The organism is Blastococcus saxobsidens (assembly GCF_010682065.1).
In the GTDB taxonomy this organism is placed as follows: domain Bacteria; phylum Actinomycetota; class Actinomycetes; order Mycobacteriales; family Geodermatophilaceae; genus Blastococcus; species Blastococcus saxobsidens_B.
The window spans coordinates 1-55,844 of the sequence record NZ_JAAGWG010000011.1 but is presented as its reverse complement, the minus strand read 5'-3'; the positions used below and the strand labels follow the sequence as shown (position 1 = coordinate 55,844).

The following is a 55,844-nucleotide window of genomic DNA, read 5'->3' as shown; positions in this document are numbered from 1 at the left end:
ACGCCGAGACGATCGGCAACCCCAAGGGCGACATCCTCGACATCGAGTCCGTCTCGGCGGTCGCGCACCGCAACGGCGTCCCGCTGATCGTGGACAACACCATCGCGACGCCGTTCCTCATCCGGCCCTTCGAGTTCGGTGCCGACGTCGTCGTCCACTCCGCCACCAAGTACCTGGGCGGCCACGGCACGGCCATCGCCGGGATCATCGTCGACGGCGGGCGGTTCGACTGGACCGGCGGCCGGCACCCGATGTTCACCACCCCGGACCCGACGTACCACGGGGTGGTCTACGCCGACCTCGGTGCGCCGGCCTTCGCGCTCAAGGCCCGGGTGCAGCTGCTCCGCGACCTCGGCCCGGCCATCAGCCCGTTCAACGCCTTCCTCGTCGTCCAGGGCATCGAGACCCTGTCGCTGCGCATGGAGCGGCACGTCCAGAACGCCACCCGCGTGGCCGAGTTCCTCCAGGCGCACGACGAGGTCGACCGGGTCAACTACCCGGCGCTGGAGTCCTCCCCGTGGCACGCCGCCCAGCAGAAGTACGCCCCCAAGGGCGCCGGCGCGGTGCTGACCTTCGAGCTGCACGGCGGGCGCGAGGCCGGCCAGAAGTTCGTCGAGGCGCTCGAGCTGCACAGCCACGTCGCCAACATCGGAGACGTGCGCAGCCTGGTGATCCACCCGGCCTCGACGACGCACTCGCAGCTGACCCCCGAGGAGCAGCTCACCACCGGCGTCACCCCGGGCCTGGTGCGGCTGGCCGTCGGCCTGGAGGGCATCGAGGACATCATCGCCGACCTCGAGGCCGGTTTCCGCGCGGCGAAGACCGCCTGACGTGGCCGGGTGGGCCGAGGGGGATCCGGTCGGCGACCGGCTCTTCCTCGACCTGCCCGGCACCTTCCCGCTGGAGCGCGGCGGCAGCCTGCCCGGCATCCGCGTCGCCTACGAGACGTGGGGGACGCTCGCCCCGGACGCCTCGAACGCCGTCCTCGTCGAGCACGCGCTCACCGGGGACAGCCACGTCGTCGGCGACGCCGGACCCGGTCATGCGACCGCGGGCTGGTGGAGCGGCCTGGTCGGCCCAGGGGAGGCGCTGGACACCGACCGGTGGTTCGTCGTCTGCGCCAACGTGCTCGGCGGCTGCCAGGGGACGACCGGCCCGTCGTCGCGCGCCCCGGACGGCGGGCACTGGGGCGCCCGCTTCCCCGAGGTGACGGTCGGCGACCAGGTGCGTGTCGAGGTCGCGCTGGCCGACGCGCTCGGCATCGACCGCTGGGCCGCGGTCGTGGGCGGCTCGATGGGCGGCATGCGGGCGCTGGAGTGGGCGGTCGCCGAGCCCGAGCGGGTCGACGCGCTGTTCTTCCTCGCCTCGGCCGCCGTCGCCTCCGCCGACCAGATCGGCACCCAGACCACCCAGCAGGCCGCCGTCCGGGCCGATCCGCGCTGGCGGGGCGGGGACTACCCGCTCGACGACCCGCCGGTCGACGGCCTGGGCGTGGCCCGGCGCATCGCGCACCTGACCTACCGCAGCGGGCTGGAGCTGGAGGCCCGCTTCGGCAGCACGGTGCAGGCCGACGGCCGGTACGCCGTGGCCTCCTACCTCGACCACCACGCCGACAAGCTGTCCGGCCGGTTCGACGCCGGCAGCTACGTGGTGCTGACCGAGGCGATGAACAGCTGGGACGTCGGCCGCGGCCGGGGCGGTGTCGAGGCGGCCCTGGCCGGGGTCACGACCCGCGCGCTGGTGGCCGGGGTGGACACCGACCGGCTGTACCCGCCGGAGCAGCAGCAGCGGGTGGCCGACGCACTCGGCGTCCCGCTGCGGCTCATCTCCTCCCCCTACGGCCACGACGGCTTCCTCCTGGAGGCCGACGCCGTCGGGGCCCTGCTGCGCGAACTGCTCGACGGGGCAGGCTGACCGGCGTGGACGACGACCTCACCGCCCTGCGCGCCGGCTGCGACCGCTCGCTGACCGGGCACGGTGAGTGGCGGGCCGACCAGCTGCTGGCCACGATCCCGCCCGGCTCCGCCCCCGACCGGTACGGCGACGGCGGTGTCGTCGCAGAGCTGGAGGCCGAGGTCGCCGAGCTGCTCGGCATGCCCGCGGCGGTGTACCTGCCCAGCGGCGTGATGGCCCAGCAGGCGGCGCTGCGGGTGCACGCCGACGCCCGCGGCCGGCGCACCGTGGTCTGCCACCCGGAGAGCCACCTGATCCGGCACGAGGAGCAGGCGTTCGAGCGGCTGCACGGCATGGTCCTGCGCCCGGTGGGCAACCGGTACCGGCCGCTGCTGCGGGCCGACCTCGACGCCGTCGCCGAGCAGCCGGCCGCGCTGCTGGTGGAGCTGCCGCAGCGCGACCTGGGCGGCCGGCTCCCGCCCTGGGACGACCTGGTGGAGCAGGTCGCCTGGGCCCGGCAGCGGGGCGCGGCCGCGCACCTGGACGGCGCCCGGCTGTGGGAGGCCTCCGCCGGCTACGACCGCACCCCCGCCGAGATCGCCGGGCTGTTCGACACCGCCTACGTGAGCTTCTACAAGGGCATCGGCGCCCTGGCCGGGTGCTGCCTGGCCGGGCCGGACGACGTCGTCGCGCAGGTCCGGGAGTGGCGGCGCCGGCTGGGCGGCACGCTGTTCGGGATGTGGCCCGGTGCGGCGTCGGCGCTGACCTCGCTGCGCCGCCGGCTGCCGCTGATGCCGGCCTACCTGGCGCGTGCCCGCGAGGTGGCCGACGCCGTCCGCGACCTGCCGGGCGTCACCGTCGTCCCCGACCCGCCGCAGACGCCGATGCTGCACCTGCTGCTGCGCACGACCCCGGAGGCCTTCACCGCCGCGGCCCGCACCCTCGCCGAGGACGGGCTGTGGACCTGGCCGCAGGCGATGCCCACCGGCGACCCCGCCGTCGTGCGGGTGGAGCTGCCGGTGGGCGACGCGACGCTGGCCCTCGGCGTCGCCGACATCCGGGCCGCGATCGCCGCGCTGGCAGGCCGCGGCTAGCGTCGGCGGCCGTGAGCCTCGACGTCGCCGCCCTCCGCGCCTGCTTCCCCTCCCTGAGCAGCGGCACCGCGCACTTCGACGGTCCCGGCGGCACGCAGGTGCCCACCGCCGTCGCCCAGGCGGTCGCCGCGACCCTGACCGCACCGATCAGCAACCGCGGCTCGGTCACCGAGGCCGAGCGGACGGCCGACGCCACGGTGCTCGCGGCGCGGGCGGCGATGGCCGACCTGCTGGGCGTCGACGCCGGCGGCGTCGTGTTCGGGCGCAGCGCCACCGCGCTCACCTTCGACCTGGCCCGCACGATGGCGGCGGGCTGGGGGCCCGGGGACGAGGTGGTCGTCACCCGGCTCGACCACGACGCGAACATCCGCCCGTGGGTGCTGGCCGCGGAGGCGGCCGGGGCGACGGTGCGGTGGGCGGCCTTCGACCCGGCCACCGGCGAGCTGACCGCCGACGACGTCGCCGCGGTGCTCAGCGACCGCACCCGGGTGGTCGCGGTGACCGGGGCGTCCAACCTGATCGGCACCCGCCCGCCGCTCCCGGCGATCGCCGAGCGGGTGCACGCGGTCGGGGCGCTGCTCGTCGTCGACGGCGTGCACCTGACCGCGCACGCGCCGGTCGACGTCCCGGCCCTGGGCGCCGACGTGTACCTGTGCTCGCCGTACAAGTTCCTCGGCCCGCACTGCGGCGTCCTGGCCGCCGATCCCGCGCTGCTGGCCGGCCTGCGGCCGGGCAAGCTGCTGCCGTCGTCGGAAGCCGTGCCCGAGCGCTTCGAGCTGGGCACGCTGCCCTACGAGCTGCTGGCCGGGACGACGGCGGCCGTCGGCTTCCTCGCCGACCTGGGGGGCGCCGGGTCCCGCCGGGAGCGGCTGGTCGCGGCGATGACCGCGATCGAGGAGCACGAGGACCGGCTCCGCGAGCGCCTGGAGGCCGGGCTCGCGCAGCTGCCCGGCGTCCGGCTGTGGTCGCGGGCCGCCGAGCGCACCCCGACGCTGCTGCTCACGTTCGAGGGTCGCGATGCCGCGGAGGCCTACCGGTTCCTCGCCGGCCGGGGCGTCAACGCACCGGCCGGCTCCTTCTACGCGATCGAGGCGAGCCGGTGGCTCGGGCTCGGCGATCCCGGCGGGCTGCGGGTCGGCCTGGCCCCCTACAGCGACGACGACGACGTCGACCGGCTGCTCACCGGCCTGCGCGAGTGGCTCGCCGGCTGAGCGACGTCAGCCCTCCAGCCGGCGCACCTGCCGGGCTGCGTCCAGCCGGTCGGTGTAGCTGATCGCGTTGCCCTGGATGTGCAGCTGGTCGTCGTCGGTGGCCTCGCGCAGCACCTTCGCCGGGACCCCGGCGATGAGCGAGCGGGGCGGGAAGACCTTGCCCTGGGTGACGACGGCGCCGGCGGCCACGATCGAGCCCGAGCCGATGTGCGCGCCGTTCATGACGATGCTGCCCATGCCGACCAGCACGTCGTCGTCGATGCGGGCGCCGTGCAGCACCACCCGGTGGCCGACGGACACCCGCTCGCCGACGACCAGCGGGAAGCCGGGGTCGGAGTGCAGCGTGCAGCCGTCCTGGATGTTGGAGTCCGCACCGATCTCGATCACCTCGGCGTCGGCCCGGGCCACCGCGCCGTACCAGATGCTCGAGCGCGGCCCCATCGTCACCGCCCCGACCACGACCGCCGTGGGCGCCACGAAGGCCTCGTCGTCGATCTGCGGGGAGCCGAACTCCAGGGCACCGAGAAATGCGTCGCTCACCCACCCACCACAGCACAGCCGGCGGGGTTCCGGCCACCCTCCCCGCGCGGGAGGCCGGACCGGCCGGAGCCGCGGCATAGCATCCGCTGACCTGCACGAGAACGGTGGACCTTCGCGATGACCAGCCTGGCCGGCGACCTGCTGGAGCCGCTCGACGACGGGGACACCGCCCCCGCGCGGGCCTGGCTCGGCGAGGTCGTCACCTCGGCCGGCATGCCCCGCGACCAGCTGGCCGCACTCGGCGGCCTCGGCCGGTGGAACGCCGACCGCGCCGACGGCGGCCTCTCCGCCGCCGCGGCCGACGCGCTCCGGACCGCGGTGCGCCTGACGGCCGGCGAGCGGACCGCCGGCGGGCTGCTCGCGCTCTGCCTGCGGGCGGACTGCGAGGCCGCCTGGGAGGTCTCCTGGGAGCACGGCCCGGTCCAGGCGGTCATCGACACCGCGCTGGCCGCCCGCCCGGCCGACGGCGGCGCAGCCGAGGGCGAGTGGGCGCTGCTCGCGCTGGTCGGCCGGGAGATGCTCGTCGAGGCCGCGGCGGCCTCGGGCAGCCTGGTCGTGCTGGCCGAGCACGCCGCCGCGACGGCCACCGTGGCTGCCGAGGTCGCCGCCCTGTGCTCCGACCGGGCCGGCGACCCGCTGAGCGAGCACACCGCCGAGGTCGCCGACGCCGAGGCGGACTACTACCGGGCCGTCGCCATCGCGGCCCGGGCGGTCAGCGGGTACCCGGCGGCGGGGGACGACGTCCTGGCCGACGCCGTCGCCGTCCTGGCCCGCGCCGAGGCCCGGTTCGCCGCGGACGACGTCGCCCGGGGGGAGCTCCGCGCGCACCGGGCGTCGCTGGAGGCGCTGCGCGACGCGCAGGCCCCGGCGCTGCGGGTGGCCGCCGGCAGCGTCGTCCACCTCTACCCCTTCGGCCTGCGCGGGGTGACGCCCGGGGCCGCCGTGCGCGCCGTGCGCGGCACGGGCGCCCGCTGGACCCTGGCCGGGATGCCGGTGACCGGGGTCGAGCGGGAGCTGCCGCTCAACGACGTCTGGAAGGGCAACGACCCGCTGGGCCGGCAGTACGCCGGCGCCGCGCTGGTCCTGCCCGACGTGCTCCTGCCCGACGCCGACCTCGGGGAGCCGCACCGGTTGCGGGTGGAGGTGCGCCTGACCGAGCTGGGCAACCATTGCGTCCGCATCGTCGCCCCGCTGAGCGAGGCGGGCCCGCAGGCGCTGTACGCGGCCCAGGTCCGAGCCGCGCCCGAGGCGGCGGACCTGCGCGAGCTCGGGACGCCGCTGGTGCCCGCCGACGGCCTCCCGGGGCTGGAATGGGGCCGGCTCAGCGATCTGGCGGCGGCGATCTGCGCGGACCTCTGCGGCCAGTTCGCCGAGCACACGCGGGAGGACTCGGTGGCGGTGAGCACCCGCGCCGGCGCCTACCACGTGCTCACCCGCGTCGAGCGGGCCGAAGCACTCGTACCGGGCCGGCCCCCGGTGCCCGTGGAGGACCCGGAGCGGCTGCGGGCGCTGGTGGGCGGCGCCCTGCTCGGCCACCCGGTGCGGCACGGCGTCAGCGCGATCGCCGAGTGGGCCGGCTACCGGCCCGACGCCGCCACCGCCATCGACGCCCCGGGGATGGTCGAAGGGCTGGTGCTGCGCACCGCCAACACCACTGCGCTGGCCTGCCCGAGGGCGCCGAGCTACATGGTGGACGCGGTGCAGGAGGCAGCCGAGTTCGTGGCCACGCTGGACGGCCTGTTCGCCGGCTGGCAGGTGGAGCTCGCCGACCACTACTACCGGATCAACCGGGAGATGGAACGACTGCAGGAGGAGATCGCGCGACGGCCGGCCGAGGGGGCCTGGGACCTGCCGTTCCTCGACGGCACCCAGCGGGACCTCGAGGCCGCCCAGCACGCCATGCAGCTGTTCGTGATGGCCGCCCGGCTGCGCCTGATGTTCATCACCGCCCCGTCGCTGGTGACCTCCCCGGTGATGCGGACGACGCTGGACCACCTGCTGGCCGCCGCCGGCTTCGACCGGGCGCGGGCGGACTTCGTGGGCACGGTCGAGGACGTCGTGGGCGACCGCGCCTGGGCGCTCATCGACAGCTCGGTGCGGCGGCGCCAGGAGCTGGCCGAGGACCGGCGGCGCGAGCAGGAGGCGACCGCCCGGGCCCGGCAGGCGGACGACGAGGCACGGGGCCGGCGGCGGATGGACATCCTGCTCGCCGCGGTCGCCGCGGTCGGCATCTCGGGCATCTTCTCCCTGCTGCAGGCGGGGTACGCCCTCACCGGCTGGCGGTCGGCCCTGCTGGCCGGCTTCGCGCTGCTCACCGCGGCCGCCACCGGCGCGATCACCCACCGGCTGACCGCAACCGACCGATGCGCAGGAGGTGCCCGGTGCGACCCGCCGTGCTGACCGATCCGGCTGAGCTGCGGGCCGTGCACGCCGGCCTGCTGGTTCCCGCGTTCCCGCCCGAGGAGCTGGTGGACGCCGACGAGCTGGTCCGGTCGGTGGCCGCGGGGACGGCCGAGGTGCTCGCGCTCCGCGACCGGGGTGGGCACCTCGCGGTCGCCGTGGCGGAGTTCTTCCCGGACGCGGGCGTCGTGCTGCTGTCCTACCTGGCCGCCCGGGCCGACGCCCGGTCCGCCGGGCACGGCGGCCGACTGCTGGACGCCGCGATCGCCCGGTGGACCGCTCGCCACGACCCCTGCCTGGTGCTCGCCGAGGTCGAGGAGCCCGGGCACCACGCCGCGTCCCCCGGCCGGGGGGACCCGCTCGCGCGGCTGCGGTTCTACGCCCGCCGCGGTGCGCGGCGGCTCGACCTGCCCTACGTCCAGCCGGCGCTGCGCCCTGGCGCCCCCCGGGTGCCGCACCTGCTGCTGCTCGCCCTGCACGCCGCCCCGGAGCTGCTGCGCGGCGCCGACGCGGTCGACGGGCCCGCCGTCCGCACCTTCCTCGAGCGGCTCTTCGCGGCCGGCGGGGAGGAGCTCCCCGCCGACCCCGAGGCGGCGGCGCTGTTCACCGCGGCGGCCGGGGAGTCGGTCGCCGCCCCGCCGCTGACCGCCTGACCGGCTCAGATCAGGCCGTGGGCGTGCACCGCCTCGGCCACCTGCAGGAAACCCGCCACGTTCGCGCCGAGCACGAGGTCGCCCGGTGAGCCGTACTCCTCGGCCGTCTCGTGGCACCGGGCGTGGATGTCGCGCATGATCTCGGCCAGCCGCGCCTCGCTGTGCTCGAAGGTCCAGCGGTCCCGCGAGGCGTTCTGCTGCATCTCCAGGGCCGAGGTCGCCACGCCCCCGGCGTTGGCCGCCTTGCCGGGCGCGAACCCGACCCCGGCCTCGCGGAACACGTCCACGGCTTCCGGCGTGGCCGGCATGTTGGCGCCCTCCACCACGTACCGGCACCCGTTGCCGGCCAGCACGGCGGCGGCGTCGCCGTCGAGCTCGTTCTGCGTGGCGCTGGGCATCGCGACGTCGCAGGGCACGTCCCAGATGCTGCCGCCGGCGACGAAGTCGGCGGACTCCCGGCGCTGCGCGTAGTCGGCGATCCGGCCCCGCTCGACCTCCTTGATCTGCTTGAGCAGCTCGAGGTCGATGCCCTTGTCGTCCACGACGTAGCCACTGGAGTCCGAGCAGGCCACGGCCGTACCGCCGAGCTGGTGGACCTTCTCGATCCCGTAGACGGCGACGTTGCCCGAGCCGCTCACCACGACCCGCTTGCCGTCGAACGACTCGCCCCGCACCTTCATCATCGCCTCGGCGAAGAAGGCCGCGCCGTACCCGGTGGCCTCGGTGCGGACCAGCGCCCCGCCCCAGCCCAGGCCCTTCCCGGTGAGGACGCCGGACTCGTAGCGGTTGGTGATCCGCTTGTACTGGCCGAACAGGTAGCCGATCTCGCGCGCGCCGACGCCGATGTCCCCGGCCGGGACGTCGGTGTACTCGCCCAGGTGCCGGTAGAGCTCGGTCATGAACGACTGGCAGAACCGCATGATCTCCGCGTCCGACCGGCCCTTGGGGTCGAAGTCGGAGCCGCCCTTGCCACCACCGATGGGCATCCCGGTCAGCGCGTTCTTGAAGATCTGCTCGAAGCCGAGGAACTTGACGATGCCCAGGTTCACCGACGGGTGGAACCGCAGGCCGCCCTTGTACGGGCCGAGTGCGGAGTTGAACTCCACCCGGAAGCCGCGGTTGATCTGCACCTCGCCGCGGTCGTCCTGCCACGGCACGCGGAAGATGATCTGCCGTTCCGGCTCGCAGATCCGCTGGACGGTCTTCATCTCGGTGTACTCGCTGTGCCGGTCCAGCACGACGGCCAGCGACTCCAGCACCTCGCGGACGGCCTGGTGGAACTCCGTCTCCCCGGCGTTGCGGTGCAGCACCTCGTCGTAGATGGCCTGGACGCTCGCCGGTACCTCGCCGTTCACGCCGGTCTCCTCCTGCTGTGGTCGGTCAACTGAACGTACGCGGGGGCCCGCGGCCCGCTGCCGGCCCTCAGCCGATGATCTCGGCCAGCGCCCGCGGGATCTCCGCCGGCAGCTCGCGGGCCAGGAAGCCCAGCGGGCCCACCGACGAGGAGAGCCGCTCCCCGGTCCGGCCGTGCAGGTAGGCGGCCCAGACGGCGGCCTGCGCCGGGTCGGCACCGCGGGCCAGCAGGCCGCCGGTGATCCCGGCGCGGACGTCGCCGGACCCGGAGACGCCGAGGCCCTCCTCCCCGCTCTCGTCCCGCCACAGCGCACCGTCCGGGGCGCCGATCCAGGAGACCGCGCCCCCGAGCCCCACGACGGCCCGGGCGCGGTCGGCGAGTTCCAGCGCGGAGCCCGCCGGGTCGTCCTCGATCTCGTCCTCCTCCACGTGCAGGGCGAACGCGATCTCCGTCGGGTTCGGCGTGAGCACGACCCGGCCGGCGAGGTGGTGCAGGCAGGCGGGGGCGGCGGTCACGCAGGCGAGTCCCAGCGCATCCAGGGCGAGGGGCCCCTCCAGGTGCGGCAGCAGTCGCTCGCCGAAGGCCTGCGTCTCCTCGGTGTCGGCCATGCCCGGCCCGATGAGGACGGCGTCGGCGGCCTCGGCGAGGTCGCGCACGATGTCGGCGGCCTTCGCGCTGATCGCTCCGTCCGGCGTCTCGGGCAGCGCGCGGACGAGGGCCTCGGGCAGCGCGGCCGCGGCGAACGGCGCCAGGGACTCCACCGTGGCGACCTGCAGCTTGCCCGCGCCCACCCGCATGGCGGCCTCGGCGGCCAGCAGGACCGCACCGAGGGTTTCGGTGCTGCCACCGATCACCAGGATGGAGCCGCGCGCGTTCTTGCCGCCCGAGGGCTTCGGCAACGGCCAGCCCCGCAGCATCTCGCGCGTGACGGGTGTCGGCTCAGGCAGTGGGCGCGGCATCGGGCTCCTCGGTGACGTCCTGGGACCGGGCGACCAGGTGGTCCACGGCGTTGTACGAGTGCAGGTGCAGCGTGCCGTCGTCGTCGGCCTCGTACCGGGTGAGGGAGGCGTTGGCGACCTGCTCGCGCGCATCGACGTCGAGCAGTTCCTGCTCGGTGAGCCCCTCCAGGACGTAGCGGAACACCATCACGACCGCCTGGTGGGCGACGACGAGCAGCCGGTCGCCGTCGTGCCGGAGCGCCTCGGTGGCCAGCAGGCTGCGGATGCGCTGGGCCACGTCGGCCCAGCTCTCGCCGCCCGGCGGGCGGTAGTAGAACTTGCCCAGCAGGTCCCGCCGGCGCGCCTCGTCGGGGAACTGCTCCCGGATCCCGGCCCCGGTCATGCCGTCGAAGGCCCCGAAGTCGCGCTCGCGCAGCCGCTCGTCGGCGCGCAGGGGTAGGTCCAGCCCCGCGACGGCCAGCTGCGCGGTGCTCAGGGCGCGGGCGAACGGCGAGGTGAGGACGGCCGTGGGTCGCTGGTCCGCGGGCAGGGAGGCGAGATGGCGGCCCAGCGCCTCGGCCTGCGACCGGCCGGTGTCCGAGAGCGGGACGTCGGGATCGCGGACGTCGAGTTCCAGGCGCCCGGCGCCGTCGGCATGGGCCCGGGCATCGGCGAGGTTCCCGACGCTCTCCCCGTGCCGGACCAGCCACACCACCGCCGGTCCCGGTCCCCGGTCGCCCACGCTGTCCCCTCTCCTCGGCCGCACCTCTGGACGGGCGGCCACCCCGACGCCCGGTAGCCGCGACGTCGACCGTCGAAACCGTCACCCCCCTCGCGCAGGATGGCGGCGTGACGGAACCCACGGACCTGCCGGTGCTGGCGTTCGCCGACCAGGCCGCTCTCGAGGCATGGCTCGAGGAGCACCACGACAGCGCCGCCGGGTTGTACGTGCGGATCGCCAAGAAGAGTTCGGGGATCCCCTCGGTCGACTGGGCCGGGATGGTGGAGGTCCTGCTGTGCTTCGGCTGGATCGACGGCCGGGCCAACCGGCTGGACGATTCCTGGTACCTGCAGCGGATCACCCCGCGGCGGCCGCGCAGCGTGTGGTCGCTGAAGAACGTCGAGACGGTGGCACGGCTGACCGCGCACGGCAGGATGCGGCCGGCGGGCCTGGCGGCGGTGGAGGCGGCGAAGGCCGACGGCCGGTGGGAGCGCGCCTACGCCGGTCCGGCGACCATCACGGTGCCCGACGACCTGGCGGCGGCCCTGGACGCCGCACCCGGTGCCCGGGCGGTGTTCGACGGGCTGACCAGCGGCGACCGGTACTCGGTGCTGTGGCGGGTGCAGACCGCGGCGACCCCGGGCACCCGCGCGAAGCGGATCGCCGCGGCCGTGCAGTCGCTGGCGGGTGGCCCGGCCGGCTCAGCCGGTGGGCCGGACGCCGAACCGGAAGCCGCCCTGGTCGACGGTGGTGACCGACAGCGGGGTCCCGTAGGTGCGGGCGTGGACGATCATCCCGTCACCGATGTAGAGGGCGACGTGGCTGATCGGTGAGTAGTAGAAGACCAGGTCGCCGGGCTGCAGCTCGCCGCGGGAGAGCGGCGGGCCCATCTTGGACAGGCCGGCGCTGGTGCGGGACGGCAGGGTGACGCCCGCGGCGGCGTAGGCGTAGGCCATGAGCCCGGAGCAGTCGAAGGCATCGGGACCGGTGGCCCCCCGACGGTAGGGCGAGCCGACCTTGGACAGCGCGACCTGGATGGCGGTCGCCGCGGCGCTGCCCGGCGCGACGGGCAGTTCGTCCACCGACGGCGCCCGCAGCTTCGGGCCGGAGACGAGGTTGGAGACGCGGTCCTGTTCCGCCGCGGACAGCCGGGCGTAGTCCGACTGGTACTGGGCTGCCCGGCGCTCCACCTCGGCCTCCTGGGCCTTGAGCTGGTCGAGCCCGGCCCGTGCGGTGGCGGCGGCCTGGTCAGCCACCAGCTGCGCCTCCTCGGCTGCGGCTCGCGCGGCCGCGGCGGCGGAGATGACCGTGTTGGTGTGGGTGGCGATCATGTCCAGCGTCGTCATCTGCTGGACGAGGTCGTCCGCGGAGTCGCTGGTGAGGAACGCCGCCACGCGGGACTGGGTCTTCTCGGTGAAGCTGCTCTGCACGATCGCGCGGATCTGCGGCTCGTGCACCGCGAGTGCGTCGCGGGCGGCCTGGGCCTGGGCCTGGGCGGTCGCGGCGGCCTCCTGCTGAGCGGCGACGATCTCCTCGGCCTCGTGGACCTGCGCCTCGACCTGGGTCAGCTGCTGGGCGGCCTCGGCCATCAGCGTCGCGGCCTCCGCGGCGGAGCCGGGGGCCGCGGTCGCGGACATGGGGCTGAGCACGGCCGTCGCGGCGGTCACGACGGCGGCGGCCGCCAGGACGGCGCGCGAACGGCGACGGGTGGTCCTGAGCTGCGACTGCACCATGGCCTCCGATCACCCGCGCCGAGCCCGGGGAAGGGGGCTTCAACCATGCGCGTCAGCACGGACGGTAGGGAGCCGGTATCGACAAGTAGTGGGCGGCGCGCGGGCCGGGGGCCGGGAGCGCACCCCGCCCGTCACATCCGCCCCACGGTGCACCACCCGTCACGCGGGGGCGGTGCCTGCGGCGTCCCGGTCGGGGGCGAGCGGTACCAGCCGGTCGGCGACGGCGCCGGTGACCAGGGAGTAGACGACCTTGTGGCCGACGTCGACGACCAGGTCGCGCCGGGACCAGGTCCAGGGGGGCGCGCCGACGCCGGTGGCGTTCTCCAGGGTCTGGTCGGTGGCGAGCCGGACGGAGGCGTGCCACAGCGACGCCCGCCAGCCGCGCAGGCCGGTCGCGGCCCAGATGCCACGGAGGGCACCGACGGCGGCGCCGGTGCCCCAGTGCATGAGGTGGTTGCGGACCGGCGGCCGCGACGTTTCCGGCAGCCGCCGTCCGGTGGTGAGGGCGGTGAGCGTGCGCGCGGGGACATAGCTGTCCGGGCGGCCGGTCACCGCCTGCTCGACCTTCTCGCCGAGCGTCATCACCGCGACGCCGGCCAGGCCGGCCAGAGCGCCCCGCAGGGCAGCGCGTCCCACCATGGGGACGTCCTTACCCGGCGGCTCCGCCCCCGCACACGCGGGGACGGAGCCGGGGTCGTTCTCAGCCGGCGAGGGGCTCCTGGACCTCCAGGCCGGACACGGCCTGGAAGTCGCGCAGGATCGCCGAGAGTTCCTCGGAGGTCCACGGCTCGCAGCAGTCGCAGCCGTCCTCGCGGAAGCTGACCAGACCGATGGAGCCGCCGGCCTGGTCCTCGGCGATGGCCAGGTGACCGGCGGACGGGTGGCGGTGGCAGGCGCAGGCCGCGGCACAGAGTCCGAGACCCCAGCCGGAGATGACGACGGTGTGCCCGTCGTCGCGGACCTTGCCCACCTGGAAGACGGACGGCTTGCGACTCCTGCTCACGGAGTCCTCCCCTCGACGGCCCCGGGAAGGGGACCTGCGTGCGGTCTGCGGAACTTTCCGAGCTACAGGAGGTTTCGGCAGGACCGGGCCTCGGGTAAAGCGAACTCTTGCTCGTGTTCCACCACCGAGCGTAATGCGGTGACCACGAGTCGTCGCCGTCACTTTCCGCCAGGGTGCAGTGATCCACTTGGCGCAATTGTTATCGAACTGGCGGCGCGCCGACCCTCAGCTGGCGGGGCTGACGCTGCTCATGTTGAAGTCCGGCACCCGCAGGGTCGGCATCGCCGTCCGCGTGAACCAGTCGTTCCACTCCCGAGGCAACGTCCGCTCGGTGCGCCCGGCCTGCACGGCGCGGCCGAGGAGGTCGACCGGCGACTCGTTGAACCGGAAGTTGTTCACCGCCCCGGTCACCTCGCCGTTCTCCACCAGGAAGACGCCGTCACGGGTCAGCCCGGTGAGCAGCAGGGTCTGCGGGTCGACCTCGCGGATGTACCAGAGCGTCGTCAGCAGCAGGCCGCGCTCGGTGGCGGCCAGCATCTCCTCCTGGGTGGCGGTCGCCGCCGGGTCCTCGAGGACCAGGTTGTCGACGGCGGCCGTGGCCGGCGCGGTCGTCTTCAGGGCCCAGGCGCGCGGCCGCACCAGGTTGGCGAGGACGCCGTTCTCGATCCAGTTCACCGCGGGGGTGGCCATGCCGTTGTCGAACACCGAGGCCGCGCCCGAGGAGGCGCCGACCACCTGGAACGGCGCGGCCTCCAGCCCCGGGTACCGCGGGTCGCTGCGCAGCGTCAGCGGCAGGGCGGCGAGCCGGTCACCGATGCGGTTGCCGCCGCCGGGCCGGGCGAAGACGTTGCGGCCCTCGTCGGCGTCCCGGGCCTCCATCGTCCAGTAGAGGTAGATCATCAGGTCGCTGACCGCCGAGGGCGGCAGCAGCGTCTCGTAGCGCCCCGCCGGCAGGTCGATCCGCCGCTTCGACCAGCCCATCTTGCGCTCCACCTCGGCGGCGAGGCCGGCCACCGAGACGTCACCGAAGTCCCGCGTGCTGGTGCCGGCCCACACGGAGCGCCCGAAGTCCGGGGTCTTGCCGTTGAGCTCCACCCGGCCGGTGGGCTGGTCGTGGCGCAGCCGCAGACCGGTGGAGCTGCCCAGGTAGGTGGTGGCCATCTGGTGCTCGGCGAAGCCGAAGAGCAGCTCGCCCCGGTCGGCCGCCTCGCCGAAGGCCTGCCCCAGCGCCGGCGCGAAGTCGGCGAAGACGCCGATGGAGGTCTCCGCGGGGTCGGCGTCCCAGTCGCCCGGATCCGCTGGGGTCTCCCCCACCAGCGGCATCGCGTCCTCGGCCGGGCCGGCGTCGCGGGCGGCCTGCTCGCTGGCCGCGACGAGGTCGGCGATCTCCGGCGTGCCCGAGCGGGTCACCGTGCCCGCGGCCATGCCGGCACCGCCGTCGACGAACGAGACGACGACGACCTGCCGGGAGCGCATGGCGCCGTTGGTGGTCAGGCTGTTGGCCGCCCACCGCAGGTTCGCCTCGGAGCCCTCGACGACGAAGGTGACCTGCCCGTCGGCCGTGGAGGCGGCCAGCGCCTGCTCCACCAGGTCCTGGGCGCGCTGAGCGCTCATCGCCCGGCCTCCTCGACGGTGTTCAGGATGTTGACGCCCTCGAACAGGGCGGTCGGGCAGCCGTGGCTGACCGCCGCGGTCTGCCCCGGCTGGGCCTTGCCGCAGTTGAAGGCGCCGCCCAGGACGTAGGTCTCCGGGCCGCCGACGACGCGCATCGAGCCCCAGAAGTCCGTCGTCGTGGCCTGGTAGGCGACGTCGCGCAGCTGCCCGGCCAGCCGGCCGTTCTCGATCCGGTAGAAGCGCTGCCCGGTGAACTGGAAGTTGTAACGCTGCATGTCGATCGACCAGCTCTTGTCGCCGACGACGTAGATGCCGCGTTCGACCCCGCCGATGATCTCCTGCGTGCTCGGGCCGTCGGGGCTGGGGCGCAGCGACACGTTGGCCATCCGCTGCACGGGGACGTGACCGGGCGAGTCGGCGTAGGCGCAGCCGTTGGAGCGGCCCATGCCCTGCAGCCGGGCCATGTTGCGGTCCACCTGGTAGCCCACGAGGACGCCGTCCCGCACGATGTCCCACTGCTGCCCGGCGACGCCCTCGTCGTCCCAGCCGATCGTGGACAGGCCGTGCAGCGCCGTCCGGTCGCCGGTGACGTTGAGCAGCGGCGAGCCGTACTGCAGCGTGCCCAGCTTGTCGACGGTGGCGAAGGAGGTGCCGGCGTAGGCGGCCTCGTAGCCCAGGGCCCGGTCCAGCTCGGTGGCGTGGCCGATGGACTCGTGGATGGTCAGCCACAGGTTGGACGGGTCGACGACGAGGTCGTAGCGGCCGGCCTGCACCGAGGGCGCCTTGGTCTTCTCGCGCAGCAGCTCGGGCAGCTCGGCGAGTTCCGCGGCCCAGTTCCAGCCGGTGCCGGTGAGGTACTCCCAGCCGCGGCCGGCCGGTGGGGCGAGGGTGCGCATGCTCTCGAACGAGCCGGTGGTGCGGTCGACGGCCAGCGCCGTGATCTCGGGGTGCAGCCGGACGCGCTGCTGGCGGGTGCGGGTGCCGGCGGTGTCGGCGTAGTACTTCTGCTCCTTGACCAGGAGGCAGCTCGCCTGCACGTGCTCGACACCGTCGGCGGCCAGCAGCTGCTCGGAGAACTCGGCGAGCAGGGCGGTCTTGTCGGCGTCCTGGACGGAGAACGGGTCGACGTCGTAGGCCGACACGTACTCGACGTCGGCGTGGACCGGCTCCGGGGCCAGCTCCACCCGGTCGCGGTTCAGCGCCGCCGCGACCTGGGCGACGGCGACCGCCTCCTCCGCCAGGCGCACGGCCTCGGCGGCGGTGAGGACGACGCCGGCGGCGAACCCCCAGGTGCCCTCGTGCACCACGCGGACGGCGAGGCCGAGGTCCTCCCCGTGGGTGAACGCCTCGGGCCGGGCGTCGCGGAGGCTGATGGCCTGGGTGCGGATGCGCTCCACGCGGAGATCGGCGTGCTCGCAGCCGAGGTCGACCGCCCGGGTGAGGGCGGCGTCGGTGAGCGCGGACAGCGGCAGCGCGAGGAACGCCTCGTCGATGGCGCGGGGTGCTGGCACGGCCTCCTGTCTACCAGCGTCGGGGCAGGGGTGAGGCGGTACGGGCCGGGTAAGCGCCTGCACATGGCAGACCTGGACCGGCGGCCCGCGGACGACGTGACGATGACCTTCGGCGGCACCGCGACGATGCTGCTGCGGATCGGCGGCTTCACGCTGCTGACCGACCCGAACTTCCTGCACCGCGGGCAGCGCGCCCGGCTGGGCTACGGCCTGCGCAGCAAGCGGCTCACCGACCCCGCACTCGTGCCCGCGCAGCTGCCGGAGCTCGACGGCATCCTGCTGTCGCACATGCACGGCGACCACTGGGACCGCATCGCCACGCGCACCCTGCCCAAGGAGACACCGGTGGTCACCACTCCGGAGGCGGCGAAGTGCCTGTCCGACCGCGGGTTCACCGGCACCGCCGAGCTGCGCGCCTGGGACACGCACGTGTTCACCCGCGGCGCGGAGACGCTCCGGGTCACCTCCGTGCCCGGGGTCCACGGGCCCGGACCGCTGGCCCGGGTGCTGCCGCAGGTGATGGGCAGCGTGCTGGAGCTGGTCCGCGACGGCGAGGTGAGCTGGCGCGGCTACATCAGCGGCGACACGCTGTTCCGGCCGTTCCTGGGCGAGGTGCTGGAGCGGTGCGGGCCGCTCGACGTCGTCATCCCGCACCTGGGCGGCACCAAGGCGCTCGGGCTCACGGTCACGATGGACGGCCGGCAGGGCGCGGACCTGGTGGAGCTGCTGAAGCCGCCGGTGACCGTCCCGGTGCACTACGACGACTACGACCGGTTCGCCTCGCCGCTGGGCGACTTCGTCGCCGAGGTCGCACGGCGCCGGCTGCCCGGCACCGTGCGACCCGCCTACCGCGGGGAGACGATCTCGCTGCGCGCCTGACGAGGGGCTAGAACGCGTCCCCGGTGCGCCACGGCATCAGCTGCAGGGTCAGGGTGTTGCCGTCGGGGTCGGCGAAGCCGGCGTACTTGACCCCGCCGCCGACGTCCTCGACGGCGCCGACGTCCACGCCCCGGCCGATCAGCTCGGCGCGGGCCGCGTCGATGTCGTCGACGACCAGGTGCAGCCCCCGGACGGACCCGGGCGGCGCCTCCCAGGCGGGCAGGCCGGTGCCCAGGGCGATCGAGCAGGCCGATCCCGGCGGGGTCAGCTGCACCACCCGCACACCGTCGGCCGGGCGCACGTCCACGTCGACGGAGAAGCCCAGCTTGTCGGCGTAGAAGGCCTTGGCACGGTCGACGTCGGTGACCGGGACGGGGACGAGTTCGAGCTTCATGTCCACGAGCGCCTCCTCAGAGCCCGCGGGCGAGGAGGTCGTCGAGCTTCTCGTAGCCCTCGTTCACGCCGACCTCCATGCCGCTGGCGACGAAGCCGTCGCGCCCCTCGAACGAGTCGACCAGCGACGTCGAGGTGAGCCTTGTCCGCCCGTTCCCGAGGTCCTCCAGCACGAGCCGCTCCAGGGCGACGTCGTCCGGCATGCCCTCGAAGGCGAACGTCTGGACGATGAGCTCGTTCGCGCGGACCTCGTGGAAGACGCCGTTGAAGGCGTAGTCCTCGCCGTCCTGCGACATGACGTAGCGGTAGGAGCCGCCGGTGCGGCAGTCGTGCCGGTCGATCCGGATGTCCATGCCCTTCGGCCCGGTCCACTGCGCGAAGAGCTCCGGGTCGACGTGCGCGCGGAACACCCTCTCGGGCGGGGCGTCGAACTCGCGGACGATCCGCACGAGCGGGACGTCGGGGTCGACGACGATCTGGGTCTCGCGGTGCGTGGTGCTGGTCATGGCTGCGGTCCTTCCGGGGGTGGGGGGTCATCGGCGGGCGGGTGGGGAGCTGCTCGATCCGGCATCGATCGCAGGACGTCGTCCAGGCGGCGGTAGCGCTCCTCCGCCTGACGGCGGTAGCGCTCGATCCACTTCGTCATGAGGTCGAAGACCTCTGCCTCCAGGTGCACCGGGCGGCGTTGGGCCTCCCGGCTGCGGCTCACCAGGCCGGCGTCCTCCAGCACCTTGAGGTGCTTGGAGACGGCCTGGAGACTGACGTCGAAGGGGGCGGCGAGCTCGCTCACCGTGGCGTCACCGGTCGCCAGTCGCGCGACCATGTCCCGCCGGGTGGGGTCGGCCAGCGCCGAGAACACCCGGGAGAGCGGATCAGCCGGCACGTCGTCCTCCTCGTTGTTCAACCTTGCGGTTGAACAAGAAGGTAGCGCCGAACTGTGCCGATGGTCAACCCCTTGGTTGAACAAGCCTCCGACCTGGGGTGGAGCCGGAGATCATCCCGGCGGCCGACGCCCGGGGAGACCGGTCCGGCCGATGCTCGTACCGCCACCGCAGCGGTGGCCGGACGACGAGGAGCGCACGGTGAGCAGCTGGACGACGAAGGTGCTGGGAGCCGCCGGCGCGGTGGTGGCGGTCGGCGCGACGGCGCTCGCCGGGCTCGCGGTGACGATGCCCGCGGGGGTGGACGGACCGGGCGCGATGCTCGCGGAGCTGCAGGGCCACACCGAGACCTCCGACCACGCCGACGCCGCCGACGCGCCCCGCGCCGACGTCCCCGGCTGGACCCGCTCGGTCGGGCACGACGTCACCGTCGTCCGGCCCGGGAACGCCTCCGGCGACGACGCGGGCAGCGTGCGGGCGCACATGACGCTGGACGAGGGGGCGCGACCGCCGGCCGACTGCGTCGACCTCTCGCAGGTCGGCATGCCGTTCGACGGGGGCGGGAACTGGCCCGACCTCGGCGAGGCGGCCCAGCTCTGCGAGGGCTGGGTGACCGTCGTGCTCGACGACCGGCTCTACACCTGGTCCGACGACGCCCTGCAGGTCGAGGCCGGCTGAGGTCAGCCGGCGGCCAGGCGGGCGGCGCGCTCGGCGACGTCCACCCGCAGCGCGGCGACGTCCACGTGCACCGGGGCGCCGTCGCGGACGACCGGCCGGCCGCCGACCCAGACGTCGCGCACGTGCCGCCCGGCGCCGGACCAGACCAGGTGCGCCAGCACGTCGCCGACGTCGCCGACCGGCTCGAAGACCAGGTCGCGGGTGTCGACGTGCACCAGGTCGGCCCGGCGACCTGCCTCGAGCTGCCCCAGGTCGGGGCGGCCGATCGCGTCGGCGGCTGCGCCGGTGGCGAGCCAGAACGCCTCCGCCGCGGTGAGCGCCGTGGCCGACCGCTCGCGCAGCCGCGCCATGCCGGCGGCCAGGCGCAGGTCGGCGAACAGGTCGAGGGAGTCGTTGGACGCCGGCCCGTCGGTGCCCAGGCCCACCCGGATGCCACGGTCGAGCATCGGGCGCAGCGGCGCGACGCCGCTGGCGAGCTTGGCGTTGCTGGCCGGGCAGTGCGCGACGGCGACGTCGTACTCCCGCCAGAGCTCCTGGTCGGCGTCGTCCATGTGCACGCAGTGCGCGGCGAGCACCCGGCCGCCGAGGACGTCGTGGGAGGCGAGCAGCGCCGGCACCGACAACCCGTGCGCGGCGAGCAGGTCCTCGCCCTCGGTGGCGGTCTCCGCGACGTGCAGGTGCAGGAGCAGGCCGTGCTCCCGGGCGGCGCGCGCGGCGTCGGCGAGGAGCGGGAGGGGGACGGTGTAGGCGGCGTGCGGGCCCAGGCCGTACTCGACGGTGCCGTCGTCGGGCGCGCCGGCGGCCAGGGCGACGGCGGCCCGCAGCTGCTCCTCCATCGGCGGCATGCCGGGCAACGGGAGCAGCGGCGTGGCGATGATCGCCCGCGCACCGGTGGTCCCGACGGCGGCGGCGATCCGCTCCGGCTGGAAGTACATCTCGACGCTGGTGGTGATGCCGTTGCCGAGCATCTCCGCCGACGCCGCGGTCATGGCGACCTCGACGTCCTCCGGGGTGAGCCGGGCCTCCCGCGGCCACATCACCTCCTGCAGCCAGCGATCCAGCGGCAGCCCCTCCCCCTGGCCGCGGAACAGCACCATGGCGGCGTGCGAGTGGGCGTTGACCAGTCCGGGGGTGAGGACGCCGGGGAGCTCGACCAGCTCCGCGCCACCGGCCGGTGGCGCCTCGGCGGCCGGACCGACCCAGGTGATGAGGCCGTCGGCGACGTCCACCACGGCTCGAGGGACGACGGTTCCCGCGCGGTCACCGAGAACGGCGGCCCGGGCGGTGAAGCGCTGGCGCATACCTGCCGACGCTAGTGCCGCGCGACTGCGGCGTCGCGGCGGCGCGACCGGGCCGCCGATACCGTGGGCGGCATGGACCTCCTCGCCGCCGCCTCCTCCGACGAGGGCGGGATCACCGGTTTCCTGCTCGACCTGGTCGAGACCCTCGGTCCCGTCGGCGTGGGGCTGAGCATCCTGCTGGAGACGGTCATCCCGCCGATCCCGAGTGAGGCGGTGCTCGGCCTGGCCGGCGTGCTGATCCGGCAGGGCGAGATGAACGCCGTCGCGGTGGTCCTGTTCGCCACGCTCGGCTCGGTCATCGGCGCGATCTTCTTCTACTACGTGGGCCGGGCACTGGGGCCCCGACGGGCGCACCTCTTCCTCGACCGGCTGCCGCTGGTGAAGACCGAGGACGTCGACCGCACGTTCGAGTGGTTCGCCCGGCACGGCCGCGCGGCGGTCTTCTTCGGCCGGATGGTGCCGATCGTCCGCAGCTTCATCTCGGTGCCCGCGGGCGTCGTGCGGATGCCGTTCTGGCAGTTCATCGTCTACTCCGCCGCGGGCAGCCTGATCTGGAACACCGTGCTGGTCAGCCTCGGGGTGCTCGCCGGCAACTTCATCGAGGACAACCTCAAGTACGTCGACTACGCGATCATCGCCGCCGTCGTGCTGGGGATCGGTTACCTGATCCTCAAGCACGTCCGCGACGTGCGCCGGCACCGGCGGGCGGGGACGGTCGCGCCCAGCCCGGTATCGCCGGGCGAGGATCCGGGCCGCCCGGCAGCATGACGGGATGACCCGCACCCGGCCGCACGTCGTCGCCTTCGACGTCAACGAGACGCTGCTGGACCTGGCCCCCGTGCGGGCGGCGCTGATCGAGGCCGGGCAGCCGGGGTCGCTGCTGGGCACCGTGTTCGCCCGTACGCTGCTCACCGGCTTCGCCGCTGCCGCCGTGGGCTCCTGGTGCACGTTCCGGGACGCGTTCGACGCGTCGCTGGCGCAGGAGACGGAGCTGCCCGCGGAGACGCGCGGCTCGATCGCCGACACGTTCCGCGAGCTGTCCCCGCATCCGGACGTGGAACCGGCGCTGCGGCGGCTGGTGGAGGCGGGTGTGCGGGTGGTGACCTTGTCGCACGGCTCCCCCGGTATCGCCGAGGCGGGGCTGGAGCGGGGCGGCATCACCCCGCTGGTGGAGCGGAGCCTGTCCAGCGAGGTCGTCCGCGCGTGGAAGCCGAACCGCGAGGCGTACCTGTGGGCGGCGGGCGTCTGCGGGCTGGCGCCGGACCGGATGGCGCTGATGGCGGCGCACGGCTGGGACGTGCTGGGGGCGCAGCGGGCGGGCCTGACGGGCGCATGGTTCCCGCGCAGCGAGCGGACCTACCCGGCCGTGTACGACGCCCCGCACGTGCAGGCGCCGGATCTGGCGGGTGCGGTCGACGCTCTGCTCGCGCTGCCGGCATGAGCGCGGAACCTCTCCTCGTCGACACCCCGCACGGCCCGGCCCGGGTGACCAGCGCAGGCGACGGGCGCGCCGGCACGCTGGTGCTCGGCCATGGCGCCGGTGGCGGCTCGGAATCCGTGGACCTGGCGGCGCTCGCGGCGGAGGCCGCCGACGCCGGCTGGCTGGTGCACCGGGTGGACCAGCCGTGGCGGGTGGCGGGCAAGCGCATCGCGCCGGCGCCACCGCGGCTGGACGAGGCCTGGCACGCGGTGCTGGACCGGCTGCGGGTGCTGGACCGGCTGCCCGGCCGGCTGGTGCTGGGCGGGCGCAGCGCCGGGGCGCGGGTGGCCTGCCGGACCGCCGCCGAGCAGGGCGCCGCGGGCGTGCTGACCCTGGCGTTCCCGCTGCACCCGCCGGGCAAGCCGGAGAAGAGCCGCGCGCCGGAGCTGACCGCCGTCTCGGTGCCGCTGCTGGTGGTGCAGGGGGAGACCGACGCCTTCGGCCGGCCCGAGCACGTCGCCGCCGCGCTGGCCGAGCACGCGGGCGCGTCGGTGTACGCGGTGCCCGGCGACCACTCGCTCAAGAAGAACCCCCACCTCGCCGCGGCAGCGGCGATGTCCTGGCTCACCGAGGTCCTCTCGCGCTGACGCCGATCACCTCAGAAGGGCGGCGGGTCGTCCGCGGGGCAGGCATCCGCCCCCGCGTCGGAACCCTCGAACAGCCCGGCGTAGGCCGGTCGCCGGACCGAGACCGTTCCACGTGCAACAACGTCCATGCCCGGTGGTCGGGTGACGCGGGTGACGCCGCTGGGGGTGGTGACGGTGAGGACGCCGTCGTCGGTCATGGTGAAGGACCAGCCGGCGGCGAAGGTCTTGAGCCGGTGGTGGCGGCGGCACAGGCAGCACAGGTTCTCGCAGGCGGTGTCCTCGCCGTCGGAGTGCGGGACGACGTGGTCCAGGTCCGCCCAGGCGGCGCGGTTGCGGCAGCCGGGGTGCCGGCACGTCCGGTCCCGGACGCAGATGAAGCGGTGCTGCGCGGCGGAGGGTCGGTAGCGGTCGGTCGGCGGGGGCCGGTCCAGCAGCGGGCAGCCGCAGTCACCGCCGGGGTGGTCGGGGCAGCCGCGGCGGGCCAGGCGTTCCAGTTCGGTGCGGGTGACGGCGGCCCGCAGCGCGCCGCTGACCGGGTCGGTGAGGGCGATGTCCAGACGGCCGCCGGCCGGGGCCTGCAGCCCGCCGGGGCACAGGGCGTCGAGCTCTTCGAGCAGCTCACGCAGGTGGGCGGCGGTGATCGGTTGCCCGTCGAGGTCGCCCGGCGCCACCTCGCCGCAGCCAGGGCCGCCGACAGGGCCGCCGGCGCAGGCGTGGTCGCTGCGCCTCGCCGGGTCCAGGCCACGGTCGGGGTCGGCGGGCGGGTCGGCGGGCAGGTCGGCGGGCAGGTGGGGCAGCGGCAGGTGGGCGACCGCGCAGGCGTCGTGGCCGGCCGCGGCGGCGCGCAGGGTGGGCAGCGGGGCGAGCACGGTGAGGTGCGCGGTCACCGGCGGCCGGGAGGTGTCCCAGGGGCGGGTGACCAGGTCGTAGAGCGCACCGACCCGCAGCTGCCCGATCCGGTGCTCGTCACCGTCGGCCTTGGCGAGGCGGGCGTAGCCGTCCACGGTGTCCCGGATGGCGGCGGCCATGCGCTGGGGCAGGAACACCGACAGCTCCGCCATGCCGTCGGGCAGCGGGCGCATCGTCACGTCGGCGCCCTGCTGCGCCCGCCTGCGTCGCCGATCCGAGGCCGCGGCGTCCCGGCGCAGCAATTCCGCCCGCGCAGCGGCCTGCAGCCCACGGATGGTCAGCCGCCTGGCCCGAGGTAGCACCGCGGCCTCCACCTGCGCGAGCACCGCCGGCTCCACCTCCCCGGCCGGCTCGGTGAGCTCGGCGACCAGAGCGCGGGCCCGCGGCCAGTCCAGCCGGCCGTCGGCCAACGCCTCCCACGTCCCGCGCAGATGCGTGGCGAGCAGCATCGAGGCATCGGCCAGCTTCGTGGCCGCCGTGCGCGAGCAGTTCAGCACCATCGCGAGCTCGTCGGCGAAGAACTCGCTCACCCCCGCCACCGGCTCCCGGCCCGGCCCCGCCACCCAGTCCGGGGAGGCGGCACCCGGTTCACCCAGCTGCCGGTCTGCGGAATCGGGGCGGCGGACCGCCAGCTGCGCCACCAGCTCGGCGCGGTAGGCGGCCAGCTGCCCCTCCACCTGCTCGATCCGCTGCAGCTCCACAGCGATCTCCGCAGCACTACGGGCAGCCACCGGCATCAGCTCACCCAGCCGCGTCGGCCGCACCACCACCCCCGCCGGCACGGTGCCCGGCCACGGGTCGGCGGCGAGGCTGTTGACCGTCACCCCGACGCCGAATCCACCGCCCTCGAACACATGATCGAAGGTAGTCGGGGGGTACGACAGTTCTCTGGCACCTGACCAGGACCGTGCGGACCTCGTCGAGTGTGATCGGCCGGCAGTTCAGGTCAGGTCAGGTCAGGTCAGGTCAGGTCAGGTCAGGTCAGCATGGATGCAGGCATCGCGGCGGTTCAGCGACGGCACAGGCGGACCGGCCGGCACCAGAGGCCCGACGGCGGCGCAGGCGCACCGCCGGTTCAGGCGTGGCGCCGGCGAGAGGGAGGGAGGGACCCGTGGCGGCGCAGGCGCACCGCCGTCGCAGGCGTGGCGCCGGCGAGAGGGAGGGACCCGTGGCTGTGCGGGCGCACCGCCGGCAGGTTCAGTGGCGGGAACGGCGGCGGCGCACGAGCAGGACCACCGCGATGATGACGGCAACTCCCGCGGCCGGCGCGGCGTAGCGGGTCAGCGCCGCGCCACCGGCGATCTCGAGCAGGTCGATCGGCTCGGGCTCGGCCGGCTTCGGACGCGCCGCAGACGGCGCGGACGCCGGACCGGCGGAGGGCACGCTGCGCAGCGGCGCCCCGGTCGCGGGCCGCCCGGGCGGGGCCGTCGGGCCCTTCGGCGGCGCGCTCGGCGCCTTGCCGGCCGGCGCGGTGTCCTTGCTCGCCGGCGCGCTGTCCGTGCTCGCCGGCGCCGTGTCGGTGCTCGCGGGCGCGGTGTCGGCGCTCGCCGGCGCAGACGCCTTCTTGGCCGGCACAGCCTTGGCCGGCGCAGCCTTCGCCGCGGCAGCCTTGGCGGGCGCGGCCTTGGCGGGTGCGGACTTCTCGGCCGCCGCCTTCGCCGGGGCCTTGCCGGCCTTCGCGGCGTCGCCGTCGTCGGATGCGGTGACCTTGTCGGTCGTCGCCGCCGCGGCCTTCTTCGTGGCGGCGGCCGCCTTCTTCGCCGCCGTCCCCTCCCCCGCGGCCTGCTCCGCGGACGCGGCGATCTCCTCCACCGCTCCGGACGCCGTCGCCGCCGCCTTCTGCAGCGGGCCCTCCGACGCCGCGGCACTCGCCCGCTCGGCGTCGCCCTGGGCGTCGCCCTCCCCGAGCTGGGCGGCGAGCTTGTCGGCGAACTGGCCGAGCAGCTTGTTGCCGACGTCGGTCATCACGCCCCGGCCGAACTGCGCCGGCCGGCCGGTGATGTTCAGGTCGGTGAGGACGTCGACCCGCGTCACCGAACCCTCCGCCTGGAGCACCGCGGTCACCGTCGCGGCCGCCGTCCCGTTGCCCCGCTGGTCCTTGCCGCGCGCGTCGATCACGGCCCGGTGCGCGGCCTCGTCCTTCTCGATGAACGAGGCCTTGCCCTGGTAGGTCAGGTTGATCGGACCCAGCTTGACCTTGACGCGGCCGGTGAAGTCGTCACCGTCCACGGAGTCCAGCGCGGCGCCGGGCATGCAGGGAGCGATCCGCTCGATGTCGAGCAGCACCCGCCACGCCTCGTCGACGGGGACCGGGACGGTGAACGAGTTCTCCAGCTGCACGGCCGACCTCCTGGTGACGTCCTGGAACGGCCCCCGTGCAGGGCCCCGGCACGAGCCTGCGAGTGCCGGGGGGCACGGGGGTCCTTCAAGCTACAGCCCGGCGGCGGCCGTCACCGCCCGGCGCGTCAGGACCGTCGCCAGGTGTTGCCGGTAGTCGGCCTGCGCGTTCAGGTCGCTGCTCGGCTCGGTGCCCTCGGCCGCGCGCTCCGCAGCCGCCGCCACCGCCTCGGCCGTGGCCTCGGCACCCGCCAGTGCTTCCTCCACCTGCCGCGCCCGCAACGGCGTCGGCCCCATGTTGGTCAGCCCCACCCGCGCCTCGGCGATCCGGCCGTTCTCCCGGCGCACGACGGCGGCCACCGCGACGATCGACCAGGCCTGCGCCACGCGGTTGAACTTCTCGTACCGCATGCCCCAGGAGCCGGCGAGCTTCGGCACCCGCACCTCCACCAGCAGCTCCCCCTCCTCGACCGCCGTCGTGAGGTAGTCGACGAAGAACTCGGCCGCCGGCACGGTGCGCCGGCCGCCCGGGCCGACGATCACGAACTCGGCGTCCAGCGCCAGGGCCACGGCCGGCAGGTCGCCGGCCGGGTCGGCGTGCACCAGGGCGCCGCCGAACGTGCCGCGGTGGCGCACCTGCCGGTCGGCCACGGTGCCGGTCGCCTCGGCGATGAGCGGGGCGTGCTCGGCGATCAGCGGGTCGGAGAGGACGTCGGAGTGCGTCGTCATCGCCCCGATCACGATCGCGTCGCCGTCGTCCCGGACGCCGCGCAGCCCGTCCACCCGGCCCAGGTCGACGACGGTCTCGGGCGCGGCCAGCCGCAGGCGCATGACGGGGATGAGCGACTGCCCGCCGGCGAGGACCTTGACGTCCTCGCCGCCCTCGGCGATCGCCTGCAACGCCTCCTCCACCGTGGTGGGCCGGGCGTAGGAGAACGGCGCGGGGATCACAGGGCACCTCCGGTCATGGACGGCCCCTCGGTGGAGTCGGCGGCCTGGGCGTTGGTGCGGGCGGTGGCGCGTTCGCCGCCGTCCCCACCGTCGTGGAGCGCCCGCCAGACCCGTTCCGGGGTCAGCGGCATGCGGATGTCGGTCACGCCCAGGTGCCGGACGGCGTCCAGCGCGGCGTTCACCACGGCCGGGGTGGAGGCGATGCAGCCCGCCTCGCCCACGCCCTTGGCGCCGATCGGGTTGCCCGGTGCGGCGTGCACCGTGTTCCCGGTGTCGAAGTGCGGCAGGTCGGAGGCCGCCGGCACCAGGTAGTCGACGAAGGTGCCGGTGGTGAGGTTGCCGTCGTCGTCGTAGACGGCCTCCTCGTACAGCGCCTGGGCGATGCCCTGGGCCAGGCCGCCGTGCACCTGCCCCTCCACGATCAGCGGGTTCACGATCGTGCCGACGTCGTCGACGCAGGCGTACTTGCGGATCTTGACGAACCCGGTCTCGGTGTCCACCTCCATCGCGCACAGGTGCGTGCCGTGCGGGAAGGAGAAGTTCTCCGGGTCGAAGGTCGCCTCGGCGTCGATCGAGGGCTCGATCCCCTCCGGGTAGTCGTGCGCCGCGAAGATCGCCAGCGCGATCTCCTGGATGCCGAGCCCGGTGCCCGGCGTCCCGCGCACCGAGAACTTCCCGCCCGCGAAGTCCAGGTCGTCCTCGCTGGCCTCCAGCAGGTGGGCGGCGATCTTCCGCGCCTTGGCGATCACCTTGTCCGCCGCCTTGACCACCGCCGAGCCGCCGACCACCAGGGACCGGGAGCCGTAGGTGTCCAGACCGCGGGAGCTGATCGCGGTGTCGCCGTGCAGCACCTCGACGTCCTCGAACGGGACGCCGAGGGAGTCGGCGACCAGCTGGCTCCACGCCGTCTCGTGGCCCTGGCCGTGCGGGGTCGAGCCGGTGACCACCTCGACCTTGCCGGTGGGCAGCATCCGGATGGCCGCGTGCTCCCAGCCGCCGGCGCCGAAGGACAGCGAGCCGAGCACCCGGGAGGGGGCCAGGCCGCACATCTCGGTGAAGGTGGAGAAGCCGATGCCCAGCTGCACCGGGTCGTTCGACTCGCGCCGGCGCTGCTGCTCGGCGCGCAGCTCGTCGTACCCGAGCAGCTCCAGCGCCTGCTGGGTGGCGGTCTCGTAGTCACCGCTGTCGTAGGCCAGCCCCGCCACGGTGGTGAACGGGAACTCCGCGGCGTCGATCCAGTTCCTGCGCCGCAGCTCCAGCGGGTCCATGCCCAGCTCGACGGCGAGCTCGTCCATGATCCGCTCGATCGCGAACGTCGCCTCCGGCCGCCCGGCGCCGCGGTAGGCGTCGGTGGGCACCTTGTTGGTGAAGACGCCGTCGCACTCGAAGCGGTAGGCGGGGAACTTGTAGATGCCCGGGTACATGAACGCGCCCAGGGCCGGGACGCCGGGCGTGATGAGGCGCAGGTAGGCGCCCATGTCGGCCAGCAGCCGGACGCGCAGCCCCTTGACGTTGCCCTCCCGGTCCGCCGCGACGTCCACGAACTGGATCTGGTCGCGGCCGTGGTGGGCGGTCATCAGCGACTCGCTGCGGGTCTCGGTCCACTTGACCGGCTTGCCGAGCCGCCGCGCGATCAGCAGGCAGAGGATCTCCTCCGGGTTGACCTGCAGCTTCCCGCCGAACCCGCCGCCGACGTCGGGGGCGACGACGCGCAGCTTGTGCTCGGGGATGCCGGTGACCATCGCGGCCATCACCCGCAGGATGTGCGGGATCTGGGTCGCCGACCACATCGTGTAGTTGTCGCCCTGCGGCTGGACCACGACCGAGCGCGGCTCCATGAACGCCGGGATGAGCCGCTGCTGGACGAACCGGCGGCTGACGACGACGTCGGCGTCGGCGAACGCCTGGTCGGTGTCCGAGCCGGTGCCCATCTCGCCGGCGTCGAAGACGAAGTGGTAGCTGGTGTTGGACTCCAGGTGGTCGTGGACCAGGTCGGCGCCCTCGGCGACCGCCCGCTCCATGTCCAGGACCACCGGCAGCGGCTCGTAGTCGACGTCGGCGAGCTCGACGGCGTCCTGCGCGGCGGCCTTGGTGCGCGCCACGATCACCGCGACGGCCTCGCCGACGTGGTTGACCTGGTCGACGGCGATCGAGGGGTGACCGGGGTTGACCATGTCCGGCGTGACCGGCCACGCGCAGGGCAGCGAGCCCTGCTCCTCGGCGAAATCCTGGCCGGTGTAGACGGCGATGACCCCGGGGGCCTCCCGTACGGCGCTGACGTCGACGTGGGTGATCCGCGCGTGGGCGACGGGTGAGCGGACGACGGCCAGGTGCAGCATCCCGGGCAGGACCATGTTGTCGGTCCAGGTGGTCTTCCCGGTGATCAGCCGGGCGTCCTCCTTGCGCCGCCGCGCCTTGCCGATCTCGGGTGCCGCGGGTTCGTCGGACGGGAGGCCGGCGCGGTCCTCGACGGCGGTCATGCCTGGACCGCCACGTGCGGGGCGGCCGCGGTGTCGACGACGGCCGGCGAGACGTGCCCGTTCCCGTCCCCGCCACCGCGCATCTCGGCGGCTGCGGACCGGACGGCGCGGACGATGTTCTGGTAGCCGGTGCAGCGGCAGAGGTTGCCCTCGATGCCCTCGCGCACCTCGTCGTCGCTCGGGTCCGGGTTGTCCTGGAGCAGGTCGATCGAGGCCATGATCATCCCCGGCGTGCAGTAGCCGCACTGCAGCCCGTGCATCTCGTGGAACGCCTTCTGGACCGGGTGCAGGCCGTCCTGGCCCACGCCCTCGATGGTGGTGACCTCGCAGCCGTCGGCCTGCACGGCCAGTACCGTGCAGCTCTTCACCGCCTCGCCGTCGAGGTGCACGGTGCAGGCGCCGCAGTTGCTGGTGTCGCAGCCGACGACCGTGCCGACCTTGCCGACCTGTTCGCGCAGGTAGTGCACCAGCAGGGTCCGCGGTTCGACGTCGTCGGTGTATGCAGCGCCGTCCACGCGCACGGTGATCGGGGTCATGCGTCCTCCGCCTGGTTTGCAGGGATCGAGAGCGCCCGCGGTGAACCGTGGGCCCGATCCGGAGTCTGCACCCAGAGGAGTGACTCAGGCCACTCCCAACTGCGCGGGAGGTCTCAGCGGGCGGCCGGGACCTCCACCGGGGCCGCCGTCGGCGCGGGATGGGCGTCGGCGAGCGCCCGCAGCTCCCGCCGGCGCAGCACCGCCGAGGCGGTGAGGGCGACCAGACCGAGGGCGGCCAGACCGGCGCCGACCATGCCCGGAGCCGTGTAGCCGAGCCCCGCGGCGATGACCAGCCCACCGAGCCAGGCGCCCAGCGCGTTGGCCGCGTTGAGCGCCGAGTGGTTCAGCGCGGCGCCCAGCATCTGCGCCTCGCCGGCGACCTGCATGAGCCGGATCTGGAGGCAGACCACGAGGGCCGAGGCAGCCGCACCGACGGTGAAGATCAGCGCGACGATGGTGACCGGCGTGCGGGCCGCCAGGGGCACCAGCGCGAGCAGCACACCGGTGGCGACCATGGTGCCCACCAGCGAGCGGAACAGCGCGAGATCGGCGAGCCGACCGCCGAGCGCCGTCCCGACCACGCCGCCCAGGCCGAACGCGAACAGCACCCAGGGGATGGTGCCGCGGGACATGCCGGTGACCTCGGTGACCAGTGGCGCGACATAGCTGTAGACGGCGAACATGCCGCCGAACCCGACGACCCCGACCACGAGCGTGAGCAACACCTGCGGACGGCGCAGCGCGCCCAGCTCCGAGCGCACGGTGGCCGCGCGGTTCCCCGGCGCCCCGGGGACGACGGCGCTGATCGCGGCGATCGTGAGGGCCCCGATCACCACCACGGCCCAGTAGGCGCTGCGCCACCCGAACTCCTGGCCCAGCCACGTGGCGGCGGGGACGCCGGCCACGTTGGCGATGGCCAGACCCAGCATCACCGAGCTCACGGCTCGGCCGCGCAGGTGCGGGGCGACCAGCGACGCGGCGACCAGAGAGGCGACCCCGAAGTAGGCGCCGTGCGGGACGCCGGCGAGGAACCGGGCGGCCAGCAGCGAGCCGTAGCCGGGGGCGAGCGCGGTGAGCGCGTTGCCGACGATGAAGGCGGCCATCAGGCCCAGCAGCAGGGCACGGCGGGGCAGCCGCGTCCCCAGCGCCGCGATGACCGGCGCACCGACGACGACGCCCAGCGCGTAGAACGAGATGACGTGCCCGGCGGTCGGGATGTCGATGCCCACACCCTCGGCGATGTCCGGCAGCAGCCCCATCGTCACGAACTCGGTGGTGCCGATCGCGAAACCGCCGAGCGCCAGGGCGACGACGGCGGCCACGAGCCGCCCCCGGGCCAGCGGAGGACGTTCGGCGAGGGGCAGCGCGGTCACTCCGGGTGCGAAGTCCTGAGCCGGCCGAAGCATTCCCGGCCGCTGCGCGGCGTCAGTGCCCGACCGCCGGGACCTCGTCCACGGCCGGGAGCTGCCAGGGGCGGACGACGGTGACGAGCACGACGATCGCCAGCACCAGCGCCGTCACCACGACCAGGCCGATCGCGACGGCGTCGTTGCCCAGCAGGCCGACGACCGGCGAGACCACCGCCCCGACGCCGAACTGGATCGCGCCCAGCAGGGCCGCGGCGCTGCCGGCGGCCTCGCCGTGGCGGGAGAGCGCGAGCGCGGGGGCGTTGGGCAGGGCGAGCCCGCAGGCGAACAGCACCACCCAGAGCGCGCCGGTCACGGCGGGCAGGCCGCCGGTCTCCGTGCCTGCCAGGACGACGAGCGCGGCACCGGCCAGAGCGCCCAGGACCGTGCCGGCCACGAGCAGCTGCTGCGGCGACCAGCGACGGAGCAGGAGCGGGTTGAGCTGGGTGGCGGCGATGAGCCAGAACGCGCCGGCGCCGAAGAGCAGCCCGAACTGCTGCTCGTCGAGGCCGAACTGGTCCTGGTAGACGAAGGAGGAGCCGGACACGTAGCTGAACAGACCGGCCATGGTCAGGCCCGCCACGAGCACCAGCCCGACGTAGACGCGGTCGTGCATCAGCCCGCGGTAGGTGCGCAGCGTGCCGCGGACGCCGGTGCTGCTCCGGCGCTCGGGCGGCAGGGTCTCCCGCAGCGTGGCCCAGCCGACGACAAGCATGAGCAGCCCGTAGCCGGCGAGCACCACGAAGACGCCGCGCCAGTCGGTGAACCGCAGCAGCTCGCCGCCGATCGTCGGGGCGAGCACCGGCGCCGCCCCGAGCACGAGGAAGAGCCGGGAGAGCATCGTGGCCGCGGCCCGTCCGGTGTAGAGGTCGCGCACCACGGCCAGCGCGATGACCGCGCCCGCGGCCGCACCGACGCCCTGCAGCAGGCGCAGCGCGCCGAGGACGGCGATGCTGGGGGCCACCAGGATCAGCAGCGACGCCAGCACGTGCAGCGCCGTGCCCGCCAGCAGGGGGCCGCGGCGGCCGTAGGCGTCCGACAGCGGGCCGAGCACCAGCTGCCCGAGCGCCAGGCCGACCAGGGTGCCGGTCAGCGTCAGCTGCACGGTGGCCGAGGTGGTGAGCAGGTCCTCGGTGATCGCCGGCAGCGCCGGCAGGTACATGTCGATGGTGAGCGGCCCGATGGCGACGAAGGCGCCGAGCGTGAGCGCGGTCCGGGCTGCCCCGGGGCGCTGCGCCGACGTGGGCGCAGCGGCTGCTGGGGCGACCGGGCGGTCCTGGGTGGTGGTCATGAGTGTCCCGTCGAGCGAGGTGGAGCCCGACCGACGCTGGTCCGACCGCAGTACGAGAGGCGACAAGGCGCCGCCGGACCCGGGCATTCCCGATGGTTGCCCGGACCAATCACCGTTCACCGGACGTTCAGCTGGGCGGGCGGACCGGCAGGAGGGCGCGGACGTCGCGGGCGCGCAGGACGCCCAGCCAGAGCCCGCCGCCGTACGCGAGGTCCTCGAGCCGACGCGCCACCGTGTGACGGACCGGTCCGATCCGGCCACGCCGCGGCCACCAGGTGAGCAGCCCGTCGGCCAGCGCGACGGCTCCCAGCCCGCGGCGGGCCCGGCGGGAGACCACCGCGGCGACCAGCGACAACGGCCAGTGGTGCCGGGTGGCGGTCCCGGCCAGCGACCGGCCGGAGGCGACCAGCCCCCGGGCGGTGAGCGCCGCCGCCAGACCCACCGGCGCGCGCTCACCGGGACGGCGGAGCCGCCGGGTCAGCCGGACCGCGGTGGCGCCGAGCAGCCCGAGGGCGGCCAACCGGCCCGGCCGCCCGCCGGCCAGCAGCAGCGCCCAGGTGAGGCCGGTCTCCGGAGCGATCACCAGCGGGGACACCGCGGCCCCGTGCCGCTGCGCCAGGAGCGCGGCGCCGGTGCCGTAGAAGGCGCGCCGCCGGAGCCACTCCGCGAGGGCGGCGGGGTGCTCGTGCGCCACCTCGGCCGCCGGTTCGTAGCGGACCCGCCAGCCGGCCGCCGTCAGCCGCCACACGAGGTCGACGTCCTCGGCGACCCGCATCGCCTCGTCGAAGCCGCTGCCCACGGCCGCGCGGCGCACCAGCAGGGCCGCGCTGGGGACGTAGGAGACCGCCGACGAGGGGCGCACCGCCGCCGGCCGCGGCCCCATGTCCAGCGCCGAGGCCAGGTCCTCGTACGGGCTCACCCAGCCGCGCCGCGCGCCGGGCAGCGGCACGATCCGCGGCGCGACCGCGGCCAGCGACGGATCGGCCAGGTGCGGCAGCAACGCGTCCAGCCAGCCCGGCCGCGGCACGCAGTCGGAGTCGAGGAAGGCGACGAACGCCGTCGTCGCCGCGGCCAGCCCGCTGTTGCGGGCGGCGGCCGGTCCCCGGGGGACGGGATGGCGGACGACGCGCGCGGCACCGGCCGAGGCGACCGGCTCCGCCGAGCCGTCGTCCACCACGACCACCGGGAGCGCGGCGGTCGCCGGGTCCCCGGCGAGCGCGGCGAGCAACCGGGCGAGCGCGGCGGGCCGGTCGCGGACCGGGACGACCACCGTGACGTCGGGCTCCGGGGACGGCCCGGGCTCCGGGTGCGCCAGCCCGGCGTCGAGCAGCCGGGCGGCCAGCTGGGCCGAGACGGCGTCGCGCACGGCGAGCCGGTCCCCGGCCAGGAGCGTCCGGGCCCGCGGCGCCAGCCGCAGCAGCCGCAGCGGCGAACCGCCGAGCAGGGTCGCGCCGCCGTCGCGACGGCGGGTGCGCGGGTCCAGCCGGACGGCGAACCCGTCGGGCAGCCGCCCCGCGCCGGGAGCCGGGACGGTCACGCGCCGCCCAGGACCTCGGCGGTGGTCGCGAAGGTCACCAGCGGTGCATAGCCGCCCATGACCTGCAGCGCCCGCTCGTGCTCCTCGTCTCCGGCGCCGGCGCAGGCGTCGGTGACCACCCGGACCGCGATCCCCGCGTCCGCGGCGGGCAGCACGGTGGAGAGCACGCAGCACTCCGTGGCCACGCCGACGACCGTCAGGGGCCCCTGCCCGACCACCGCGGCGAGGTCCGGCCCCCACTTGCCGAAGGTCGTCGCATCGACCACCGGGTGCGCGCCCGGGTCCTCCACCAGCCGGTACATCTCGGCGTCCGGGGGCTGCAACGCGAAGTCGTACTGCTCGTAGTAGTCCTGCCACGCCCCGACGGGCTCGCCGGGCGCGATGAACCGGGTCCAGACGACGCGCTCGCCGAACGCCCCGACCAGCCGACGGATCCGGGGGCGCACCTCGTCGAACCGGGGAGCGGTCCACGGCGAGTCCTCGTCGCGGAACACGTCCTGCAGGTCGACGACGACCAGCCAGCCCTCCTGCGGTGCCGGCCCGCCGCTCATCGATGCCACTCCTCGTTCCCCGTCGCACCCCGCGGCGACACGCTCCCGGCACCCTAGCGACGGCTGCGGCGGCCCCGCCCGCGCCGGCCTTCCGGACGCATGGTTAGGTCAGCCTTACCTGAGTTCTACCGAGGAGCAGTCATGACCGCCCGCCCCACCCTCCGCGCCGCGGCCGCGCTCGCGGCCACCGCCCTCGTCCTCACCGGCTGCGGTGCCGACGAGGACACCGACAGCACCGCCGGTGGGGACGGTGGCGGCAGCTCCTCGGGCGCCTTCCCCGTGACGGTGAGCACCGCCTTCGGGGACGTGGAGATCGACGAGGAGCCGACCCGGGTCGTGGCGCTGGGCTGGGGCGATGCCGAGACGGCGCTGGCCCTCGGCGTCCAGCCGGTCGGCGCCAGCGACTGGCTCGCCTTCGGCGGCGAGGGCGTGGGCCCCTGGGCCGAGGGGCTGTACGACGAGGCGCCGGAGCTCATCGGGACCACGGAGCCCAGCTTCGAGACGATCGCCGCCCTCGAGCCGGACCTGATCCTGGACACCAAGTCCGACGGCACGCAGGAGCGCTACGACCTGCTCAACAAGATCGCCCCGACCGTCGGCATGCCCGAGGGCGTCGACCCCTACCAGACCACCTGGGACCAGCAGCTGGAGCTGGTCGGTCAGGCGCTGGGCAGGACCGGCGAGGCCGAGGAGATCGCCACCGAGGTCGCCCAGGCCTTCGAGGACGCCGCGTCCGCGCACCCCGAGTTCGCGGGCACCGAGGTCGCCGTCGCCGCGTTCACCGCCGACGGCTTCACCGCATACGTGCAGGGCGACACCCGCGTCGACTTCATGGAGGAGCTCGGCTTCGTGAACAAGCCGGCCATCCAGGAGCTGGCGACCGACAGCTTCTACGTGCCGGTGAGCGAGGAGCAGGTGCCGCTCCTCGACGCCGGGCTCACCGTCGCCTTCCCGATCTACGTGGAGGCGGCGGAGTACACCTCGAACCCGCTGTGGCAGGGGCTGCCCTCGGTGCGCGACGGCCGGGCCGTCGTCCTGGAGGACCAGGCCCTGGCGAACGCCTTCTCCATCGGCACGGCGCCCAGCATCCGCTACGCGCTGGAGAACGCGGTCCCGCTGTTCGCCGAGGCCCTGGCCTGACCCGCCGGACCCCGCCGGGCGCTCACTCCAGGAGCCGCCCGGCGGGGTCCACCCGCCACTCCCGCACCGCCGCGACCAGCCGTCCGGCCAGGTCCGCGACCAGCTCCGCCCCTTCGTCCGCCGACGCGCCGGCCGGGTCGCCGAGCACCCCGTTGGGGCTGACCGCCCGCACGCCCTCGGCCCGCATCCGGGGCAGCAGCTCCCGCAGCGGCGCCGTCTCCCCCGGCTCGGCCAGCTCCTCCCGGACCCCACCGGGTTCCACGTGCAACATCAGTGATGTCTCCACCCGTCCGGCGTGGGCGTCCCCACCGGGGACGGCGCACGGCCACCAGGCGACGTCCCGCCCCTCCGCGCGCAGCTGCGGCACCGCCGCCCGCAGCGCGGAGAAGTTGCCGCCGTGGCCGTTGACGACCAGCAGCCGCCCCGCCCAGCGGCACGCCGAGCGCCCGTACTCCACCAACAACATCGTGAGCGCCTCGGTGCCGATCGAGACCGTGCCGGGGAAGCCCTCGTGCTCCCCGCTGGCCCCGTAGGCGATCGCCGGGGCCAGCAGCGCACCGTCCATCCCGGGCGCCGCGGCCCGGGCCACCGTCTCCGCCGTGCGGGTGTCGGTGGCCAGCGGCAGGTGCGGGCCGTGCTGCTCCACCGCGCCGAGCGGGACCACGAGCAGCGGCCGCTCGGGGATCTCCTGCCAGGTGGTGCCACCGAGGAGGTTCACCGGCGCAGCGTAGAGACTGGCGCCATGGCTCCCCGACGCTGCCCGTGCGGTACCGGCCTGCCCTACGACGAGTGCTGCGGTCCGCGCCACGACTGCTCGACGCCGGCGGCGACCGCCGAGCAGCTCATGCGGTCCCGGTACAGCGCCTTCGCCGTCGGCGACACGGCATACCTGCTGGCCACCTGGCACTCCACGACCAGGCCGCCGTCGCTCGAGCTCGACGCGGGGGTGCGCTGGACCGGCCTCGACGTCCTGCGCACCGCCGGGGGCGGACTGCTCGAGCAGGAGGGCACCGTCGAGTTCCGGGCGCACTGGCGGTCGGAGGACGGGACCGGGGACCAGCACGAGGTGAGCCGGTTCGTGCGCGAGGTCGGCGCCTGGCGGTACCTCGACGCGGGGTGAGCGTGTCGGCGGTGCCGCCGGTGGGCACGGGGAGGGCATGAGTGCAGAGGACACGCGCAAGGTCGCCGAGCTGATCAAGGGTGAGCGCTTCGGCTTCCTCACCACCATCGCCCCCGGCGGCAAGCTGACCAGCCGGCCCATGACGCTGCAGGAGGTGGAGTTCGACGGCGACCTGTGGTTCTTCGCCGAGCGCAGCTCGCACCCGGTGGCGCACATCGCCGCCCAGCCGCAGGTGAACGTGGGGGTCGGCTCCGGCGGCACCTGGGTGTCGCTCACCGGGCACGCGGTGGTGGTCGACGACCTCGCGAAGAAGAAGGAGCTGTGGAACGGCGGCGTCGAGGCGTGGTTCCCGAACGGCCCCGAGGACCCCGACGTCGTCCTGATCAAGGTCGACGGCGACTCGGCGGAGTACTGGGACACCCCCGGCGGCCGGCTGGCCACGGCGTTCAGCTTCGTGAAGGCCAAGGCGACCGGCGAGCGCATCGACTCCGGCGAGAACGAGAAGGTCGAGCTCTAGCCGACCGGCACCGCTCCCGCCGCCAGGCCGAGCCGGGCGCCCGCGCGCCCGGCCGGCTCGGGCCGGGAGAAGAAGTACCCCTGGGCGGAGCCGCACTCCATCGCCTTGAGCACCTCGCGCTGCTCGTCGGTCTCGACGCCCTCGGCGACGACGTCGAGGCCCAGCGTGCGGGCGAGCTCGACGATCGAGGCGATGAGGGTGGCCGCCGAGCGCCCGGCGGGCAGGTCGCTGATGAAGCTGCGGTCGATCTTGATGATGTCGGCGGGCAGCCGGCGCAGGTAGGAGAGCCCGGAGAAGCCGGTCCCGAAGTCGTCGATCGCCACGCGGACGCCCAGGGCGCGCAGCTCCTCCAGCTGCTCCACGACGCGGTCGACGTCGCGCACCAGGACGCCCTCGGTCACCTCCAGCGTGAGCTGCTCCGCCGGGAAACCACTGGCGTCCAGCGCCGCCCGGACCTCGGCCGTCATGTCCGTGTCGGAGAGCTGGCGCGGCGAGAGGTTCACCGCCATGCGCAGCGGGCGGCCGCTCTCCCGGGACCAGGCGGCGCCCTGCCGGACGGCCTCGTGCAGCACCCAGCGCCCGATGCCGGTCACCGCGCCGGTCTCCTCGGCCAGCGGGATGAACTCGGCGGGCGACACCATGCCGTGCCGGGGGTGCTGCCACCGGACCAGCGCCTCGAAGCCGGTCGTGCTCCCGTCGGAGAGCTGGACGGTGGGCTGGTAGTGGACCTCCAGCTGCTCGCCGTCGACGGCGCACAGGAGGTCCTGCTGGAGCTCGGCGCGCCGGCGCGCGGCCGCGGCCATGCCGTCGGCGTAGACGACCAGCCGGTTCTTGCCCTGGGCCTTCGCCAGGTGCACGGCCAGGTCGGCGTTGCGCAGCACGGCGCCGGCGGTGCCCTCGTCGGTCGGGCCGGCCACGCCGATGCTGGCGTGCACGGTGACCGGGCCGCCGTCGACGAGCACGGGGGCGGCCAGCGAGCGGAGCACGCGCTCGCCGACGGCCCGCGCGGACTCGGTGTCGCCGAGAACGACGACGGCGAACTCGTCGCCGGCGGTGCGGGCCACGACGTCGCCCGGGCGCACGCAGCCGCGCAGCCGCTCGGCGAAGGCGAGCAGCAGCTCGTCACCGACCGCGTGGCCCCGGCTGTCGTTGACGTCCTTGAAGTCGTCGAGGTCGAGCAGCAGCAGGCTGACCGCCTCCTCGCGCCGCAGCGAGCGCTCGAGCACCTCGTCCAGCAGCGTGCGGTTGGCCAGTCCGGTCAGCCGGTCGCTGACCACCTGGTCCTCGTTGAGCCGCCAGGCCGACAGGTGCGCGAGGCTGGCCGCGAGCACGAACCCGGCGTGGATCGCCGCCCACAGCCACGGGTCGTGCTCCCCGGAGTGGCCGAACACCTCGTGCGGGAAGAGCGTGCCGACGACGCCGTGGTGCAGCGCCACCACCACGACCGCGATGCCGAAGGGCACCCAGTCCTGGTACAGCGAGACGACGCCGATCATCACGAAGAACGCGAAGTGGGCCTCGGTGACCCCGCCCCACAGGTGCACCAGCGCCGCCGACCCGGCCATGAGGCTGACGGTGGTGGCGGCGGCCCGCCCGGCCCGCGGCACGCGCTCCGGGACGGCGAACGCCAGCGGCCCCGCGACCACGGCGAGGACGCCGGCCGCGACCGGCTGGTCGAACCCCCAGAGCCAGGCCAGCAGTACGAGGGCCACGGCGGCGGCGAGGGAGAGCCGGACGATGGCCTGGTGCCGGCGCTCCCAGACCTCGTCGGGCAGCCGGCGGCCCTCGGGGAGCAGCCGCGCCAGCCGGGTCCGGAGTTCGGGGATCACACCGGGGGCATCGGTGCCCCGTGGCACCGGCCCCAGCCCCGAAACCCGGCCCTCCCCCCAACGGGTGGGAAGGTCAGGCCCCCGGGAAGCCCGCCAGCGGGGACTCGTCGCAGATCTTCGCGGGCGGGACGGCGGGCATGCCCAGCAGCGTCGGCTGGCCGCGGACGGGGCCGGTGTGCGAGTGGTCGATGTGGCTGCGCGGGGTGACCAGCTCCAGGTCCCGGGCAGCCAGGGCGGTCTCCCCGTAGCCCTGCACGCACTCGGGATCGGGGCCGTCCAGCGGCAGGCCGGTGAAGAACTTGGCCGCCATGCAGCCGCCGCGGCAGGCGTCGAAGTGCGCGCACTTGGTGCAGGCGCCGCCGGTCTGCGGGTTGCGCAGGTCGGCGAACAGCTCCGAGGACTGCCACACCCGCTGGAAGCCGCCCTCGTCGCGCACGTTGCCGGCGAGGAAGTTCTCGTGGATCGCGAACGGGCACGCGTAGACGTCGCCCACCGGGTCGATCAGGCAGACCACGCGCCCCGCGCCGCACAGGTTGAGGCCCGGAAGCGCCTCGCCGAACGCGGACAGGTGGAAGAACGAGTCTCCGGTCAGCACGCCGTCGCCGTTGGCGAGCAGCCACTGGTACAGGTCCTTCTGCTGGGCCATGGTCGGGTGCAGCTCGTCCCAGACGTCCGCCCCGCGGCCGGACGGCCGCAGCCGGGTGATCCGCAGCTGGGCGCCGAAGGAGTCGGTGAGCGCCTTGAACGCGTCGAGCTGCCCGGCGTTCTCGCGGGTGACGACGACGGAGACCTTGAAGTCCTTCATCCCGGCCTCGGCCAGGTTCTCCAGGGCACGGATGGCCGTGGCGTAGGAGCCGGTGCCGCGCACCCGGTCGTTCACCTCGGCAGTGGCGCCGTCCAGGGAGATCTGCACGTCGACGTAGTCGGTGCGGGCCAGCTGGGCGGCGCGGGTCTTGTCCAGCTTGATGCCGTTGGTGGAGAACTTGACGCCGACGTCGTGGCCGATGGCGTAGTCGAGCAGGTGCCAGAAGTCCGGCCGCACGGTCGGCTCGCCGCCGCCGACGTTGACGTAGAACACCTGCATCCGCTGCAGCTCGTCGATGACCGCCTCGGCCTCGGCGGTGGACAGCTCGCGCGGGTCGCGCCGGCCGGAGGAGGACAGGCAGTGCGCGCACGCCAGGTTGCAGGCGTAGGTGAGCTCCCATGTCAGGCAGATCGGGGCGTCCAGCCCGTACTCGAACTGGTCGATCAGCCGGCCGCCGACGGGACGCTGGGGGGCGGTGGGTCGGGACGGCAGGACGGCGGTCATGAGGCGCTCCGGAGTTCGATCATCTGCGAGCGGGCGAGGTCGGCGAGCGCCTTCAGGTAGCTGGAGCGCTGGGTCTCCGGCACGCCGCAGGCGACCAGCGTCGCCTCGGCGCTGGGGTGCTCGGCCAGCGAGGTCACGACTGCGACCAGCATCTTCGACTTCAGGAAGGAGAGCTTCCGGTTGCCGAAGTGGTAGACCAGCGCGCCGAACGGCTCCGGCCGCAGGGCGACCGACCGGGCCTTCTGCCAGGGCAGCGCCGGGTCGAACACGGCGGCCACCGGAGCGGTCATCGGAGCCTGCGACTCAGTAGACGCCGCACATGCCGTCGATCGAGACCTCCTCGACCAGCGACTCCTCGACCAGGGCCTCCTCGGCCGCGGGGGCCTCGACGGCGGCGGTGTCCACGGCGGCGGTCTGCTCGGGCATCTGCACTCCTGGTGAGCGAGGTCACTGACTGGTCGGGCCGAGGCTAGTGGCACCCAGTGCCAGGAGCAAGCAGCCCGGTCGGATGCGGAAAGCATCGCGCACCCGCCGCCGCCCGGCAGGATGGGCGCATGACGCAGACCGCGACCGGCGAGGCCGCGCGGGACCGCGTGGAGCGAGCGGCTCTCGAGCTCTTCACCTCCCGTGGCTTCGACGCGGTCACCGCCGACGAGGTGGCCGACGCCGCCGGCATCAGCCGCCGCACGTTCTTCCGCTACTACCCGGCGAAGGCCGACGCCGTCTGGGGCGACTTCGCCGCGCACGTCGAGCGGCTGGACCGGCTGCTGCACTCGGCCGACGGCGGACGACCGGTGCTGGCCACCGTCTGCGCCGCCTACGCCGAGGTCAACGACTACCGGGACGACGACCTGCCGGCGCTCCGGCAGCGGATGCGGCTGATCCTCACCGAGCCGGCGCTGCAGGCCCACTCCCAGCTGCGGTACGCCGAGATCGACCGCGTCGTCGCCGAGCACGTCGCGCGCAGCACGGCGGACGACCCTGCCGGCCTGCTGCCGCGGCTGGTCGCCGCCAGCACCCGGGCGGCCGCCACCACCGCCTTCGCCGCCTGGCTGGCCGACGAGCGCACCGCCCTCGGGGACCAGCTGCGCCGCACGTTCGACGAGCTGGCCGCCGGATTCCCCAGCCTGAGGGGCTGAGCCGCCCAGGCTGTGGCGTGCGTCTCCGCAGTCCCGCTACTGTGGCACTGAGTGCCACCGCTGCTCCGGCGGGGCGGACGACGGGAGACCGGCATGGCGAACGCGTGGTTCGAGACGGTGGCCGAGGCGCAGCGCCGCGCGAAGCGACGGCTGCCCAAGGGCGTGTACGGCGCACTGGTCGCCGGCTCCGAGCGCGGCCTGACCGTCGAGGACAACACCACCGCCTTCGGCGAGATCGGCTTCGCGCCGCACACCGCGGGCCTGGCCAACGAGCGCAACATGGGCGTCACGGTCATGGGCCAGCAGATGTCGATGCCGGTGATGATCAGCCCGACCGGCGTCCAGGCCGTGCACCCCGACGGGGAGGTCGCCGTCGCGCGCGCCGCCGCGGCCCGCGGGGTGGCCATGGGCCTGTCCTCCTTCGCCAGCAAGCCGATCGAGGAGGTCGTCGCGGCCAACCCGCAGACCTTCTTCCAGGTCTACTGGGTCGGCAGCCGCGAGGAGATGCTCGCCCGCATGGAGCGGGCCAGGCGGGCCGGCGCCGTCGGCCTGATCGCCACCCTCGACTGGTCCTTCGCCTACGGCCGCGACTGGGGCAGCCCGTTCATCCCCGAGAAGGTCAACTTCGAGGCGGTGCGCCGCTACGCCCCGCAGGTGGCGCTCAAGCCGGGCTGGCTGTGGGACTTCGCGAAGACCAGGCAGCTGCCCGACCTCACCGTCCCGAACATGGTCGCCACCCCCGGCGAGCCGGCGCCCACCTTCTTCGGCGCCTACGGCATGTGGATGAACTCCCCGATGCCCACCTGGGAGGACGTCGCCTGGCTGCGCTCGCAGTGGGACGGCCCGTTCATGCTCAAGGGCGTCATGCGGGTCGACGACGCCAAGCGCGCCGTGGACGCCGGCGTCACCGCGATCTCGGTCTCCAACCACGGCGGCAACAACCTCGACGGCACGCCGGCGTCCATCCGGGCGCTGCCCGCCGTCGCCGAGGCGGTCGGCGACCAGATCGAGGTGCTGCTCGACGGCGGCATCCGCCGCGGTGGCGACGTCGCCAAGGCACTGGCCCTGGGCGCCAGGGCCGTGATGATCGGCCGCGCCTACCTGTGGGGCCTCGCGGCCAACGGGCAGGCCGGCGTGGAGAACGTGCTGGACCTGATGCGCGACGGCCTCGGCTCGGCGATGGTCGGCCTCGGCCGGCCGAACGTCACCGACCTGTGCCGGGACGACCTCGTGGTCCCGTCCGGCTTCGAGCAGCGCCTGGGCGAGACCGCGGTCGCGCGCGCGAGCGAGGAGTCCTAGCCCCCGTCCTGGCAGGATGCCGGGCGTGAACGAACCGGTGCGCCCCGCGGATCTGCGGGTCTCCGACGCCGAGCGGTCGAGCGTGCAGGCCGGGCTGCAGCGCGCGCACGACGCGGGACAGCTGGACCTGCAGGAGTTCGACGAGCGGGTCCAGGCGGTGTGGGCGGCCCGCACCCGCGGCGACCTGCAGCGGGTCACCGCGGACCTGCCGGCGCTGCCCCCGCCGCCCGGACCGCGCAGGGCGTTCAGCGACGACGACGCCGGCACCGCGATGAAGGTGCTCCTCATCATCTGGCTCTGCATCAGCCTGGTGAACCTGGTCGTCTGGGGCATCCTCGAGCTCACCGTCGGCGGCATCCACCCGTGGTGGCTGTACGTCGCGGCCCCGCCGGGCGCAGTCCTGGGGACGCTCTACGCGATCGGGATCGGCCGACCGAAGAGCTAGCCGGCCGCCGGCACCTCAGCCCTTGCCGAGCAGCCCACCGAGGGCGCCTCCGAGACCACCGCCGCCGCCGAGCTTCTTCACCAGGTCCATCGGGTCGATGCCGAGCTTGGACAGCAGCCCCGCGTCGCGGTCGGTGTCCACCTGACCGGGCAGTTCCTGGTCGGCCTGCTGGGCCTTCGCGTCGTCACCCTGGGAGCGCAGGAGCTGCAGGATCTGGTCCTTGTCGATGTTCATGGCCGGTCGGTACCCCGGTCAGCCGTCCCGACCCCCGTCGGGCCCGCCCGATGACGGCTGGAGCAGTTCGGCCCGGCGTTCCAGCCTCCTCGGCAGGACGACCCAGCCGTGCACCAGCAGCCCGATGGCCGCCGCGACCCCGGCCCACCACCACGGCGACGCCTGGACGGCGAGGAAGACCAGCATGGCGAGGACGAACAGCGCGCTGACGATCCCGACCACCCGGCGACGGCGGTGCTCGGCCAGCGCCGTCCGCGCCAGCGCATGGGCGGCCGCCCGGGTCCCGGGGTCCTCGGGCACCGGCCCCCGGAGCGACGCCCGCTCGGCGGCCCGCCGGGTCGCCGCCGGCAGCGGCCCGAGCGCCTCGGCCCGGCGCCGGAGCTGTCCGTGCAGCAGCGTCGCGCCGATCAGTCCGCCGCCCAGCCCGGCACCGATGGCCGCAGGGAGGGCGCCGGCCCAGCCCTCGCCCGCGATGACGACGACGCCCAGTGCCCCGCCGATCCCGCAGAAGAGCCCCATGACCAGGGCGAGCTGCGCGCGCGACGCCCCCGCCAGCCACTCGTTCACCGGACGAGGATCCCGGGCGGCAGCCGCGGGGACCACCCCGGGAGCCCGACCGGAACCGATCGGGCTAACGGGCGGCGCGGACGATCCGGTCGGGGCGGATGCACACCTGCGTGGCCGGCCCGAGCCAGCGGCGCAGCGTGCCGCCGGGGTCGACCAGCTGCACCGTCGTCCCGTCCGCGCGGTGCAGCCGGAGGTCCGCGGTCAGCCGCGCCTCGCCGTCACCCAGGACGTCGTCCAGCCGGCACGGCCGCCCCTCGACCAGCACGTCCGGCTGGGGAAGGAGGGTGCCCGCGAGCCGCCGGCCGGTCCGGCCGCGCCGCTCCACCAGCGGCCCGCGGCGCAGCGGCGGGGTGCGGCTGTCGGTGGCGAGCCGGGCGACCGCCGGGATCCGCCGGACGACGGCGAGCACGGCCCGGCGGACGACGGCGCCGCCCCGCCCGCCCCCGGTCATCAGCGCGCCCAGGAGCAGCGCCACCCGGATCAGCGCGCGGGCGTGCGGCTCGCGTTCGGCCCGGTGGGTGTCCAGCAGCTCGTCGCCGGCCTCCCCCGCCAGGACCGCGGCCAGCTTCCAGGCCAGCTGGTGGGCGTCCCGGAGCCCCAGCCCCAGCCCCTGACCGACGAACGGCGGGCTGAGGTGCGCGGCGTCCCCGGCCAGCAGGACCCGCCCGTCGCGCCAGCGGTCGGCGACCTGGGCCCGGTAGGTGTACTCGACCGCCCGCAGCACCTCCAGGCCGTCGGCGGGCACCACCGGCGCCAGCAGCTCCGCCAGCCGGTCCGAGCCGGCGAGGTCGGCCGCGGTCTCCCCCGGCTGCAGCCGGAACTCCCAGCGGTACCGGTCGCCGGTCACCGGCATGTAGGTCGACGGCCGGCGCGGGTCGCACACCTGGTGCACCCCCGGCCACAGCTCCAGCGGCCGGTCCGAGCGGACGTCGAGGACCAGCCAGCGGTCGGCCCGGCCGAGGTCGCGCATCCGGGCGCCGATGAGCTCCCGCACGGTGCTGCCCGCGCCGTCGCAGCCGAGCACCGCCGCACCCCGGACGGACCGGTCCTCCCCCGTCGCCCGGTCGCGGGCGGCCACCGCGACCCCGCCGTCGTCGTGCCGCAGCCCGGTGACCTCGACGCCGCGGCGCAGCTCGATCCCCGGCTCCGCCGTGGCGGCGGCGGTGAGCGCCGCCTCCAGGTCCGGCTGGTGCACGAACGATCCCTGGGGCCAGCCGTTCGCCCCGGCGTCCGGGGCGCGGCGGAACTCCGCCAGCACCCGGTGCGCCCCGTCGAGCAGCCGCAGCCCGGCCATGGGGCGGGTGTGCGGAGCCAGCGACCCGGCCACCCCGGCGTCCTGGAGCACGCGGAACACCTCGTCGTCGAGGTGCACCGCCCGGGGCAGCGGATAGGGCTCGGCGTGCCGCTCCAGGACGAGAACCCGGAGCCCGCGGCGCGCGAGCAGCAGCGCCGCCGTCAGCCCCACCGGCCCGGCGCCGACCACGACCACCGGGGCACCGGACACGGAACCCAGTGTGCGGCACGGGCGCGGCGGCTCCGACCGACGCCGAGATGTTGACGGGCCTCCCCCCGCTCAGCAGTCTGTGAGCCAGGGCACACGCGTGTGGCCGAACCCGCGACGGTGCGGGACTGACGGAGAGGAACTCGATTGAAGACCAAGGGCGCGATCTTGTGGGGCGTGGGCGAGGAATGGTCGATCGAGGAGATCGAGCTGGGTGATCCGCGCGCGGGCGAGGTGCAGGTCCAGCTCGCCGCCTCCGGGCTGTGCCACAGCGACGAGCACCTGGTCACCGGCGGCACCCCGGTCGCCTCCTACCCGGTGATCGGCGGGCACGAGGGCGCCGGCGTCGTCACCAAGGTCGGGCCGGGCGTGACCGGGCTCAAGGAGGGCGACCACGTCGTCACGGCGTTCATCCCCGCCTGCGGGCAGTGCCCGCCCTGTTCGCGCGGCCAGCAGAACCTCTGCGACCTCGGCGCGAACCTGCTCACCGGCATGGCGATCTCCGACGGCACCTACCGGGTCCAGGCCAAGGGCAAGGACGTCGTCCCGATGTGCCTGCTCGGCACCTTCTCGCCCTACATCACCGTGCACCAGGCATCCGTGGTGCGGATCGAGCCGGACATCCCGCTGGAGGTCGCCGCGCTCGTCGGCTGCGGCGTCACCACCGGCTGGGGTTCGGCCACCAAGGTCGCCGACGTGCGCCCCGGCGAGAACGTCGTGGTCATGGGTGCCGGCGGTGTGGGCATGAACGCCGTCCAGGGCGCGGCCGCGGCCGGTGCCAAGCGGGTCATGGTCGTCGAGCCCGTGGCGCGGAAGCGCGAGTGGGCCATGGACCTCGGCGCCACGCACACCTTCGCGACCATGGAGGAGGCCGCCCCGGCCATCAACGAGCTCACCTGGGGCCGGATGGCGGAGAAGACGATCATCACCGTCGGCGACATCCAGGGCGAGGACATCGCCGCGGCGCTCAGCGTCACCGGCAAGGGCGGCCGCGCCGTCGTCACCGGCATGGGCAACTACGCCAACGTCGACGTGACGCTCAGCCTCTTCGAGCTCACCCTCCTGCAGAAGGACCTGCAGGGCGCCATCTTCGGCGGCCTGGCCCCGCGCAACGCCATCCCGGAGCTGCTCTCGCTCTACCAGGAGGGCCAGCTGAAGCTCGACGAGCTGGTGACGACGAAGTACTCGCTGGAGGACGTCAACCAGGGCTACCAGGACATGCGCGACGGCAAGAACATCCGCGGGATGATCGTCTACACCGACGCCGACCGCTGAGGGCCCTGCCGGGCGGCACCACCGCCCGGCAGAGCCCCGCGCGACGCCCCGGCCGGGCAGGTGCCGGCCGGGGCGTCGCGGCGCCGTGGGTCAGGAGCGACGGCGCCGTCCCCGGGAACCGGCGGCGGTGAGCAGCGCGCCCGCGGCGAGCAGCAGCACGCCCGCGACGAGCGTGGAGGCCACCGGCGCCCCGGTCCAGGCGAGCGCACCCGACCTCGGGGTCCCGGCGGAGCGCTGCGTTCCCACGCCGTCGGCCCGGTCGACCCTCGGGGCCTGCACGCCTCCGGCCGGCGGGACACCAGCCGGGCCCGCCGGGCCCTCGGGAGCACCCGGACCCGGAGGAGTGCCCGGGCCCTGCGGGGTACCGGGGTCCGTCGGGTGCGTGGGGTCGGCCGGCGCCCCGGGCGCCTCTCCGTCGCCGCCGCCGGGGTTCCCGCCGTCACCGGGTCCCTCGCCCTCGCCCGGGCCCTCGCCGTCGCCGGGTCCCTCGCCGCCGCCCGGGCCCTCGCCGTCGCCGGGGCCCTCGCCGTCGCCGGGTCCCTCGCCCGTCCGGACGGTGAACAGCCGGACCTCGGAGCGGTCCACGCCGCCGTACGGGTCGCTGGTGGTGACGTACCACCCGTGCTCCTCGTCGGGCAGGTCCGACCAGGTCGCCGTCAGCTCCGTGCCGCTGGCCACGTCCTCGAACTGCGCGATCGAGCGGGTGGTCAGGATGTCGACGGAGAAGGCGTCGGTGGCCAGCTCCTTGACCCGGGGGTTCAGCTGCAGGTCGGCGTAGGCGACCGTGAACTGCTGGTGCTCCGGCTCCAGGGTCGGGTCGTCGGAGCCGTACTTCATCAGGTACGGGGAGAACGTCCGCACGGTCATCCGCTCGCCCTCGTTGTCGAAGTGCAGCAGGCGGAGGAACGCCTGGCCACCCTCCGGCAGGCCCTGGTAGTCGAACAGCATCTGGTGCACCGCGCGCTCGGCCGTGCCGTCCCCGTCGTCGTCGAAGCGGTCGATCCGGGTGTAGGCGTCGTGGTAGTGGCCGGAGAAGACCATCTTCACGTTGGCGTTGGGCGCCACGACCTCGTCGTAGATCCGCTGCGGCACGGGGCCGAGCCCGCCGGTGGTGAGCATGTACTCGTGCAGGTTGAGGACCGCGACCCGCTCCGGGTACTGCGCCAGGACCTCGTTCATCCAGGCGATCTCCGCGTCCCCGGGCGCCCAGCCCATGTACAGCATGAGGAAGTCCATGCCGCCTGCGGTGATCAGGTCGTAGTGCCCGCGGTTGTCCCGGTAGCTCTCGCCGTACCAGGGGTTGCCCGCGTACCGCTGCTCGCCGAAGTGCCGGCTGAACTCGGTGTAGTCCGCCACCTCGTGGCCGACGTCGTGGTTGCCGGCGAGGACGCCGTAGGGCAGCCCTGCCTCGTCGAGCATGGCGTAGGCCGGGTTCGCGTTCTCCCACTGGTAGGCCTGGTCGTGGTCGTCGACGATGTCGCCGGTGTGGAAGACGTACTGCAGGTTCAGCTCGTCCCGGCGGTCCAGGAAGTACTCGTGGATGTCCAGCTGCCGCTCGTAGTACTGCTCGTTGTAGTACTGGGTGTCGGACTCCCAGCCCAGGGTGAAGTCGTAGGACGACCGGGGCGTGTCTTCCGGGTGATAGGGCGCCACCGGGGTCTCCCGGGTGGAGCGGTCCTCACCGGCGAAGCCCTCCGAGTGCTGGACCAGCACCCGGATGGTCCCGTCCTGGGCGTGGTCCGCGGCGGGCACCGTCGCCTCGAGCTCGAACTCCGTCGCGCCCGCGCCGATGGTGACGTGCCGGTCGACCTCCTCCCAGGCCCCGGTGGCCGTGTCGAGCACGTACATGAGGACCTTGGCGTCGGCGTTGGCCGTGCCGCTCCAGGACAGCCGGGCCAGGTAGTCCTCACCCGCGCCGGCCGGCACCTCGACGTCGAACATCTGGTACGGGAAGGCGTCCTCGGAGGAGATCGACGTGTCGAGGCCGTCGGCCCCGGTCATGGCGGCGACGTCGTTCCCGGTCAGCAGCTGGGCGCCGGCGCGGTCGCTGCCGGAGGCGATCCGGGTGGTGCCCGACCAGCTGTCGACCGCCTCGTCGGACGGGTCGAGGCGGTAGCCCTCGTTGAAGGCGACGTCGAGTGAGTCCCCGCTGGGGTCGGTCACCCGGGCGGTGAGCTCGACGTAGTCGGTCTCCACGACGGCGCCGTCCGCGGGTGAGAACAGCTCGGTGTTGGGCTGCTCCACGGGTGTGGTGAAGGTGATCTCGCGGGTCTCGGTGTTGCCGAGGACGTCGCGGGCCTCCAGCACCAGCTCGTGCTCCCCGGCCGGCAGGGTGACCGACGAGGTCGCGAAGGGCAGGGAGATCGACTCCCCGTCCAGGGTGGCCGTCAGCGACCCGAGGCCCGATCCGGCGTCCGTGGCCTGGGCGTCGATCGTGAACTCGCCCTGGTAGGTCCGCCCGTCGGTCATCGTGCTGGTGATCGCCGGCGCGGTGTTGTCGACCTGCACCGTGCGCTGGACGGAGTCGGTGCCGTCGGTGGCGCCGACGGTGTGCGGGCCGTCGGGGACCTCGGTGGTGTCCCACGCCGCCGACTCCGCGGTGAACGCGTCGTCGGGCAGGGTGAACCGCGCGTCGTAGAAGTCGAGCTTGCCGGAGCTGTCGCCCATGCTCAGGACCCGGTCGGGGTCGTCGTAGCCGGCCGGCCGCAGCGTGCGGCCGTCCGGCAGCACCAGGCGCAGGTTCTTGATGGTGAAGTCGTCGTTGTTCTCGTTCTCGTCGACCTCCGGCGCGGCCTTGGTGCCGGCGTACACGCTGACCACCAGCTCTTCGCCCTGCGTCACGTAGGTCAGCGGGACCGGCGTGGACAGCGTCTCGTAGCCCTCCGGGATCCCGTCCTCGAAGATGAGCAGTTCGTCGCCCTCCACGAGGACCCCGTTGCGGAAGAACTGGTTGACGCCGCTGGCCTCGAAGACGAACAGCGGCGCGTCCTCCAGCGCCGGGCTGGTCCCGGGAACGGGCTCGCCGTCGATCTCGAGGTCCAGCTGCGGCGGATAGCGGTCCCCGGCCGCGGAGACCACCGTCGTCCCGGAGACGAACTGCCCCTCCGTCACGTTCAGCCGCACCGGCGCGGTGTCCCGGCCGGCGACGTCGAGCTGGCGCATCGCGGTGCGGGTCGTGTTCGTCCCGTCGGTGGCGGTGACGTAGTACTGGTACCACCGCTTGCCGGTCAGGTCCGCGGCGTGGATCACGTGCCGATAGCCGTCCTCGCCGTCGGTGACGAGGTTGAACGCCTGGTACTCGGCGTCGACGTCGCTGCGGAGGAACAGCGTGACGGTGCGCGCCTGCACGTCGTCGGTCACGGTGAGGTCGATCGCGAAGTCACCGGAGGGGTCGATCTGCGCGGCGGTGCGGTCCTCGACGACCGGGGCGGAGCCGTCGTCGGGGACGTCGGCCAGGGTGGGCGACACCTGCCCCGGCGTGACGCTGCCGGGGCTGGCCGGTGCCTGGCCGAGGAGCCGCTGCCGGTTCGGGTCGGCGGGGTCCGTGCCGTACTGGATGCCCTGGTTAGCGGTGGTGTCGTCGGCGCCGGCGAGGTTGTAGTAGGCCCGGTTGATGCTGAACCCGGTGTTGGTGACGATCTCCAGCCCGCGGGGCGAGCCGTTGGCCATGCCGGCGCTGAACACCTCCACCAGGTCCTGGCCCATCGTCAGGCTGGAGCCGAACTGCCGGTTGAAGTCGCTGTCGGTGAGCGCGTCGTTCTGGCCGTTCTTGATCCAGAGCACGAGCGTGCCGCCGGGCGCGACGGTCACGTCACGCGGCGTCCCGGGCCACTCCGCCACCGACGAGTTGCTCAGGTCCTCCAGCGGGTAGAGGTAGCGCAGCAGGTGGTCCCCGAAGTCGATCGGGTCGGCCGTGGCGTTGTAGACCTCGATGAACTCGTAGCCGTCGGCGCTGCCGACGTTGCTGGAGTCCGGGAGCACCTCGGTGATCTGCAGCCGGGCCCCGCCGGTGCTCGGGTCCGTGCCGGGGTCCGTGCCGGGATCGGTGCCGGGGTCCGTGCCGGGATCGGTGCCGGGGTCCGTGCCCGGATCGGTGCCGGGGTCCGTGCCCGGATCGGTGCCGGGGTCCGTGCCCGGATCGGTGACGGGGCGCTCCAGCGCCTCGGGCGCCACGACGCCGGGGGTCGGCGTGGCCTGCGACTCGAACAGGTCCAGGCGGGGCGAGGCCGGGTCCTCGGGGAGGCGGAAGGTCGCCGACCGGTCGGTGCCCACCGAGCCGGCCGGGTAGTACGACCAGCTCACCAGCTGCCCCTGGGGGCCGGTGACGCGGATGCCGCGGTCACCGCTGTTGGCCATGCCGGCCTGCCCGGTCACCCGGACCAGGTCGTAGTCCGCGGCCTCGCCGCCGGCCGCCGCGAAGTGCTGGCGGAACTCCTCGTCCGTGCGCGCCGCGGTGTTCACGGTGCTGGTCTGGTACTGGAGCCAGAACACGCTGGTCGCCCCGGCGGGGATCACCGTGCCGGCCGGGTAGGTCAGCGGCTTGTCGTCCGGCGGTGCTGCCGTGTCCTGGAACGTGTACGCCAGCGTGACGCCGGAGGCGCTCAGGTCGATGTCGGCGGCCGTCGCGTTGTGGACCTCGAAGAACTCGAAGTCGTCGTAGCCGACGTTGTCCGGCGTGATCTCGGTGACGAGCAGGGCCGGGGCGTCGGCCGGGGCTGCGGCCGCGGGAGCGGCGAGCACGACGGCGACGCCGCTGGCCGTCGTCGCGGTGGCCGCGACAGCGGCGAACCAACGGGTGAACCGGCTGGTGGTTGTGGGCACGGGTGTCCTTCGGGAGCGCGAACTTCAGTCCCAGCGACCTCACGCGGCGCAGGTGCCCGCGAGGTGAACGGAACGGTCCGCACCGCGGAACTTCGGTCGTCCGGACGGTGCCCGCTAGCCCAGCAGGCGGGTGAGGGCGGGCCCCAGGTCGGCGAGCGAGCGCACCGCGGCCACCGACCCGCCGCCCCGTGCGGCCAGCGCCCGGGACGCCACCAGCGCCTCGGCCTCCGCGCCCCCGGCGGGCAGCGGGCACAGCACGTCCAGCCGGTCGATGCCGGCCAGCGCCGCCTCCGCGGGGTCCCCGGCCGTCGACAGGCAGTCCGACAGCAGCACCACGACCCGCTCGTCGGCGTGCGCCGCCGTCCGCAGCTGCGCCGAGGCGGCCCGCAGCGCAGCGGCGACGTCGGTCCGGCCGTGGCCGCGCAGCCCCACCAGGGCCAGCACCAGGTCCTCGGGTGCGCGGTGCCGGCCGTGCTGCTGGAGCACCTCCACCCGGTCGGCGAAGGCCAGCACGCTGGTCCCCAGCCGCTCGCCGGCCGCCAGGACCACGCCGGCCGCCGCCACCGCGGCGATCGCCACGCCCAGGCCGCTCATCGAGCCCGACCGGTCGACCACCAGGCAGACCGCCCGTCGCGCGCCCACCCAGCGCCGGGCCACCACGTCCTCCGGCGCCGGCGGCCACGGCCCGCTCCACCGGTCCAGCGTGCGCTCCAGGTCGAGATCGCCGTCCCCACCGCGGGCGGGGGCCAGCCGGCGGGTGCCGCGGGCCCGGGCCGCACCGACCCGCCCCACCTGCACGAACACCCGGGCGGCCAGCCGGCGCGCCGCCGAGCGCAGCTCCCGGTCGGTGGCCAGGGCGAGGTCGGCGAGGAGGGCGGCGGCCGCGTCCGGGTCGGCGCCCATCACCGCGGCGAACGCCTCCTCGTCGAGCGCCCCCACCTCGGGGCTGACCTCGTCGAAGGAGGGGTGGCGCAGCTGCAGCTCGCGCCGTGCGGTCTGACGGGGGCCGCGCCGTCCCGGCCGCTCCCGCTGCCCGCTCCTGCTGTCCGGGCCCGCCGCCTCAGGCGGCAGGCCCCCCGCTTTTCCCGGGCCGCCCCCGGCAGGGGACGGGGCCGGCCCCGGCGGGCCGTCCGACGACGTCCCCGGGTCCGGCGGCACGCCGTCGGAGGGCCAGATGCCCGCCAGGATCTCGTCCAGGACGCTCTCCGGGGTCCGCTCCACGCCCTCCGTCACCCGCACCCGGCCCGACAGCGCGGCGTGCAGGGCGTCCCGGGCCGCCTCTCGCGCGCCGCGGTCCTCCAGCCGCTCCAGGCCACGCAGGCTCAGCAGCCCGTCGAGCAGCAGCACCAGGTCGATCGCGCCCCGCACCGACGAGCCGGTGCGCAGGTCCCGGTGCTCCCGCGTCGCCCGGACCAGCGCCACCGCCAACGCGACCGGCCGGGGGTGGCCGTCGGTGACCGCCGCGACGATCGCCCGTTCGCCCGCCTCGTCCTGGTAGCCGAGCACCACCCGGCACATCCGGTCGGCGATCGCCTGGCCCACCCGGGCGGTGCCGACCGCGTCGAACGGGTTCATCGCCGCGATCAACCGGAACCCCGCCGCCGCCCGCACCGTCCCGAGCCGGGGGACGGCGATCTCGCCCTCGGTCAGCACCGTGATGAGGACGTTGAGGGTCTCCTCCGGGATGCGGTTGAGCTCCTCCAGGTAGAGCAGGCCGGACCCGCGCATCGCGGTGAGCAGCGGGCCGTCTACGAAGCTCCCGGGCACGTACCCACCGGCCATCACCGCGGCCGGGTCGTAGGACCCGACCAGGCGGGCCGGGGTCAGCTCCGCGTTCCCCTCGACGAAGACGACGTCGTGCCCGGTCTCGCCGGCCACGGCGCGCAGCAGCGTGGACTTGCCCGTGCCGGGCGGGCCCTCGAGGACGACGTGCCGGTTGGTGCGGAGCGCGACGGTGAGCACCTCGCGCTCCCGCGTCAGGCCGACGACCGGCCCGGGACCGATGCCCACCCGCGCTCCTCCCCGACGGCCGACGGCCCGGCTCAGCCGCCGAGCAGCTCGCCGAAGTCGACCGCGCCCTCGGGCGCCGAGATGTCCTGCTCCTCGCCGAACTCGCTGAGGTCCAGCGTGCCGGTCTGGTCGCCCACGCTGGTGAGCCGCAGCGGGTAGGCCGGGTCCTCGTCTGCGACGAACAGCTTGCTGCCGTCCTCCTGCTCGACGACGACGACGTCGGTCCCGTCGACCTCGTCCTCCCCGACCTCGTCCTTGACGTCGCTGCTGGGGTTCCGCAGGTCCTCCAGGATGCTGGCGAGCGAGAACTCCGCGAAGTCGGCGCCGCCGTCGGGGAGGGCGACCCACTTGCCCGCGAGCGAGGACGCGACCTCCTCCGGCAGCCCCGAGGACGCCCAGAAGTCGTCCGGCGCCTTGAGGAACTGCTCCCCGCCGGCCGTGACCAGCTCGATCGCGACGCCGTCGATGGTCAGCGTCCCGGCCGAGTCCTCGCCCTGCAGCTGCAGGTCGAGCTCGCCCTCCTCGCCGCCCTGCTCGATCGTGCCCTGGACGTGGACCGATCCGGCCTTCTCCAGCGCGTCGGCGGCGGCCTCGGCGACCTCGGTGCCGTTCTTGCCCTCGAGGGGGCTGCTGCTGCACGCACCGAGGAGCAGGACTGTGGCCGCGACCGTGGTGGCGGTGGTGAGCTGACGCGTGCGCATGACGGGGTTCCTCCGGACGTGCCGATGCTCCGGAGCTCGGTGGTCCGGCCCTGTGATCGTGCAGGGGGAACGACCGTCACGCCAGGGGCGGGCGTCCCCCCGGCGTGTCGGGCCGGGGTCCGTCACCGGCCCGCGGCCGGGGCGCGGGCCGCACCGCCGTCGCGGCCCGGGCGGCGTCGAGCGGCACGGGGCTGCGGAGGACGGCCGGCCCCAGGCGCAGGATGCCGTCGGTGAGCGCCGCGCAGCGCACGCCGCCGCGCCCGCGTAGTCCCCGATGGGCGCCGGGCGCGAGGACGACGTCCATCCAGGCGCAGGGGTTCGCCGGCCGGCCGCCGCGCAGCCGCACCTCGCCGTCCCCGCAGTCGAGCGCGAACTCCCGGCCACGCAGCGCCTCCACCTCCGCGCCGCGCAGCACCACGTTGCGCCGGGCCAGCAGCGGGTCGAAGCGGGCGGCGCCCAGCTCGGTGGCCAGCGACTCCAGCGCCTCGGCCGCCAGCACGGTCACCTGCGCGTCCCGGTGCGCCGGCCGGCCCGCGTAGCGGTCGCCCACGATGCCGACCCCGCCGCGGATCTCCAGGCGCTCCCGGCGGTCGGCCGCCTGCTCCGGCGTCGTCGTCCCGGGCCGGCCGTCGTAGCGGTGCACCGGCGCGGCCAGCAGCCCCACGATCTCGACGTCGTAGCGGTACGGGAGCGCGCTCACCGGTCGATCGTCGATCGCCCCTCAGCGGACCCACGGATCTGGTCGCGCTTAACCTTTCGGCCGATCGGCTCGATGGATGGGCGTGACCTTCCGATCCTCCGTGCGGCTCGTCCTGTTCCTGATCACGATCACGTTCCCGTTCGTGGTCCTCTACGTGCTGGTGAAGAGGGCTGCCGATGGGGACTTTCACCCCGATGTCGCAGCAAGCACGATCTTCCTGTACCTCGGAGCTGTCGTTGCGGTGGTTCTCTCGGCGGCCGCAGGCAGAGGAAACGGACGCCTATGGTTCCACGTAGTCCTAGCTGTACTGACCCGCTGCGTTGTTGACGCGGTCGATGGGTGAGCGTCCGCCGATGCCCAGGTGGGGCCGGTTCA

At 74.6% G+C, this 55,844-nt stretch carries 53 protein-coding genes and 1 pseudogene (1 of these 54 running past the window's edge); 20 read left to right on the top strand and 34 right to left on the bottom strand.

Going from position 1 to position 55,844, the window contains the following annotated elements; all coding sequences use genetic code 11:
• The 4 genes in view from GCU60_RS09055 to GCU60_RS09040 are tightly spaced (at most 11 nt apart) and all read left to right on the top strand, a layout consistent with a single transcriptional unit that may run on beyond the window.
• A protein-coding gene (locus GCU60_RS09055) for a bifunctional o-acetylhomoserine/o-acetylserine sulfhydrylase (RefSeq protein ID WP_163204416.1) crosses the window boundary here: on the top strand, positions 1-830 show its 3' portion. It extends 463 nt beyond the left edge of the window; only the last 830 of its 1,293 coding nucleotides appear in the window; its start codon lies beyond the left edge, outside the window; it ends in the stop codon at positions 828-830.
• Between the two features lies 1 nt (position 831).
• The gene (gene metX / locus GCU60_RS09050) at positions 832-1,914 is read left to right on the top strand and encodes a homoserine O-acetyltransferase MetX (protein ID WP_163204414.1); all 1,083 of its coding nucleotides are present in this window, start codon (positions 832-834) and stop codon (positions 1,912-1,914) included.
• A 5-nt stretch (positions 1,915-1,919) separates the two neighbouring features.
• On the top strand, positions 1,920-2,987 hold the full coding sequence (locus GCU60_RS09045) for a beta-eliminating lyase-related protein (RefSeq protein ID WP_163204412.1): 1,068 nt from the start codon (positions 1,920-1,922) through the stop codon (positions 2,985-2,987).
• 11 nt (positions 2,988-2,998) lie between these two features.
• On the top strand, positions 2,999-4,198 hold the full coding sequence (locus GCU60_RS09040; protein WP_163204410.1) for a cysteine desulfurase-like protein: 1,200 nt from the start codon (positions 2,999-3,001) through the stop codon (positions 4,196-4,198).
• Positions 4,199-4,204: 6 nt separating this feature from the next.
• Here the strand turns inward: GCU60_RS09040 and GCU60_RS09035 are convergent, their stop codons facing one another.
• A complete protein-coding gene (locus GCU60_RS09035; protein WP_163204408.1) occupies positions 4,205-4,738 on the bottom strand; it encodes a DapH/DapD/GlmU-related protein in 534 nt (177 codons plus the stop codon).
• 117 nt (positions 4,739-4,855) lie between these two features.
• On the opposite strand from GCU60_RS09035, the gene GCU60_RS09030 reads away from it, so the two are divergent.
• Both GCU60_RS09030 and GCU60_RS09025 read left to right on the top strand, forming a co-directional pair.
• Positions 4,856-7,138 carry a hypothetical protein gene (locus GCU60_RS09030; RefSeq protein ID WP_163204406.1) on the top strand — a complete coding sequence of 761 codons (2,283 nt, stop codon included), beginning with the start codon at positions 4,856-4,858 and terminating at the stop codon, positions 7,136-7,138.
• Positions 7,120-7,791, top strand: a complete 672-nt coding sequence (locus GCU60_RS09025) for an N-acetyltransferase (protein WP_163204404.1) — start codon at positions 7,120-7,122, stop codon at positions 7,789-7,791. Before GCU60_RS09030 ends, GCU60_RS09025 begins: the two co-directional genes overlap by 19 nt.
• Positions 7,792-7,796: 5 nt before the next feature.
• Here the strand turns inward: GCU60_RS09025 and gdhA are convergent, their stop codons facing one another.
• The 3 genes from gdhA to GCU60_RS09010 all read right to left on the bottom strand — a co-directional run bounded on the left by gdhA (position 7,797) and on the right by GCU60_RS09010 (position 10,825).
• Positions 7,797-9,146 (bottom strand): NADP-specific glutamate dehydrogenase, encoded by a 1,350-nt coding sequence (gene gdhA, locus GCU60_RS09020; protein WP_163204402.1) that lies wholly within the window; start codon positions 9,144-9,146, stop codon positions 7,797-7,799.
• Positions 9,147-9,213: 67 nt separating this feature from the next.
• On the bottom strand, positions 9,214-10,104 hold the full coding sequence (locus GCU60_RS09015) for an NAD(P)H-hydrate dehydratase (protein WP_163204401.1): 891 nt from the start codon (positions 10,102-10,104) through the stop codon (positions 9,214-9,216).
• Complete coding sequence (locus tag GCU60_RS09010) at positions 10,085-10,825, bottom strand: histidine phosphatase family protein (RefSeq protein WP_163204399.1); 741 nt, start codon at positions 10,823-10,825, stop codon at positions 10,085-10,087. The genes GCU60_RS09015 and GCU60_RS09010 overlap by 20 nt, the downstream gene beginning before the upstream one ends.
• A gap of 257 nt (positions 10,826-11,082) precedes the next feature.
• Between GCU60_RS09010 and GCU60_RS21560 the strand changes: the two are divergent.
• A pseudogene (locus GCU60_RS21560) lies at positions 11,083-11,481 on the top strand (YdeI/OmpD-associated family protein); the annotation flags it as partial.
• 24 nt (positions 11,482-11,505) lie between these two features.
• On the opposite strand, the gene GCU60_RS09000 reads toward GCU60_RS21560, so the two are convergent.
• The 5 genes from GCU60_RS09000 to GCU60_RS08980 all read right to left on the bottom strand — a co-directional run bounded on the left by GCU60_RS09000 (position 11,506) and on the right by GCU60_RS08980 (position 16,665).
• Positions 11,506-12,537, bottom strand: coding sequence for a C40 family peptidase (locus tag GCU60_RS09000; protein WP_204261719.1), 1,032 nt, complete (start codon positions 12,535-12,537; stop codon positions 11,506-11,508).
• Between the two features lie 159 nt (positions 12,538-12,696).
• Positions 12,697-13,176: a hypothetical protein gene (locus tag GCU60_RS08995; RefSeq protein ID WP_163204397.1), complete on the bottom strand. Its 480-nt coding sequence runs from the start codon at positions 13,174-13,176 to the stop codon at positions 12,697-12,699.
• Positions 13,177-13,237: 61 nt separating this feature from the next.
• Complete coding sequence (locus GCU60_RS08990) at positions 13,238-13,540, bottom strand: hypothetical protein (RefSeq protein WP_163204395.1); 303 nt, start codon at positions 13,538-13,540, stop codon at positions 13,238-13,240.
• Positions 13,541-13,765: 225 nt separating this feature from the next.
• A complete protein-coding gene (locus GCU60_RS08985; protein ID WP_163204393.1) occupies positions 13,766-15,154 on the bottom strand; it encodes a metallopeptidase TldD-related protein in 1,389 nt (462 codons plus the stop codon).
• Entirely contained in the window at positions 15,151-16,665 is a 1,515-nt protein-coding gene (locus tag GCU60_RS08980) for a metallopeptidase TldD-related protein (RefSeq protein ID WP_163204391.1), read from the bottom strand. Before GCU60_RS08980 ends, GCU60_RS08985 begins: the two co-directional genes overlap by 4 nt.
• A 63-nt stretch (positions 16,666-16,728) precedes the next feature.
• On the opposite strand from GCU60_RS08980, the gene GCU60_RS08975 reads away from it, so the two are divergent.
• Entirely contained in the window at positions 16,729-17,544 is an 816-nt protein-coding gene (locus tag GCU60_RS08975) for an MBL fold metallo-hydrolase (protein ID WP_163204388.1), read from the top strand.
• A 7-nt stretch (positions 17,545-17,551) separates the two neighbouring features.
• Here GCU60_RS08975 and GCU60_RS08970 read toward each other — a convergent pair whose 3' ends face one another.
• From GCU60_RS08970 to GCU60_RS08960, 3 genes are read right to left on the bottom strand one after another with little or no spacing between them, the layout of a single operon-like run.
• On the bottom strand, positions 17,552-17,938 hold the full coding sequence (locus GCU60_RS08970; protein WP_204261740.1) for a VOC family protein: 387 nt from the start codon (positions 17,936-17,938) through the stop codon (positions 17,552-17,554).
• A 16-nt stretch (positions 17,939-17,954) separates the two neighbouring features.
• On the bottom strand, positions 17,955-18,443 hold the full coding sequence (locus GCU60_RS08965; RefSeq protein WP_163204384.1) for an SRPBCC family protein: 489 nt from the start codon (positions 18,441-18,443) through the stop codon (positions 17,955-17,957).
• Positions 18,440-18,820: a metalloregulator ArsR/SmtB family transcription factor gene (locus GCU60_RS08960; RefSeq protein ID WP_163204382.1), complete on the bottom strand. Its 381-nt coding sequence runs from the start codon at positions 18,818-18,820 to the stop codon at positions 18,440-18,442. The genes GCU60_RS08965 and GCU60_RS08960 overlap by 4 nt, the downstream gene beginning before the upstream one ends.
• Positions 18,821-19,019: 199 nt before the next feature.
• Here GCU60_RS08960 and GCU60_RS08955 point away from each other — a divergent pair, with 199 nt between their 5' ends.
• Positions 19,020-19,496: a hypothetical protein gene (locus GCU60_RS08955; protein WP_163204380.1), complete on the top strand. Its 477-nt coding sequence runs from the start codon at positions 19,020-19,022 to the stop codon at positions 19,494-19,496.
• 2 nt (positions 19,497-19,498) lie between these two features.
• On the opposite strand, the gene GCU60_RS08950 is transcribed toward GCU60_RS08955, so the two are convergent.
• Positions 19,499-20,797, bottom strand: a complete 1,299-nt coding sequence (locus GCU60_RS08950; protein ID WP_163204378.1) for an amidohydrolase family protein — start codon at positions 20,795-20,797, stop codon at positions 19,499-19,501.
• Between the two features lie 72 nt (positions 20,798-20,869).
• Here GCU60_RS08950 and GCU60_RS08945 point away from each other — a divergent pair, with 72 nt between their 5' ends.
• The 3 genes from GCU60_RS08945 to GCU60_RS08935 are packed head-to-tail and all read left to right on the top strand — an operon-like array spanning position 20,870 to position 22,864.
• Positions 20,870-21,565, top strand: a complete 696-nt coding sequence (locus GCU60_RS08945) for a DedA family protein (protein ID WP_163204376.1) — start codon at positions 20,870-20,872, stop codon at positions 21,563-21,565.
• A 4-nt stretch (positions 21,566-21,569) separates the two neighbouring features.
• Positions 21,570-22,238, top strand: a complete 669-nt coding sequence (locus GCU60_RS08940; protein ID WP_163204374.1) for an HAD-IA family hydrolase — start codon at positions 21,570-21,572, stop codon at positions 22,236-22,238.
• Positions 22,235-22,864: an alpha/beta hydrolase family protein gene (locus tag GCU60_RS08935; RefSeq protein ID WP_163204372.1), complete on the top strand. Its 630-nt coding sequence runs from the start codon at positions 22,235-22,237 to the stop codon at positions 22,862-22,864. Before GCU60_RS08940 ends, GCU60_RS08935 begins: the two co-directional genes overlap by 4 nt.
• A gap of 11 nt (positions 22,865-22,875) precedes the next feature.
• On the opposite strand, the gene GCU60_RS08930 is transcribed toward GCU60_RS08935, so the two are convergent.
• The 9 genes from GCU60_RS08930 to GCU60_RS08890 all read right to left on the bottom strand — a co-directional run bounded on the left by GCU60_RS08930 (position 22,876) and on the right by GCU60_RS08890 (position 34,862).
• On the bottom strand, positions 22,876-24,597 hold the full coding sequence (locus GCU60_RS08930; RefSeq protein WP_163204370.1) for a DUF222 domain-containing protein: 1,722 nt from the start codon (positions 24,595-24,597) through the stop codon (positions 22,876-22,878).
• Positions 24,598-24,970: 373 nt separating this feature from the next.
• Entirely contained in the window at positions 24,971-26,113 is a 1,143-nt protein-coding gene (locus tag GCU60_RS08925; RefSeq protein ID WP_163204368.1) for an SRPBCC domain-containing protein, read from the bottom strand.
• A 90-nt stretch (positions 26,114-26,203) separates the two neighbouring features.
• Positions 26,204-27,061, bottom strand: coding sequence for an FAD binding domain-containing protein (locus GCU60_RS08920; RefSeq protein ID WP_163204366.1), 858 nt, complete (start codon positions 27,059-27,061; stop codon positions 26,204-26,206).
• Positions 27,058-29,541: a xanthine dehydrogenase family protein molybdopterin-binding subunit gene (locus GCU60_RS08915; protein WP_163204364.1), complete on the bottom strand. Its 2,484-nt coding sequence runs from the start codon at positions 29,539-29,541 to the stop codon at positions 27,058-27,060. The genes GCU60_RS08920 and GCU60_RS08915 overlap by 4 nt, the downstream gene beginning before the upstream one ends.
• Complete coding sequence (locus GCU60_RS08910; protein WP_163204362.1) at positions 29,538-30,077, bottom strand: (2Fe-2S)-binding protein; 540 nt, start codon at positions 30,075-30,077, stop codon at positions 29,538-29,540. Before GCU60_RS08910 ends, GCU60_RS08915 begins: the two co-directional genes overlap by 4 nt.
• Before the next feature lie 113 nt (positions 30,078-30,190).
• Positions 30,191-31,450, bottom strand: a complete 1,260-nt coding sequence (locus tag GCU60_RS08905) for an MFS transporter (RefSeq protein WP_345770496.1) — start codon at positions 31,448-31,450, stop codon at positions 30,191-30,193.
• Between the two features lie 52 nt (positions 31,451-31,502).
• The gene (locus GCU60_RS08900) at positions 31,503-32,774 is read right to left on the bottom strand and encodes a multidrug effflux MFS transporter (RefSeq protein WP_163204358.1); all 1,272 of its coding nucleotides are present in this window, start codon (positions 32,772-32,774) and stop codon (positions 31,503-31,505) included.
• Positions 32,775-32,901: 127 nt separating this feature from the next.
• On the bottom strand, positions 32,902-34,311 hold the full coding sequence (mftF, locus tag GCU60_RS08895; RefSeq protein WP_163204356.1) for a mycofactocin biosynthesis glycosyltransferase MftF: 1,410 nt from the start codon (positions 34,309-34,311) through the stop codon (positions 32,902-32,904).
• On the bottom strand, positions 34,308-34,862 hold the full coding sequence (locus GCU60_RS08890; RefSeq protein ID WP_163204354.1) for a cysteine hydrolase family protein: 555 nt from the start codon (positions 34,860-34,862) through the stop codon (positions 34,308-34,310). The genes mftF and GCU60_RS08890 overlap by 4 nt, the downstream gene beginning before the upstream one ends.
• A gap of 141 nt (positions 34,863-35,003) precedes the next feature.
• Here GCU60_RS08890 and GCU60_RS08885 point away from each other — a divergent pair, with 141 nt between their 5' ends.
• Positions 35,004-36,002 (top strand): iron-siderophore ABC transporter substrate-binding protein, encoded by a 999-nt coding sequence (locus tag GCU60_RS08885; protein WP_163204352.1) that lies wholly within the window; start codon positions 35,004-35,006, stop codon positions 36,000-36,002.
• A 22-nt stretch (positions 36,003-36,024) separates the two neighbouring features.
• On the opposite strand, the gene mftE is transcribed toward GCU60_RS08885, so the two are convergent.
• The gene (gene mftE / locus GCU60_RS08880; protein ID WP_163204349.1) at positions 36,025-36,720 is read right to left on the bottom strand and encodes a mycofactocin biosynthesis peptidyl-dipeptidase MftE; all 696 of its coding nucleotides are present in this window, start codon (positions 36,718-36,720) and stop codon (positions 36,025-36,027) included.
• A gap of 24 nt (positions 36,721-36,744) precedes the next feature.
• On the opposite strand from mftE, the gene GCU60_RS08875 reads away from it, so the two are divergent.
• Positions 36,745-37,122: a YchJ family protein gene (locus GCU60_RS08875; RefSeq protein WP_163204347.1), complete on the top strand. Its 378-nt coding sequence runs from the start codon at positions 36,745-36,747 to the stop codon at positions 37,120-37,122.
• A 37-nt stretch (positions 37,123-37,159) separates the two neighbouring features.
• Positions 37,160-37,639: a pyridoxamine 5'-phosphate oxidase family protein gene (locus tag GCU60_RS08870; protein ID WP_163204345.1), complete on the top strand. Its 480-nt coding sequence runs from the start codon at positions 37,160-37,162 to the stop codon at positions 37,637-37,639.
• On the opposite strand, the gene GCU60_RS08865 is transcribed toward GCU60_RS08870, so the two are convergent.
• The 4 genes from GCU60_RS08865 to mftA all read right to left on the bottom strand — a co-directional run bounded on the left by GCU60_RS08865 (position 37,636) and on the right by mftA (position 41,203).
• Positions 37,636-39,468 carry an EAL domain-containing protein gene (locus GCU60_RS08865; RefSeq protein ID WP_163204343.1) on the bottom strand — a complete coding sequence of 611 codons (1,833 nt, stop codon included), beginning with the start codon at positions 39,466-39,468 and terminating at the stop codon, positions 37,636-37,638. The two genes, GCU60_RS08870 and GCU60_RS08865, sit on opposite strands and share 4 nt — an antisense overlap.
• Before the next feature lie 73 nt (positions 39,469-39,541).
• Entirely contained in the window at positions 39,542-40,777 is a 1,236-nt protein-coding gene (gene mftC / locus GCU60_RS08860) for a mycofactocin radical SAM maturase (protein WP_163204341.1), read from the bottom strand.
• The gene (gene mftB, locus GCU60_RS08855) at positions 40,774-41,067 is read right to left on the bottom strand and encodes a mycofactocin biosynthesis chaperone MftB (protein ID WP_163204339.1); all 294 of its coding nucleotides are present in this window, start codon (positions 41,065-41,067) and stop codon (positions 40,774-40,776) included. The genes mftC and mftB overlap by 4 nt, the downstream gene beginning before the upstream one ends.
• Positions 41,068-41,080: 13 nt before the next feature.
• The gene (mftA, locus tag GCU60_RS08850) at positions 41,081-41,203 is read right to left on the bottom strand and encodes a mycofactocin precursor MftA (RefSeq protein WP_204261718.1); all 123 of its coding nucleotides are present in this window, start codon (positions 41,201-41,203) and stop codon (positions 41,081-41,083) included.
• A 128-nt stretch (positions 41,204-41,331) separates the two neighbouring features.
• Here mftA and GCU60_RS08845 point away from each other — a divergent pair, with 128 nt between their 5' ends.
• The 3 genes from GCU60_RS08845 to GCU60_RS08835 all read left to right on the top strand — a co-directional run bounded on the left by GCU60_RS08845 (position 41,332) and on the right by GCU60_RS08835 (position 43,660).
• Positions 41,332-41,916 carry a TetR family transcriptional regulator gene (locus GCU60_RS08845; RefSeq protein ID WP_163204337.1) on the top strand — a complete coding sequence of 195 codons (585 nt, stop codon included), beginning with the start codon at positions 41,332-41,334 and terminating at the stop codon, positions 41,914-41,916.
• 93 nt (positions 41,917-42,009) lie between these two features.
• The gene (gene mftD / locus GCU60_RS08840; protein WP_163204334.1) at positions 42,010-43,215 is read left to right on the top strand and encodes a pre-mycofactocin synthase MftD; all 1,206 of its coding nucleotides are present in this window, start codon (positions 42,010-42,012) and stop codon (positions 43,213-43,215) included.
• A 25-nt stretch (positions 43,216-43,240) separates the two neighbouring features.
• On the top strand, positions 43,241-43,660 hold the full coding sequence (locus GCU60_RS08835; protein ID WP_163204332.1) for a DUF1707 domain-containing protein: 420 nt from the start codon (positions 43,241-43,243) through the stop codon (positions 43,658-43,660).
• Positions 43,661-43,675: 15 nt separating this feature from the next.
• Here the strand turns inward: GCU60_RS08835 and GCU60_RS08830 are convergent, their stop codons facing one another.
• The 3 genes from GCU60_RS08830 to GCU60_RS08820 all read right to left on the bottom strand — a co-directional run bounded on the left by GCU60_RS08830 (position 43,676) and on the right by GCU60_RS08820 (position 45,965).
• Complete coding sequence (locus GCU60_RS08830) at positions 43,676-43,894, bottom strand: hypothetical protein (RefSeq protein WP_163204330.1); 219 nt, start codon at positions 43,892-43,894, stop codon at positions 43,676-43,678.
• Positions 43,895-43,912: 18 nt separating this feature from the next.
• The gene (locus tag GCU60_RS08825; protein WP_163204328.1) at positions 43,913-44,461 is read right to left on the bottom strand and encodes a hypothetical protein; all 549 of its coding nucleotides are present in this window, start codon (positions 44,459-44,461) and stop codon (positions 43,913-43,915) included.
• A 64-nt stretch (positions 44,462-44,525) separates the two neighbouring features.
• Positions 44,526-45,965: a bifunctional 3-(3-hydroxy-phenyl)propionate/3-hydroxycinnamic acid hydroxylase gene (locus GCU60_RS08820; protein ID WP_163204326.1), complete on the bottom strand. Its 1,440-nt coding sequence runs from the start codon at positions 45,963-45,965 to the stop codon at positions 44,526-44,528.
• A gap of 144 nt (positions 45,966-46,109) precedes the next feature.
• Between GCU60_RS08820 and GCU60_RS08815 the strand changes: the two genes are divergently transcribed.
• Positions 46,110-47,237, top strand: a complete 1,128-nt coding sequence (locus GCU60_RS08815; RefSeq protein ID WP_163204324.1) for an NDMA-dependent alcohol dehydrogenase — start codon at positions 46,110-46,112, stop codon at positions 47,235-47,237.
• A 90-nt stretch (positions 47,238-47,327) separates the two neighbouring features.
• On the opposite strand, the gene GCU60_RS08810 is transcribed toward GCU60_RS08815, so the two are convergent.
• From GCU60_RS08810 to GCU60_RS08800, 4 genes are all read right to left on the bottom strand, one after another.
• On the bottom strand, positions 47,328-52,058 hold the full coding sequence (locus tag GCU60_RS08810) for a metallophosphoesterase (RefSeq protein WP_163204321.1): 4,731 nt from the start codon (positions 52,056-52,058) through the stop codon (positions 47,328-47,330).
• A gap of 114 nt (positions 52,059-52,172) precedes the next feature.
• Positions 52,173-54,068 (bottom strand): AAA family ATPase, encoded by a 1,896-nt coding sequence (locus GCU60_RS08805; protein ID WP_345770495.1) that lies wholly within the window; start codon positions 54,066-54,068, stop codon positions 52,173-52,175.
• Positions 54,069-54,100: 32 nt separating this feature from the next.
• The gene (locus tag GCU60_RS20240; protein WP_239520781.1) at positions 54,101-54,769 is read right to left on the bottom strand and encodes a hypothetical protein; all 669 of its coding nucleotides are present in this window, start codon (positions 54,767-54,769) and stop codon (positions 54,101-54,103) included.
• Positions 54,770-54,845: 76 nt separating this feature from the next.
• Positions 54,846-55,469, bottom strand: a complete 624-nt coding sequence (locus tag GCU60_RS08800) for an MOSC domain-containing protein (RefSeq protein ID WP_163204317.1) — start codon at positions 55,467-55,469, stop codon at positions 54,846-54,848.
• A gap of 76 nt (positions 55,470-55,545) precedes the next feature.
• On the opposite strand from GCU60_RS08800, the gene GCU60_RS08795 reads away from it, so the two are divergent.
• A complete protein-coding gene (locus tag GCU60_RS08795; RefSeq protein ID WP_163204315.1) occupies positions 55,546-55,812 on the top strand; it encodes a hypothetical protein in 267 nt (88 codons plus the stop codon).
• Positions 55,813-55,844 lie beyond the last annotated feature (32 nt).

Coding starts and splice junctions, on each gene's coding strand:
- GCU60_RS09030 (WP_163204406.1), top strand. CDS start 4,856: ATGACCAGCCTGGCCGGCGACCTGCTGGAGCCGCTCGACGACGGGGAC.
- GCU60_RS09015 (WP_163204401.1), bottom strand. CDS start 10,104: ATGCCGCGCCCACTGCCTGAGCCGACACCCGTCACGCGCGAGATGCTG.
- GCU60_RS09000 (WP_204261719.1), bottom strand. CDS start 12,537: ATGGTGCAGTCGCAGCTCAGGACCACCCGTCGCCGTTCGCGCGCCGTC.
- GCU60_RS08995 (WP_163204397.1), bottom strand. CDS start 13,176: ATGGTGGGACGCGCTGCCCTGCGGGGCGCTCTGGCCGGCCTGGCCGGC.
- GCU60_RS08985 (WP_163204393.1), bottom strand. CDS start 15,154: ATGAGCGCTCAGCGCGCCCAGGACCTGGTGGAGCAGGCGCTGGCCGCC.
- GCU60_RS08975 (WP_163204388.1), top strand. CDS start 16,729: ATGGCAGACCTGGACCGGCGGCCCGCGGACGACGTGACGATGACCTTC.
- GCU60_RS08970 (WP_204261740.1), bottom strand. CDS start 17,938: ATGAAGCTCGAACTCGTCCCCGTCCCGGTCACCGACGTCGACCGTGCC.
- GCU60_RS08965 (WP_163204384.1), bottom strand. CDS start 18,443: ATGACCAGCACCACGCACCGCGAGACCCAGATCGTCGTCGACCCCGAC.
- GCU60_RS08950 (WP_163204378.1), bottom strand. CDS start 20,797: ATGCGCCAGCGCTTCACCGCCCGGGCCGCCGTTCTCGGTGACCGCGCG.
- GCU60_RS08945 (WP_163204376.1), top strand. CDS start 20,870: ATGGACCTCCTCGCCGCCGCCTCCTCCGACGAGGGCGGGATCACCGGT.
- GCU60_RS08940 (WP_163204374.1), top strand. CDS start 21,570: ATGACCCGCACCCGGCCGCACGTCGTCGCCTTCGACGTCAACGAGACG.
- GCU60_RS08935 (WP_163204372.1), top strand. CDS start 22,235: ATGAGCGCGGAACCTCTCCTCGTCGACACCCCGCACGGCCCGGCCCGG.
- GCU60_RS08915 (WP_163204364.1), bottom strand. CDS start 29,541: ATGACCGCCGTCGAGGACCGCGCCGGCCTCCCGTCCGACGAACCCGCG.
- GCU60_RS08910 (WP_163204362.1), bottom strand. CDS start 30,077: ATGACCCCGATCACCGTGCGCGTGGACGGCGCTGCATACACCGACGAC.
- GCU60_RS08900 (WP_163204358.1), bottom strand. CDS start 32,774: ATGACCACCACCCAGGACCGCCCGGTCGCCCCAGCAGCCGCTGCGCCC.
- GCU60_RS08890 (WP_163204354.1), bottom strand. CDS start 34,862: ATGAGCGGCGGGCCGGCACCGCAGGAGGGCTGGCTGGTCGTCGTCGAC.
- GCU60_RS08885 (WP_163204352.1), top strand. CDS start 35,004: ATGACCGCCCGCCCCACCCTCCGCGCCGCGGCCGCGCTCGCGGCCACC.
- GCU60_RS08875 (WP_163204347.1), top strand. CDS start 36,745: ATGGCTCCCCGACGCTGCCCGTGCGGTACCGGCCTGCCCTACGACGAG.
- GCU60_RS08870 (WP_163204345.1), top strand. CDS start 37,160: ATGAGTGCAGAGGACACGCGCAAGGTCGCCGAGCTGATCAAGGGTGAG.
- mftC (WP_163204341.1), bottom strand. CDS start 40,777: ATGACCGCCGTCCTGCCGTCCCGACCCACCGCCCCCCAGCGTCCCGTC.
- mftB (WP_163204339.1), bottom strand. CDS start 41,067: ATGACCGCTCCGGTGGCCGCCGTGTTCGACCCGGCGCTGCCCTGGCAG.
- mftA (WP_204261718.1), bottom strand. CDS start 41,203: ATGCCCGAGCAGACCGCCGCCGTGGACACCGCCGCCGTCGAGGCCCCC.
- GCU60_RS08845 (WP_163204337.1), top strand. CDS start 41,332: ATGACGCAGACCGCGACCGGCGAGGCCGCGCGGGACCGCGTGGAGCGA.
- mftD (WP_163204334.1), top strand. CDS start 42,010: ATGGCGAACGCGTGGTTCGAGACGGTGGCCGAGGCGCAGCGCCGCGCG.
- GCU60_RS08830 (WP_163204330.1), bottom strand. CDS start 43,894: ATGAACATCGACAAGGACCAGATCCTGCAGCTCCTGCGCTCCCAGGGT.
- GCU60_RS20240 (WP_239520781.1), bottom strand. CDS start 54,769: ATGCGCACGCGTCAGCTCACCACCGCCACCACGGTCGCGGCCACAGTC.
- GCU60_RS08795 (WP_163204315.1), top strand. CDS start 55,546: ATGGGCGTGACCTTCCGATCCTCCGTGCGGCTCGTCCTGTTCCTGATC.